54 protein-coding genes and 1 other RNA gene (2 of these 55 only partly in view) are annotated in these 57,238 nt (G+C 62.1%); 18 read left to right on the top strand and 37 right to left on the bottom strand.

Annotated features, from left to right (window positions below; genetic code table 11):
- The 4 genes from GR183_RS10905 to GR183_RS10890 form a co-directional block, all read right to left on the bottom strand.
- Positions 1–24 carry the 5' portion of a hypothetical protein gene (locus GR183_RS10905; RefSeq protein WP_160775594.1) on the bottom strand. Its footprint begins 1,752 nt before the window's first position, so only the first 24 of its 1,776 coding nucleotides appear in the window; the start codon lies at positions 22–24; the stop codon falls past the left edge of the window.
- Positions 25–61: 37 nt separating this feature from the next.
- The gene (locus GR183_RS10900) at positions 62–1,351 is read right to left on the bottom strand and encodes an adenylosuccinate synthase (protein WP_160775593.1); all 1,290 of its coding nucleotides are present in this window, start codon (positions 1,349–1,351) and stop codon (positions 62–64) included.
- A gap of 157 nt (positions 1,352–1,508) precedes the next feature.
- Positions 1,509–2,798 (bottom strand): MFS transporter, encoded by a 1,290-nt coding sequence (locus tag GR183_RS10895; protein ID WP_160775592.1) that lies wholly within the window; start codon positions 2,796–2,798, stop codon positions 1,509–1,511.
- Between the two features lie 123 nt (positions 2,799–2,921).
- Positions 2,922–3,680 (bottom strand): arginase family protein, encoded by a 759-nt coding sequence (locus GR183_RS10890; RefSeq protein WP_160775828.1) that lies wholly within the window; start codon positions 3,678–3,680, stop codon positions 2,922–2,924.
- 233 nt (positions 3,681–3,913) lie between these two features.
- Here GR183_RS10890 and GR183_RS10885 point away from each other — a divergent pair, with 233 nt between their 5' ends.
- Positions 3,914–4,822 carry a DMT family transporter gene (locus GR183_RS10885; protein WP_160775591.1) on the top strand — a complete coding sequence of 303 codons (909 nt, stop codon included), beginning with the start codon at positions 3,914–3,916 and terminating at the stop codon, positions 4,820–4,822.
- 53 nt (positions 4,823–4,875) lie between these two features.
- Here GR183_RS10885 and serA read toward each other — a convergent pair whose 3' ends face one another.
- From serA to ruvC, 16 genes are all read right to left on the bottom strand, one after another.
- The gene (serA, locus tag GR183_RS10880; RefSeq protein ID WP_160775590.1) at positions 4,876–6,462 is read right to left on the bottom strand and encodes a phosphoglycerate dehydrogenase; all 1,587 of its coding nucleotides are present in this window, start codon (positions 6,460–6,462) and stop codon (positions 4,876–4,878) included.
- A gap of 85 nt (positions 6,463–6,547) precedes the next feature.
- Positions 6,548–7,723: a phosphoserine transaminase gene (locus GR183_RS10875; protein WP_160775589.1), complete on the bottom strand. Its 1,176-nt coding sequence runs from the start codon at positions 7,721–7,723 to the stop codon at positions 6,548–6,550.
- A gap of 155 nt (positions 7,724–7,878) precedes the next feature.
- Positions 7,879–8,664, bottom strand: coding sequence for an outer membrane protein (locus GR183_RS10870; RefSeq protein WP_160775588.1), 786 nt, complete (start codon positions 8,662–8,664; stop codon positions 7,879–7,881).
- A gap of 216 nt (positions 8,665–8,880) precedes the next feature.
- Positions 8,881–10,227: a phosphoglucosamine mutase gene (gene glmM, locus GR183_RS10865; RefSeq protein ID WP_160775587.1), complete on the bottom strand. Its 1,347-nt coding sequence runs from the start codon at positions 10,225–10,227 to the stop codon at positions 8,881–8,883.
- Between the two features lie 196 nt (positions 10,228–10,423).
- Positions 10,424–12,358, bottom strand: coding sequence for an ATP-dependent zinc metalloprotease FtsH (gene ftsH / locus GR183_RS10860; RefSeq protein ID WP_160775586.1), 1,935 nt, complete (start codon positions 12,356–12,358; stop codon positions 10,424–10,426).
- Positions 12,359–12,567: 209 nt separating this feature from the next.
- Complete coding sequence (gene tilS / locus GR183_RS10855; RefSeq protein ID WP_160775585.1) at positions 12,568–13,860, bottom strand: tRNA lysidine(34) synthetase TilS; 1,293 nt, start codon at positions 13,858–13,860, stop codon at positions 12,568–12,570.
- Positions 13,844–14,824 carry a tol-pal system protein YbgF gene (gene ybgF, locus GR183_RS10850; protein WP_208999814.1) on the bottom strand — a complete coding sequence of 327 codons (981 nt, stop codon included), beginning with the start codon at positions 14,822–14,824 and terminating at the stop codon, positions 13,844–13,846. The genes tilS and ybgF overlap by 17 nt, the downstream gene beginning before the upstream one ends.
- 253 nt (positions 14,825–15,077) lie before the next feature.
- The gene (pal, locus tag GR183_RS10845; protein ID WP_208999813.1) at positions 15,078–15,563 is read right to left on the bottom strand and encodes a peptidoglycan-associated lipoprotein Pal; all 486 of its coding nucleotides are present in this window, start codon (positions 15,561–15,563) and stop codon (positions 15,078–15,080) included.
- 154 nt (positions 15,564–15,717) lie between these two features.
- Positions 15,718–17,070 carry a Tol-Pal system beta propeller repeat protein TolB gene (gene tolB, locus GR183_RS10840; RefSeq protein WP_160775584.1) on the bottom strand — a complete coding sequence of 451 codons (1,353 nt, stop codon included), beginning with the start codon at positions 17,068–17,070 and terminating at the stop codon, positions 15,718–15,720.
- Positions 17,071–17,154: 84 nt separating this feature from the next.
- Entirely contained in the window at positions 17,155–18,138 is a 984-nt protein-coding gene (gene tolA / locus GR183_RS10835; protein WP_160775583.1) for a cell envelope integrity protein TolA, read from the bottom strand.
- Between the two features lie 4 nt (positions 18,139–18,142).
- The gene (gene tolR / locus GR183_RS10830) at positions 18,143–18,592 is read right to left on the bottom strand and encodes a protein TolR (protein WP_160775582.1); all 450 of its coding nucleotides are present in this window, start codon (positions 18,590–18,592) and stop codon (positions 18,143–18,145) included.
- A gap of 3 nt (positions 18,593–18,595) precedes the next feature.
- Positions 18,596–19,309 carry a protein TolQ gene (gene tolQ / locus GR183_RS10825; RefSeq protein ID WP_160775581.1) on the bottom strand — a complete coding sequence of 238 codons (714 nt, stop codon included), beginning with the start codon at positions 19,307–19,309 and terminating at the stop codon, positions 18,596–18,598.
- A 427-nt stretch (positions 19,310–19,736) separates the two neighbouring features.
- Positions 19,737–20,204 carry a tol-pal system-associated acyl-CoA thioesterase gene (gene ybgC / locus GR183_RS10820; protein WP_160775580.1) on the bottom strand — a complete coding sequence of 156 codons (468 nt, stop codon included), beginning with the start codon at positions 20,202–20,204 and terminating at the stop codon, positions 19,737–19,739.
- Complete coding sequence (gene ruvB, locus GR183_RS10815; RefSeq protein WP_160775579.1) at positions 20,194–21,234, bottom strand: Holliday junction branch migration DNA helicase RuvB; 1,041 nt, start codon at positions 21,232–21,234, stop codon at positions 20,194–20,196. Before ruvB ends, ybgC begins: the two co-directional genes overlap by 11 nt.
- A complete protein-coding gene (ruvA, locus tag GR183_RS10810; protein ID WP_160775578.1) occupies positions 21,231–21,848 on the bottom strand; it encodes a Holliday junction branch migration protein RuvA in 618 nt (205 codons plus the stop codon). Before ruvA ends, ruvB begins: the two co-directional genes overlap by 4 nt.
- The gene (gene ruvC, locus GR183_RS10805) at positions 21,845–22,366 is read right to left on the bottom strand and encodes a crossover junction endodeoxyribonuclease RuvC (protein WP_160775577.1); all 522 of its coding nucleotides are present in this window, start codon (positions 22,364–22,366) and stop codon (positions 21,845–21,847) included. The genes ruvA and ruvC overlap by 4 nt, the downstream gene beginning before the upstream one ends.
- 126 nt (positions 22,367–22,492) lie before the next feature.
- Here ruvC and GR183_RS10800 point away from each other — a divergent pair, with 126 nt between their 5' ends.
- Entirely contained in the window at positions 22,493–23,266 is a 774-nt protein-coding gene (locus GR183_RS10800; RefSeq protein ID WP_202395982.1) for a sulfite exporter TauE/SafE family protein, read from the top strand.
- A gap of 26 nt (positions 23,267–23,292) precedes the next feature.
- Here GR183_RS10800 and GR183_RS10795 read toward each other — a convergent pair whose 3' ends face one another.
- From GR183_RS10795 to GR183_RS10765, 7 genes are all read right to left on the bottom strand, one after another.
- Positions 23,293–24,639, bottom strand: a complete 1,347-nt coding sequence (locus GR183_RS10795) for a globin-coupled sensor protein (RefSeq protein WP_160775576.1) — start codon at positions 24,637–24,639, stop codon at positions 23,293–23,295.
- Between the two features lie 269 nt (positions 24,640–24,908).
- Positions 24,909–25,658, bottom strand: a complete 750-nt coding sequence (locus GR183_RS10790; protein WP_160775575.1) for a YebC/PmpR family DNA-binding transcriptional regulator — start codon at positions 25,656–25,658, stop codon at positions 24,909–24,911.
- A 288-nt stretch (positions 25,659–25,946) separates the two neighbouring features.
- Positions 25,947–26,777 (bottom strand): TIGR00282 family metallophosphoesterase, encoded by an 831-nt coding sequence (locus GR183_RS10785; protein WP_160775574.1) that lies wholly within the window; start codon positions 26,775–26,777, stop codon positions 25,947–25,949.
- A gap of 10 nt (positions 26,778–26,787) precedes the next feature.
- On the bottom strand, positions 26,788–27,369 hold the full coding sequence (locus tag GR183_RS10780; protein WP_160775573.1) for a 5-formyltetrahydrofolate cyclo-ligase: 582 nt from the start codon (positions 27,367–27,369) through the stop codon (positions 26,788–26,790).
- A gap of 169 nt (positions 27,370–27,538) precedes the next feature.
- Positions 27,539–27,695, bottom strand: a non-coding RNA gene (ssrS, locus tag GR183_RS10775) — 6S RNA.
- A gap of 110 nt (positions 27,696–27,805) precedes the next feature.
- Positions 27,806–28,177, bottom strand: coding sequence for a cell division protein ZapA (locus GR183_RS10770; RefSeq protein WP_160775572.1), 372 nt, complete (start codon positions 28,175–28,177; stop codon positions 27,806–27,808).
- A 6-nt stretch (positions 28,178–28,183) separates the two neighbouring features.
- Positions 28,184–28,483 carry a DUF4164 domain-containing protein gene (locus GR183_RS10765; protein ID WP_376765764.1) on the bottom strand — a complete coding sequence of 100 codons (300 nt, stop codon included), beginning with the start codon at positions 28,481–28,483 and terminating at the stop codon, positions 28,184–28,186.
- A gap of 426 nt (positions 28,484–28,909) precedes the next feature.
- Here GR183_RS10765 and tkt point away from each other — a divergent pair, with 426 nt between their 5' ends.
- The 11 genes from tkt to GR183_RS10710 all read left to right on the top strand — a co-directional run bounded on the left by tkt (position 28,910) and on the right by GR183_RS10710 (position 40,646).
- Positions 28,910–30,910 (top strand): transketolase, encoded by a 2,001-nt coding sequence (gene tkt, locus GR183_RS10760; protein ID WP_160775570.1) that lies wholly within the window; start codon positions 28,910–28,912, stop codon positions 30,908–30,910.
- Between the two features lie 151 nt (positions 30,911–31,061).
- Positions 31,062–32,069, top strand: coding sequence for a type I glyceraldehyde-3-phosphate dehydrogenase (gene gap / locus GR183_RS10755; RefSeq protein WP_160775569.1), 1,008 nt, complete (start codon positions 31,062–31,064; stop codon positions 32,067–32,069).
- A 111-nt stretch (positions 32,070–32,180) separates the two neighbouring features.
- Entirely contained in the window at positions 32,181–33,368 is a 1,188-nt protein-coding gene (locus tag GR183_RS10750) for a phosphoglycerate kinase (protein WP_160775568.1), read from the top strand.
- 103 nt (positions 33,369–33,471) lie between these two features.
- Positions 33,472–34,536: a class II fructose-bisphosphate aldolase gene (fba, locus tag GR183_RS10745; protein ID WP_160775567.1), complete on the top strand. Its 1,065-nt coding sequence runs from the start codon at positions 33,472–33,474 to the stop codon at positions 34,534–34,536.
- A gap of 152 nt (positions 34,537–34,688) precedes the next feature.
- Positions 34,689–35,330: a thiamine phosphate synthase gene (locus GR183_RS10740; protein ID WP_160775566.1), complete on the top strand. Its 642-nt coding sequence runs from the start codon at positions 34,689–34,691 to the stop codon at positions 35,328–35,330.
- Complete coding sequence (locus GR183_RS10735; protein ID WP_160775565.1) at positions 35,330–36,412, top strand: tetratricopeptide repeat protein; 1,083 nt, start codon at positions 35,330–35,332, stop codon at positions 36,410–36,412. Before GR183_RS10740 ends, GR183_RS10735 begins: the two co-directional genes overlap by 1 nt.
- A gap of 189 nt (positions 36,413–36,601) precedes the next feature.
- Positions 36,602–37,165, top strand: coding sequence for an elongation factor P (efp, locus tag GR183_RS10730; RefSeq protein ID WP_160775564.1), 564 nt, complete (start codon positions 36,602–36,604; stop codon positions 37,163–37,165).
- Positions 37,166–37,327: 162 nt separating this feature from the next.
- Positions 37,328–38,122 carry an inositol monophosphatase family protein gene (locus tag GR183_RS10725; protein ID WP_160775563.1) on the top strand — a complete coding sequence of 265 codons (795 nt, stop codon included), beginning with the start codon at positions 37,328–37,330 and terminating at the stop codon, positions 38,120–38,122.
- Between the two features lie 138 nt (positions 38,123–38,260).
- Positions 38,261–39,250: a flagellar motor protein MotA gene (locus GR183_RS10720; protein ID WP_160775562.1), complete on the top strand. Its 990-nt coding sequence runs from the start codon at positions 38,261–38,263 to the stop codon at positions 39,248–39,250.
- Between the two features lie 6 nt (positions 39,251–39,256).
- Complete coding sequence (locus GR183_RS10715; RefSeq protein WP_160775561.1) at positions 39,257–40,288, top strand: peptidoglycan -binding protein; 1,032 nt, start codon at positions 39,257–39,259, stop codon at positions 40,286–40,288.
- Positions 40,289–40,394: 106 nt separating this feature from the next.
- Entirely contained in the window at positions 40,395–40,646 is a 252-nt protein-coding gene (locus GR183_RS10710) for a DUF1272 domain-containing protein (RefSeq protein WP_160775560.1), read from the top strand.
- Between the two features lie 69 nt (positions 40,647–40,715).
- Here the strand turns inward: GR183_RS10710 and GR183_RS10705 are convergent, their stop codons facing one another.
- The gene (locus tag GR183_RS10705; protein WP_160775559.1) at positions 40,716–41,453 is read right to left on the bottom strand and encodes a DUF1013 domain-containing protein; all 738 of its coding nucleotides are present in this window, start codon (positions 41,451–41,453) and stop codon (positions 40,716–40,718) included.
- Positions 41,454–41,609: 156 nt separating this feature from the next.
- Positions 41,610–42,608 (bottom strand): NAD(P)H-quinone oxidoreductase, encoded by a 999-nt coding sequence (locus GR183_RS10700; RefSeq protein ID WP_160775558.1) that lies wholly within the window; start codon positions 42,606–42,608, stop codon positions 41,610–41,612.
- A gap of 161 nt (positions 42,609–42,769) precedes the next feature.
- Here GR183_RS10700 and GR183_RS10695 point away from each other — a divergent pair, with 161 nt between their 5' ends.
- Entirely contained in the window at positions 42,770–42,967 is a 198-nt protein-coding gene (locus GR183_RS10695) for a DUF1192 domain-containing protein (protein WP_160775557.1), read from the top strand.
- 454 nt (positions 42,968–43,421) lie between these two features.
- Complete coding sequence (gene rcdA / locus GR183_RS10690; RefSeq protein WP_160775556.1) at positions 43,422–43,964, top strand: protease adaptor protein RcdA; 543 nt, start codon at positions 43,422–43,424, stop codon at positions 43,962–43,964.
- A 97-nt stretch (positions 43,965–44,061) separates the two neighbouring features.
- Here rcdA and rpmE read toward each other — a convergent pair whose 3' ends face one another.
- Entirely contained in the window at positions 44,062–44,286 is a 225-nt protein-coding gene (gene rpmE, locus GR183_RS10685) for a 50S ribosomal protein L31 (protein WP_160775555.1), read from the bottom strand.
- A 299-nt stretch (positions 44,287–44,585) separates the two neighbouring features.
- Between rpmE and GR183_RS10680 the strand changes: the two genes are divergently transcribed.
- Entirely contained in the window at positions 44,586–46,499 is a 1,914-nt protein-coding gene (locus GR183_RS10680) for an ABC transporter transmembrane domain-containing protein (RefSeq protein WP_160775554.1), read from the top strand.
- A 176-nt stretch (positions 46,500–46,675) separates the two neighbouring features.
- Here GR183_RS10680 and GR183_RS10675 read toward each other — a convergent pair whose 3' ends face one another.
- From GR183_RS10675 to GR183_RS10645, 7 genes are all read right to left on the bottom strand, one after another.
- Complete coding sequence (locus GR183_RS10675; RefSeq protein ID WP_160775824.1) at positions 46,676–47,467, bottom strand: SDR family NAD(P)-dependent oxidoreductase; 792 nt, start codon at positions 47,465–47,467, stop codon at positions 46,676–46,678.
- A gap of 193 nt (positions 47,468–47,660) precedes the next feature.
- Complete coding sequence (locus tag GR183_RS10670) at positions 47,661–47,927, bottom strand: Txe/YoeB family addiction module toxin (protein WP_160775553.1); 267 nt, start codon at positions 47,925–47,927, stop codon at positions 47,661–47,663.
- Complete coding sequence (locus GR183_RS10665; protein ID WP_160775552.1) at positions 47,924–48,181, bottom strand: type II toxin-antitoxin system Phd/YefM family antitoxin; 258 nt, start codon at positions 48,179–48,181, stop codon at positions 47,924–47,926. Before GR183_RS10665 ends, GR183_RS10670 begins: the two co-directional genes overlap by 4 nt.
- Positions 48,182–48,351: 170 nt before the next feature.
- Positions 48,352–49,050 (bottom strand): RraA family protein, encoded by a 699-nt coding sequence (locus GR183_RS10660; protein WP_160775551.1) that lies wholly within the window; start codon positions 49,048–49,050, stop codon positions 48,352–48,354.
- 59 nt (positions 49,051–49,109) lie between these two features.
- A complete protein-coding gene (locus GR183_RS10655) occupies positions 49,110–51,020 on the bottom strand; it encodes a propionyl-CoA synthetase (RefSeq protein ID WP_160775550.1) in 1,911 nt (636 codons plus the stop codon).
- 1,232 nt (positions 51,021–52,252) lie between these two features.
- The gene (locus GR183_RS10650) at positions 52,253–52,732 is read right to left on the bottom strand and encodes a DoxX family protein (protein WP_160775549.1); all 480 of its coding nucleotides are present in this window, start codon (positions 52,730–52,732) and stop codon (positions 52,253–52,255) included.
- Positions 52,733–53,019: 287 nt separating this feature from the next.
- Complete coding sequence (locus tag GR183_RS10645) at positions 53,020–53,607, bottom strand: hypothetical protein (RefSeq protein ID WP_202395979.1); 588 nt, start codon at positions 53,605–53,607, stop codon at positions 53,020–53,022.
- A gap of 569 nt (positions 53,608–54,176) precedes the next feature.
- Here GR183_RS10645 and GR183_RS10640 point away from each other — a divergent pair.
- A complete protein-coding gene (locus GR183_RS10640) occupies positions 54,177–55,793 on the top strand; it encodes a DUF1254 domain-containing protein (protein ID WP_160775548.1) in 1,617 nt (538 codons plus the stop codon).
- 68 nt (positions 55,794–55,861) lie between these two features.
- Positions 55,862–57,238, top strand: the 5' portion of a protein-coding gene (locus GR183_RS10635) for a DUF1254 domain-containing protein (protein WP_160775547.1). It continues 231 nt past the right edge of the window; the window shows 1,377 of its 1,608 coding nt (coding positions 1–1,377); it begins with the start codon at positions 55,862–55,864; the stop codon falls past the right edge of the window.

The following is a 57,238-nucleotide window of genomic DNA, read 5'->3' as shown; positions in this document are numbered from 1 at the left end:
CAAAACCGAATAGTAATCCGCCATATGCTCGCTCGTTCCCGCCGCGAATCAAGCTTTACGCTTAATCCTGAAACGGATTTTGGACAAGGATTGTATCATCCCGCTCCGGACTGGTGGACAGCAATGTAACCGGCGCGCCGATCAACTCCTCCACGTGACGCACATATTTCACCGCCTGGGCCGGCAGATCCGCCCAGCTTCTTGCACCTTGCGTGGATTCTTTCCAGCCCGGCAAGGTTTCGTAAATCGGTTTCACCCGCATTTGAGCGCCCTGGGACGCCGGCAGATGGTCTATCCGCTTGCCGTCGAGCTCATAGGCCACGCAGATCTTGATCTCGTCCAGCCCGTCGAGCACATCCAGCTTCGTCAGCGCAATGCCGTTTATGCCGCTGACCGAAACGGTCTGGCGCACCAGCACGGCATCGAACCAGCCGCAGCGGCGCTTGCGGCCCGTAACGACACCGAATTCATGGCCGCGCGAGCCCAGGAATTCGCCTATTTCGTTGGTTTGCTCGGTCGGGAAGGGCCCCTCGCCCACGCGCGTCGTATACGCCTTGGTGATGCCGAGCACATGGTCGATCGCGCCGGGCCCGAGGCCCGAACCGGTGGAGGCCTGACCCGCGATCGTGTTGGAAGACGTCACGAAGGGATAGGTGCCGTGGTCGTTGTCGAGCAGCGCCCCTTGCGCGCCTTCGAAGAGGATACGGCTGCCTTCGCGGCGTTTTTTGTCCAGCAACGCCCAGACGGTATCCATGAAAGGAAGCACCCGCTCGGCGACGCTTGCGAGCTCCTCGTAGATCGTCCTGGCGTCGACCTCCGGTTCGCCGAGGCCCTTGCGAAGGGCATTATGGTGGGCAAGCAGGCGGTCGATCTTTGCAGGCAGCGTTTTCAGATTGGCCAGATCCATCACCCGAATCGCCCGGCGCCCGACCTTGTCCTCATAGGCCGGACCGATGCCGCGCTTGGTCGTGCCGATCTTCGTGCCCGAAGCCGCCGATTCGCGCAGCGCGTCGAGTTCGCGATGAAGCGAGAGAATGAGCGTCGCGTTGTCGGCGATCTTCAGCGTGTCCGGCGAAACGTTGACGCCCTGCTCGGAAAGCCGTTCCATCTCCGCGACCAGAGCATGCGGATCTATGACGACACCGTTGCCGATGACCGAAAGCTTGCCACGCACGACACCGGAGGGAAGCAGCGACAATTTATAGCTGACACCGTCGATCACGAGCGTATGCCCGGCGTTGTGCCCGCCCTGGAAACGCACGACGACATCCGCCTGCTCGGACAACCAGTCGACGATCTTGCCTTTTCCCTCGTCTCCCCATTGCGACCCGACGACGACGACATTGGCCATGTAGCACTACCTTCCTGAGCAAGATTGCGAAGACGGCCAATCAGCACGGCCGCGTCCGCGAACACGCGAAATGCCCAGGCAAGCTACCCTAGGGCAAACGCGCCGGACTATAGCGATCTCCGGCGTGGCTGGCGACCCCGAAACGCGGCCAATCCGTTCATTTCCGCGGCTCTTTTTCACGCCTGTCGCCATTCGCCTGCCCCGCGCCGTTGCGGGCAAGGCGATATATCATCGGCGAGTAGCGCAAGAGCCAGACGAATGGCCGCCGGCGCCCTTCCGGCACCGACCGGCGCGCGGCGATGCGAAGCGCGATGAAGCCTACCAAAGCGAAATGCAGCGCACTCGTATAGATGAAAAACGCACGCGGACCGAACATGTCGATCACAAGCGAGGCGGCGAAGGGGCCGACCACCGCGCCCAGCGCGAAGGACAGCGTCAGACCCGCCGCGAGTTCCACGAACTGGCCCGGCTCCGCATGGTCGTTCGCATGGGCGGCCGAAAGCGAATAGAGCGGCAGCGCGAAGCCGCCGAAGAAAAATATGCCGGTGAATATCAACGCCTTGTCCGTCGTCCCGGCAACGAGCAGGCACGAAAGCCCGGCCCCGATCGTCGCGAACATCAACACAAGCCTCCTGTCCACCCGGTCCGACGCCCAGCCGAGCGGATACTGGAAGATGGCGCCGGCAACGATCCATAGAGAGATGAAGAAGGCCACCGCATCGACGCCAAGCCCCACACCTTCGGCATAGAGCGGGCCGATCGAGCGAAAAGCGCCATTGGTCAGCCCGATCGTCAGGCATCCGACGATGGCAACGGGTGAAATGCGCAAGATCTCGCCAAGATCGAGCTTGCGCTTCAAATGCACCGGCGGATTGCCCTCACGCGCGAGAGCCACCGGAACGAGCCCCAGGCTGAACAAGAGAGCGATGAGGACGAGGATCTCGTATCCGCCGGCGCCATAAAGCGGCAGCAGGAACTGCGCGCCCGTCACCGCCGCCAGATCGACGATCCGGTAGACCGACAGCACGCGCCCCCGCTCCGCGTTGGAGGCAAGCGCGTTCAGCCAGCTTTCGACGACCATGGCGGTGCCGCAAAACGCGATGCCGCTGGCAAAGCGCGCGGCAAGCCACAACGGCCCCGCCGGCATCAGGAGCAGGACCATCATCACCACCGCACTTACGGAAGCGAGCGCGGCGAAGACGCGAATGTGCCCCACCCTCTTGATCAGGAACGGCGTGACGAGAACGCCCAGCATGAGCCCGGCGTAATAGGCCGATCCGAGCAGGCCGATCATCGTGTCGCTGAGGCCTTCCACCCGACCGCGCACGGCGATCACCGTCATGGCGAGCCCGTTGGCGCCCAGAAGAAGGGCCGCGGATACGACGAGCGGAGCAACGCGCGCGGGAAGCGAGCGGGTCAATGCGGCATCCGGAGACTGGTCAGGCATCGGAAATTAGTGGCTGGCGGGAAGACGTCTCACCCTGCGCCGCACCGGGCCGATTTGCAAGCGAGATCGCTCGCCAATGCGACCATCGCGATGTCAATCCTTGTCGACAAGCCTTTGGCCGGCCTACATGGCTTTATTCAGGAGCGGCGCCAAAGCGTTCAGGAGCGGCTCTGGAGAAACCGGATCGCCACCCGCTTCCCATGCATACTGAAATTCGGCGATTTCGATGCCGACGAACTCATGCTCGGCTATCACATCAGAGCACATGCGAAGGTCTTTCAGAGACAGTCCGCCTTCGTGGACATAGTCGGTTGGAACAATACCCGGATCCAGAACATCGCAGTCCAGGTGCACATAAACGGGACGTCCCGCAATCGCCTCACGCAGTGCAGTCGCCAAGTCATCTTTCGGCTTGATGTGAGGAATGCGGTGTTTTTCAATCAGTTCCAACTCGAACGGATCAAGATCGCGCTGGCCGACCAGGACTATCTGTCCAAGCCCCAGCCCCGCGCCGAGGCCGGAATCCCATAGCCCGACCGGACCGGCGAGGGCCAGCCCGCCCAAATAACCCGTCGCGGTCTTTTCCGGGGTATTCAGGTCGGCATGCGAATCGAACCAGACCACACAGGCCGAAGGGTTATGCTTTGCCACCGCCGGCAGGGTTGCAAGAGAAACCGCGCAGCGGCTGATCGCCGCGACCGATACCGCGCCATTGGCCATCACTTCTTGAAAGCGGGCCCGCATCTCGTAAAGCGCGGAAATGGCGGCATCAAGTTCCTCGCGCCATCCGGCATTCAGGCATGGTTCTGGCGTACCTAGAACAACAGGCTGAATGCCCGTACGGCGGGCCAGAGCTTCTCCGATAGCCCTTGCGCCCGGCATCGCCAAGTCGTTGTGGTCGCCAGCGCGGCCTTGAAAAACAGTGTATGCCAATTGCTCAGTCAATCGTTTGATCCCGCTTCCGCGTCATGTTCGGGAACCCTTATAGGCGCTACACGGCCGGAAGCATGATCGTTTTCCCAGATAAAATGCAACCGTCCCGCTCGCAAACCGGGTGTCGCGCCTCGCCTGTGCTTGATACGGATCGCCTGGTCAGGAACCCCGGTTGAAAACAAATGTCGCTTGTGAACTGGTTTCTTCTTTCCGTACTCTCGCTCATCTGGGGTGGGGCATTTTTATTCGCGAAAGTCGCGGTGGCGGAAATCCCGCCGTTCGTGCTCGTGTTTTTCAGGGTTTTTTCCGCCGCCTGCGCGCTTCATATCCTGCTGCGGTTCAGAAAAATCCCGTTCCCGAGAGATGCGGGAAAGCTAAAGGCGTTGCTCGTCATGGGGCTTCTCAACAACGCCGTGCCGTTTTCGCTGATCTTCTGGGGCCAGACGGCAGTTTCCGCCGGGCTTGCCTCGATCCTGAACGCGGCAACGCCGATCTTCACCGTGATCGTTGCCGTGCTCGTCTTCGCACAGGAACCCTTCAGGACAAACCGGCTGGCGGGCGTTCTCATCGGTTTTGCCGGGGTCGCCATCACGCTTTCAACGGCGCTCGACGGAATCGGCGAAGAACCGCTGTGGGCGCAACTGGCATGCCTTGGCGCCGCGCTCTCCTACGCATTCGCGGCAACCTTCGCGCGGCGCTTCAGATCGATGTCGCCGATGGCGGCCGCCACCGGGCAACTGACCGGATCGAGCATCATCATGCTGCCCATCGCCATATGGCAGGGGACCGGATGGGATTTTTCACAAGCAAGCCAGACGGCCTGGCTGAACGTTGTCTGCCTCGGCCTCCTTTCAACGGCTCTTGCCTATCTCATCTACTTCCGACTTCTGATCAAGGCAGGCGCAACCAACGCCTCGCTCGTAACGCTGCTCATACCGCTGAGCGCGATCCTGCTGAGTGCCGCGTTCCTGGACGAAGCCGTTACGCCCAGGCAGGCGCTCGGCCTTGGCGTCATCCTGACCGGGCTCGTTGTTCTCGATGGGCGGGCGGGCATTTTCCTGCGGCGGATGGCAATTCGCTCCGCGACATGAAAACGGCCGGGGAACGGCGCCCCGGCCGGTGATTGCAGACAAAGGCGCCGGGATCAGAACACCAGCGTTTTGACCTGCTTGACGTGCTCAAGGCGATTGATGGTATCGAGCACCGAAGCCGGGACATCGCCATCGACCTCGACAAGGCAGATCGCATCCTCCCCCGGGGCGGTGCGGCCAAGGTTGAAGGTGGCGATATTGACGCCTGAATCGCCCAGCACCATGCCGAGATGGCCGATGAAGCCCGGCTTGTCCGCGTTGGTGATATAGAGCATGTGGGAGCCGAGTTCGGCCTCCATGTTGATGCCCTTCACCTGGATGATGCGGGGCTTGCCGTCGGAAAACACCGTACCGGCCACCGAGCGCTCCTGCCTTTCGGTGATCACCGTCAGACGGATATAATTCTCGTAAACGCCCTGCTGCTCACGGCGCACATCCTCCACCTGGATACCGCGCTCGCGGGCGAGCACGGGCGCGGAGACCATGTTCACCGTTTGCAAAAGCGGGCGAAGGAAGCCTGTCAGGGCCGCCGCCGTCAGCGCCTTGACGTTCATCTCCGCGACATCGCCCTCATATTCAAGGCGAATGCACCTGACGCTGGTTTCCGTCAACTGGCCGGCGAAAGAGCCCAACTGCTCGGCAAGCTTCACGAAGGGGGTGAGGATCGGCGCCTCTTCCGCCGTGATCGACGGCATGTTGATAGCGTTCGAAACCGCACCCTTCAGGAGGTAGTCCGACATCTGCTCGGCCACCTGAAGCGCCACATTTTCCTGCGCCTCGGAGGTGGAGGCGCCGAGATGCGGCGTACAGACAAGACCCGGCGCGCCGAACAGTATGTTCTCCGTCGCCGGCTCCGAACTGAAGACGTCGACGGCAGCACCCTTCACCTTGCCGCTGTCGAGCGCATCGCGCAGCGCACCTTCATCGACAAGCCCGCCGCGCGCGCAATTGATGATGTAAACGCCGTCCTTCATTTTCTCGATCGCGGCGGAATCGATGATGTTCTTCGTCTTTTCGGTAAGCGGCGTGTGCAGCGTGATGAAATCCGCCCGGCGGAACAACTCGTCGAGATCGACCTTTTCCACGCCAAGCTCGATCGCGCGTTCGGCGGAAAGAAAGGGATCGAAGGCGATGACCCGCATCTTCAGGCCGATCGCCCGCTCCGCCACGATCGAGCCGATGTTTCCGCAGCCGATCAGGCCAAGCGTCTTCGACGTGATCTCCGTGCCGACAAACTTCGACTTTTCCCACTTGCCGGCCTGGGTGGAAGCATCCGCCGCCGGAATCTGGCGCGCGGCGGCGAACATCATCGCGATCGCGTGTTCGGCAGTCGTGATCGCATTGCCGAAGGGCGTGTTCATCACGATGACGCCCTTGGCGGTGGCAGCCGGAATGTCGACATTGTCGACGCCGATGCCCGCACGCCCGATCACCTTCAGCCGCCCGGCATTGGCGATGATCTTTTCCGTTACCTTCGTCGCTGAACGAATGGCGAGGCCGTCATACTCGCCGATCACCTCGGCGAGCCTTTCCTTGTCCTTGCCAAGGTCCGGCTGAAAATCGACCTCAAGCCCGCGATCCTTGAAAATCTGTACTGCCGCAGGCGAAAGCTTGTCTGAAATCAGGACTCTGGGAGCCATAGACGTTACTCCGAATATTGCGAACGGCCCCGGCCACGCAAACATGCCGGATCGAGGTGCCGTTCCTGTAAATTTTCCTTAAAGGTCAGGCGGCGGCCTGAAGCTTCGACTTTTCAACCTGAAACGCCCATTCGAGCCAGGGCAGAAGGGAAGCTACGTCAGCCGCCTCGACGGTCGCGCCGCACCAGATGCGAAAACCCGAAGGCGCGTCGCGATAGGCGCCGATATCAAAGGCAACGCCTTCACCATCGAGCATCGAGACGATCGATTTCGCGAAAGCCGCCTGCCCGGCATCATCGAGGCGCGTCACATCCGGATCGACGATCTTCAGACAAACGGAAGTGTTGGACCGCGTCGTCGGATCGACAGCCAGAAAATCGACCCAGGGCGTATCACCGACCCAGTCGGCGATCGTCTTCGCGTTGGCATCCGCCCGCGCGACGAGCCCGGCGAGGCCGCCGAGCGCCTTCGCCCAGCGAAGAGCGTCGAGATAATCCTCGACACAAAGCATCGACGGGGTGTTGATCGTCTCGCCCTTGAAGATGCCCTCAATGAGCTTGCCGCCCTTTGTCATGCGGAAGATCTTCGGCAAAGGCCAGGCCGGCGTATAGCTTTCAAGCCGCTCCACCGCGCGCGGGGAGAGAATGAGCACGCCATGCGCTGCTTCACCACCCAGAACCTTCTGCCAGGAGAAGGTCACGACATCGAGCTTCGCGAAGTCCAGCCTCTGGGCGAAAGCCGCGGACGTGGCATCGCAGATCGTCAGGCCTTCGCGGTCCGGCGCGATCCAGTCCGCATCGGGAACGCGAACGCCCGACGTGGTTCCGTTCCACGTGAAGACGACGTCATGGGAGAAATCGACCTGCGAGAGGTCCGGCAGCTCCCCATAAGGAGCTTCGATCCGGCGCGCATTTTCAAGCTTGAGCTGCTTGACGACATCCGTGACCCAGCCGGAGCCGAAGCTTTCCCATGCAAGCATATCGACGGGGCGGGCGCCAAGCAGCGACCAGAGCGCCATTTCGACGGCGCCGGTGTCGGAAGCGGGCACGATGCCGATGCGATAATTCGCCGGCACCTCAAGCACCTCTCGGGTGAGGTCGATTGCTTCAGCGAGTTTCGATTTGCCGATTTTCGCGCGGTGGGAGCGGCCGAGGGATGCGTCTTTCAACGCTTCGAGCGACCATCCGGGACGCTTCGAACAGGGGCCGGAGGAAAAATACGGATTGGCCGGCCTCATGGCCGGTTTTTGGACATTGGTCATGGTATCTACCCTTCCAGATAGTTGTCCCTCGTTGGGGAGGGATGTCCCGCGCAAAGCGTTATCGGAAAGGCCACGTCATTACAAGACACTAAATGGAAACGTGAAAAGGCCGGCGTGTCCGCCGGCCTTTTCCGTCAGTTCAAGGTATTGAATTATCAGAACTTCGTGGCGATCGGCTCCGCCGGGAGATAGGCCGGGGCGCTGTCGAACGTGTAGCGCAGACCGACACGGAATTCGTGCGCCTGAAGGTCTTCGTACCGGACCTTCGCGGTCGTTCCCGCGGTGGTGTACGGTTCGGAATAGCCATCGCCGATGTTCAGGTAGCGATAGCCCGCATCCAGCGAAAGGTTGGGGTTGAACGCGTAGGACGCGCCTGCCATCAGGGCCCAGGAGAAATCCCAACGGCTATCGCCGGACAGCCGAACCGGAGTGCCTACATTCGAATAGATCTGGCCGACATTGATGTATGACGTGCCGACACCGCCGCCGACGTAGGGCGTAAACCCGCCATAGGTACCAAGATCGACATATGCGTTGAATAGTATCGTCCACACATCGATGCTTGCGCTGTCTATGCTGACGCCCGCACCACCGCCGGCACCGCAGGCCGCGCACGGGGTTCGGCTTTCGAATTCGGACTTGAATTCGTAGTCGACGGTCAAATCGGTGCGGAAATACTGGTTGAACTTGTAGCCGACGCCGACACCGATCACGGCCGTGTCGTCCATGCTTTCGTTCTGGAAGCTCTGGTTGCTGTATCCCGCGTCAGGGTCCACGTAGATCTTGTAGCCGATATCGCCGCGCAGATACCATCCGCCGGTTGCCACCGGCACTTCCGGCACATGCTCAATAACGGGCGCAGGCAGGTCCGCGGCAAAGCTGACCGACGAGACGACGATCGCGACGCCGGCCAGAGACAAAACCTTTGCAATACTCTTCATGTCTCCGTCCTCAAATTTAGCGTCCGCAACTGAAGTGTTGCCGGCCGCATCCGTGAAGCACGGTGACAAGAATTGGCGAAAACCATTAAGTTAAGTTTAACCGTAATTTTTAACCGCGTTTTTTTACCTTAACGCAAGGTTAAAAATAGTATTTCTCGTATAGAAATTCTAAAGATTTCCGACGCGGAATTTTCCGGTAATCGAAGTACGGAACACTCAGGCAGCGGTGCTGCGCACGGCGTCCACGATATCGTCGACGACGCCGTTCAGGACCTCTTCGTTATCCGCCTCGCCCATGACGCGGATCAGCGGTTCCGTGCCGGACGGGCGAATGACGAGCCGCCCCGATGCACCAAGCTTCTTGCGCCCTTCCTCGATCGCCGACTGCACCTTTTCGTGCTCAAGCGGCATGCCGTTGGAATAGCGCACGTTCTTGAGGATCTGCGGCACGGGCTGGAAACGCCGGCACACTTCCGACACCGGCCGGTCAAGACGCTTGACGCAGGCCAGCACCTGCAAAGCGGCCACCAGACCATCTCCCGTCGTCGCGAAGTCGGACAGGACGATATGGCCGGACTGCTCTCCGCCCACGTTGAAGCCGTGCTCGCGCATATGCTCCACGACATAGCGGTCTCCCACTTGCGTGCGCGCAAGCGTGAGGCCGATGCCCGATAGATACCGCTCAAGGCCCAGGTTCGACATCACGGTCGCCACGATGCCAGACGCCGAAAGCCTGCCATCTTCCTGCCAGGACTGCGCGACAACGGCCATAAGCTGATCGCCGTCGATCACATCGCCCTTCTCGTCGACGATGATAACGCGATCCGCATCGCCATCGAGCGCGATGCCGATATCGGCGCGAACCTCGTCGACCTTGTCGCGAAGCGCCTTGATCGAGGTGGAGCCGCACTCCTTGTTGATATTCAGGCCATCTGGCGTCGTGCCCAGCGCCACAACGTCGGCACCCAGTTCCCAGAGCGCTTGCGGCGCCACCTTGTAGGCCGCGCCATTGGCGCAGTCTATCGCGATCCTCAAGCCTTCCAGGCTCATGTCCCTCGGCAGCGTGCGCTTGGCGAACTCCACATAGCGCGCCTGCTCGCCGTCGACGCGCTTGGCGCGCCCGAGACGGTCCGGACCTGAAAGCTTCGAAGTCATGTCGGACTCGACAAGGGCTTCGATCTCCGTTTCCACCGCATCCGACAGCTTGAACCCGTCGGGCCCGAAAAACTTGATGCCATTGTCCCGGAACGGATTGTGGGAGGCGGAAATCATGACGCCGAGGTCGCATCGCAGCGAACGCGTCAGCATGGCCACCGCAGGCGTCGGCATCGGCCCCAGCAGGAACACGTCCATGCCGACGGCGGTGAACCCGGCGACGAGGGCGTTCTCGATCATATAGCCCGACAGCCGCGTGTCCTTGCCGATCACGACGCGATGGCGATGACCGCCATTGCGGAACGACAGGCCAGCCGCCATTCCGACCTTGAGGGCGATTTCGGGGGTCATGGGCCAGCGGTTGGATTCGCCGCGGATGCCATCGGTTCCGAAAAGTTTGCGCGCCATGGTTACCCTGTACTCATAACTCAAGCCGGCACCGGAACAGCGCCAACTTCGCCAAGCCGCCTTGGCCGGAATCTGGTTTCCAGCTTTTTACACCCTTCGGTGCTTCGGATCGTTCAATAATTATTATGAATTGTGACGAAAAAAACACCCGGTCAAACCATGACCGGGTGCTTCGCCTTTACCTTACGAGAAGGATTTACGCCTGCGGCTGCGGCTCCATGCCGCCCGAAGGCTCATCCCCTTCGCCGCCGCGCTTCTTGGCGCCCGTCTTGGGAACGGCCGAAGCGCGCGACGTCGGGTGGTCATCGTCGGATTCGCGCACGGGAGGCTTGCCGTCCAGCAGGTCCTTGATCTCGTCGCCCGAAAGCGTCTCGTATTCCAGAAGGCCGTTTGCGATCGAATGAAGCTGATCGGAATGCTCCGTCAGGATACGGTTCGCGGTCTCGTAGCCCTCGTTGACGAAGGCCTTGATTTCGGCGTCGACGATCTTTTGCGTTTCATCCGACACCGTCTGATGCTTGGCGACCGAGTGACCCAGGAACACCTCTTCCTGGTTCTCGCCGTAAAGCAGGGGGCCCAGCTTGTCCGACATGCCGAACTGCGTCGCCATGGCGCGCGCAAGCTTGGTCGCCATCTGAATATCGCCCGAAGCGCCGGAGGTGACCTTCTCATATCCGAATATCATTTCCTCGGCGACGCGACCGCCCATCGCCACCGCGAGGTCGGCCTTGCACTTTGCGCGGGTGAGCGAAACCTGGTCCTTTTCAGGCAGGCGCATGACCATGCCGAGCGCACGGCCGCGCGGAATGATCGTCGCCTTGTGGATCGGATCGGACGCCGGCATGTGCAGCGCCACGAGCGCGTGACCGGCCTCGTGATAGGCCGTCAGACGCTTTTCCTCCTCGGTCATGACGAGCGTGCGGCGCTCCGCCCCCATCATCACCTTGTCCTTGGCGTCCTCGAACTCCTGCATCGTGACGAGGCGCTTGCCCCGGCGCGCGGCGAGAAGGGCCGCCTCGTTGACGAGGTTCATCAGATCCGCGCCGGAAAAGCCGGGCGTTCCACGCGCCAGCGTACGCACGTTGACATCCGGAGCCAGCGGCACCTTGCGCATGTGCACCTTCAGGATCTTTTCACGGCCGACGACATCCGGGTTCGGCACGACGATCTGCCGGTCGAACCGGCCCGGACGCAGCAGCGCGGGGTCGAGAACGTCCGGACGGTTCGTCGCGGCGATGATGATGATGCCCTCATTGGGCTCGAAGCCGTCCATCTCGACGAGGAGCTGGTTGAGCGTCTGCTCGCGCTCGTCGTTGCCGCCGCCCAGACCGGCGCCGCGATGACGACCGACCGCGTCGATCTCATCGATGAAGATGATGCAAGGCGCGTTCTTCTTGGCCTGTTCGAACATGTCGCGCACGCGGCTTGCGCCGACGCCGACGAACATTTCCACGAAATCGGAACCCGAAATCGTGAAGAATGGAACATTTGCCTCGCCCGCGACGGCACGCGCCGTCAGCGTCTTGCCGGTGCCCGGGGGGCCAACGAGCAGCACGCCGCGCGGGATCTGACCGCCCAGACGCTGGAACTTCTGCGGATCGCGAAGGAACTCCACGATCTCCTGCAAGTCTTCCTTGGCCTCGTCGATGCCGGCGACATCCTCGAACGTCACACGCCCATGAGCCTCCGTCAAAAGCTTGGCCTTCGACTTGCCGAAGCCCATCGCCTTGCCGCCGGAGCCCTGCATCTGGCGCATGACGAAAATCCAGATCGCCAGGATGATCAGCATCGGGAACCAGGAAATCAGCGCTCCGAGGAGAGAGAAATTCTCCTGCGGGGGACGGGCGTTGATCTGGACGCCCTTGTTGCGCAAGAGCTCCACATACCCACTGGCCCCTTCCGGCGCATAGGTCTGGAACACGCCACCGCCATTCGAGTAGCGGCCCGTCACCTGCTGACCCTGTATGGTGACCTCACGCACTTCCCCCTGTTCGGCCTGATTCAGGAACTGGGAGAACGGAATCTCGTTGTTCGCGCTGCGTTGGCCCGGGTTCTGGAAGAGCTGGAACAGGGCGATCAACAGAAGCCCGATGATCACCCACAGGGCGAAGTTGCGGAAATTAGCGTTCATTTGTGTTCCTTCGTCGCCATCACGCGACGTTCAGATGCTGCGATCGGCCTCGGGCCCTTTGGTCTTACCGGAAGATAGGCCCCGGTTGGCGCAATGCCAAGGTCCAGCGCCAACTTGTCACGCCGCAATCTCCATTTCGTTAAGCTCAGGCCTGAGTCAAGCCGACATTTCGGGCTTAACCGCCGGAAATTTGAGCTGTCGCCGCCGATTCAGGAGGCAAGGGAGCCGACGAAGCCGAAACGCCAGCCGGACGGAACCACGGCATCCGCAATTCCCGGCACGGCAATTTCGCGCTTTTCTCCCCCGCCGGTCTCCATCTCAAGCGCGGGAGAGGCCTCGAATGCGCCGGCCGGCCACCCCTTCGGACGCTCCAGGCCAAGGCGTCTCAACCCGCCCTTTCCAAGCGCCGCGATCCGGACAGACGAATGACGCGGAACTTCGACGAAAAAACGGCCATCCCAGACCCTTCGGTCCGGGCCGGCGATTTCCATCGCCTCAATGCCTTCGCGACCAGGTTCCCTCCAGCAGTAGAGACAATCTCCTTCGCGGTACAATACCGCGCCGGCGAGGGTGGCCTTGCGTTCAGTTCCGGCAAGCAGGTCATCGCAAAGCCGCTGGAGCTTTTCAAAGCGTGGAGCATAGCCGCCGCCGCCGACGAAACGCAGCACGCGCGAGAACACCCGATACCTGATTTCGGCGGGCATTCCGTCAAAAATGCTCATAAGCAATTTCACGGGCCCCGCGGGATGCACCGTCGCGCCCGCGCCGATCACGCCCGACGTCCAGACGTCCAGCGCATCTGCCGCCCTTGCAAGCCGATTTGCCGTTTGCGAAAGCCGCTCCGCCGTCAATCCCTCCCGCGCAAGGAGCGGCATGAGCTTTCGAATGCGGGCCCTGGCATAGCGCGCATCCTCATTCGAGGGGTCTTCGCACCAGCCGATGCCCGCCCGGCGCAGCGTCCCGATCAGTCTGGATTTCGGTACGTCAAGGAGCGGGCGAAACACAGGCATAGCGTCCCAGTGCGTCTCGCCGCGCATGGCGCCCAGACCATAGACCCCGCTTCCGCGCGCAAGCCGCAGCAGGAACGTTTCCGCCTGATCGTCACGGTGATGGGCAAGGGCGAGCGCATCCGCGCCGGCCTTTCGCGCCGCCCCGACCAGCAGATCCTGTCTCGCCTTTCTTGCCGCTGCCTGAACATCGGCATCGGGCTTCGGCCCCTGCCACTTCAGGATTTCATGCGAAATTGCGAGCGAACGGCACACAGCTGCGACATGGGCCGCTTCATCCGCCGCTTCCGGCCGCAAACCATGATCGACCGTGAACGCGACAATACCACGAGAGCGATCTTCCGCCCGCCAGCGGCTCAAAATATAGAGAAGCGCAAGCGAATCCGGACCGCCCGAAACGCCGACGGCAATCCGTTTCACACCGGCGAGAGGCGCCAGGAGGCCGCGAATTTCCTCATCTTCGAGAGGCGCGTTGCTGTCAACTGCATCCGACACGCTGCTGTTCGGCCTGTGCTTCGGAACGGACGGTCGCCGGGGCGTTGGGGTATTTCGCCAGAAGCTCCGAAAACGTCGCGCAGGCAGCATCCCTTTCGCCGATCCCTTCCAGCGAAAGCCCAAGCTTCAGCAGGCTGTCAGTGGCCTTCTGGCCATCGGGATAATCCGTGTAGCTTTTGAGGAAGGCATCCGCCGCGTCACGATACCGCCCTTGCGCGTAATAGCTTTCACCCAGCCAGAACTGGGCGTTGCCGGCCAGGCTGTGATCCGGAAAATCGGCGAGAAACCGCATGAAACCCGTTTCGGCACCGCGATAGTCGCCGGAAAGAATGGCGTCATACGCCACGTTATAGGTCGCCTGCGGATCCCCGGATGGTTCAAGCGCGGCGACCTGATCGCCTATCGGGTCCTGGCCGCTGCCTACGCCCGGCGGCTGCGAACCAGGATCCGCCCCGGAATCCGAACCTGGGTTTTCAAGCCCTCTCGCCAGTGCAGAAAGGTCAAGCGGGCCGCTGCCGCTCGAGTAGCCGCCATCCGCGCCGAATTCGGCATCGCCGGAGCCCTGAGCCTGCACGTCGGCGCCGCTCGCCGGGCCGTAGCTTTCGTTCAACGTTCCTAGAACCTGAGGCTCGCTGCCACGCAAGGTGCCGCCTTGCGCGGCTCCTTGTCCGACCGGCGCGGCGTCCGAGCGCTGGCGCGGCGCGCCGCCCTCAAGCTGCTGCAGGCGATACTCCGTATCTTCCTGCATTCGCCTTATCTGGTCCTGAAGAACGCGGATCTGATGGTTCAATTCCTCGATCTGACCCGTCAGCGCCCGCATGTTCTCTTCCAGCTGGTTCAAACGCGCGACCGTTTCGGCATCCTTCTTCGATGACCCGAAAAGCTGTGCCGAGCCGGCCTGCGGCCAGCCGGCAAGCATGATTGCCAGGGTCAAGCAAACGAAAATTCGTTTCACGTCGATCATCCACCTCCTCCGGCCCGTTCCGGGTTCCGGTCATTCGCTGGGTTTATAGCATCAGCCGTCCTAGGTCACGGCCCTTCATATCGATACCCGGTTGCGAAAAGACAATTGACAATTCGGACGAGCCTGTCCGGCATGCCCGCCCGACGCCGGGGCAAGTGGCGCTTTGACTTGGACGAAATTTTGACGCTTGGAATCACGAAAAGCCGGCGCACATAAATGTGGCCGGCCTTTCGGGCATGGCAAATGATATCGGTCAGCTGCCGGCGTTGTTCAGCACCGTGACGGCACGCCGGTTCTGCGTCCAGCAGGACTCGTCGTTGCAGACCGCCACCGGACGTTCCTTGCCGTAGGAGATCGTCCTGAGGCGCGAGTCCGATATTCCCTTGGCGACCAGATAGTCGCGCACGGCATTCGCTCGGCGGGCGCCGAGCGCAATGTTGTACTGGCGGGTGCCGCGCTCATCGGCATGACCTTCGATGGTCACGGTGTACCGCGAGTACTTGTTGAGCCACTGCGCCTGTTTGTCGAGCGTCGAACGCGCCTGCGCCGACAACGTCGACTGGTCTTCGGAGAAGAAGACGCGGTCGCCTACGTTGACCACGAAATCCTGCCCCGAGCCGGGCGTCGCATTGCCTGTCAGACCATCCGTCTTCGTCTGGGCGCAAGCTGCGAGTGTCAAAACCGTTGCCACGATCGCAGCAAACCGAAAGCCGCGGGCAACCATCCCCATCTGCATCATAAATCCCTTACTCCTGCTCCCCACCGTGCCCCGACAGGGTAAACCGTTGATAGCCAAAGTTGGTTAAATCGCGGTTTGCAATCATGGTGAACATTTCGTTACTTCCAAACCGTAAATCACCGCTGCGCCAAACCGTCGGACCTGCCCTTCCCGCTCAGTCCAGCGAAGGCGACCACGCCGGGTCGGAGGCGAAACCTTCCGTCGGCACCCTTTGTTCGTTGTATCCTGTCAGGTCGACCGTCCAAAGCTGCGGCCCGCCGCTAGCCCCCGGCGTATCGCGGAAGAACACCAGCACGCGGCCGTTGGGCGACCATGCCGGACCTTCGTTGTGATAGCCTTCCGTCAGGATGCGCTCACCCTGTCCGTCGGGCCTCATCACGCCGATCATGAAACGGCCCTGATGCATTTTCGTGAAAGCGATCAGATCGCCGCGCGGGGACCAGACGGGCGTCGAATAGCGGCCCGGGCCGAAACTGATCCGCTCCGCGCCGGAACCGTCGGCGTTCATCACGTAAAGCTGCTGCGATCCGCCACGGTCGGACTCGAATACGACCCGCGAGCCGTCCGGCGCGTAGGACGGGCTTGTGTCGATCGCGGGCGAATTCGTCAGCCGCGTCGTCCGCCGCGAGCGCAGATCCATCACGTAGATGTTGGAATTGCCGCCCTGCTGAAGGCTCATGACGACCTTTTGCCCGTCGGGCGAAAACCGCGGTGCGAAGGTCATGCCCGGGAAATTGCCGACGACCTCGCGCTGGCCCGTCTCGATGTTGAGAAGGTAAACACGCGGCGCCTCATCGGAGTAGGCCATATAAGTGACCTCCTGCCGCGTCGGCGAAAACCGGGGCGTCAGGACGAGCGAGTCTCCACGCGTCAGGTAGCGCACGTTCGCGCCGTCCTGATCCATGATGGCCAGCCGCTTGACGCGCTGGTCCTTCGGTCCGGACTCCGACACGAAGACGATGCGCGTATCGAAATAGCCTTTTTCGCCGGTCAGGCGCTCATAGACCGCATCGGCGATAATGTGCGCCAGCCGCCGCCAGTTGTCCGGCGTGGTGAAGAACTGCTGTCCCAGCATCTGCTCTCCGGCGAAAACATCCCAAAGGCGGAATTCCGCCCGCAAGCGGCCATCGCCTTGCCGGGTCACCGAACCGACGACAAGAGCCTGTGCGCCGATCGGGCGCCAGGAGCCGAATTGCGGCGGCGTGCCGACATTCACGTTCTGCTCGATGAAGCTTGCCGGATCGAGCGGGCGGAAGAGGCCCGAGCGCCTGAGGTCGGCCGAAATCACCGCGGAAACGTCCTTCGCGACCTCGGCATCGCCGCCGGGGCCGCTGAAGTCGGGAATGGCGATCGGCAGAGGTTCGACATTACCCTGCGTCACATCGATTTCCACCAGCGCATGCGCCGGCGCCGAGGCAAAGATTGCAACGAGCACGACAACACACGCCAAGGCGCTACCGGTTGACCTGGCCAAAGCACTCAGGCGCGAAGCCACCGTTGAAAACATGGAACGAGACTCCTCTCCGTTCTGGATACGTCTCACGGGCAAAGCCCTCATGAAGCGAATTTCTGATCTCATTTGCGAGATACCTCACCCGCCGAGCAGTTCGCGCGGGTCGAAATTGATGATGACCTCCCGCCAGGCCTCGTATTTGGCCGTCGGGAGCGAGTAGGGAGCACAGCGAAGGACAGCCCGCCGCGCGCTTTCCGCCGCGACGTTGAAAGACGGATTGCCGCTGGAATTAAGGACCTGGGGCGACAGGTCGACATCGCCGCCCGGCGTGAGAGACACTTTCAGGCGCACATTCAGATCATCCGCGCCGGCTGCGCCGATCGGCGGGTTCCAGCACCTGGCGATCTGGCTGCGCAATGCATCAAGCTCGGACTGCGACATCTGCACGTTCGACTGGCCCTTTTCGCTGCCAAGCGATGCCGGTGTCGAGGAGGACTGCGTTCCCCCGCCCGACGCATCTACCTTGTTCAAAAGCGCTGCGATCTGGTTGGGATTGAAGTCGTCCTGCTTCTTCTCGGGCTCGCGCCTTTGTGCGGTCTGCTGCACCTTCGGCGGCGGCGTGGGTTTGGAGCGCGGCTTGACGTTGACCGGCGGCGCTTCGGCAACCTTTTTCGGCTCCTCCGCTTTCTCGGGCACAGGCTCCGGCGCCTTGTCAGGCTGAGGCGCGGGCGGTGCCGGGGCGGGTTCCGCCGTTTTTTCCGGAGCCGGCGGCTCCGGCGCAGGCGCGGGAGGCGGCGTCGGCGCTGGCGTCGCCTCGGCCGGCTGCGCCGTTGCCTTCTTCGTCGCCGGCGTAGGCTGTTCGGCCTTGGCATCGCCCGTCTTGGCATCGGGGACCGGCGGCTCCTCGGCCTTCTTCTCCGTCGGTTTCGGGGCCTCTTCCTCGCGCAGTTCTGCCGTTTTTTCGCCCACCCGCAGCTTCGTCAGCTCGGAAATCGGGACCAGTTCCACCGGCAGGCTGTCCACCGGCGGCACGTCGAACGGGCGCGCGTCCGGAAAGGAGATCACTCCCCAGACCAAAATGGCCAGATGGCCAGCAGTGGAGGCGATGAGCCCGACGCGCATATGCCTAGTTCTGCTCCTCCAGCGTGACGAGACCAAGGCGCTTGTAGCCAGCGGCATTGATGCGTCCCATCACGCGCATGATGGTGCCATAATCGGCGTCTTGGTCGCCGCGGACGAAAATGCGCTCGTCGTAGCCGTTGGCGGCAATCGCCTCAAGTTTGGCCACGACTTCTTCCGGCGCGATTTCGGTGTCCTGAATGAAGACCTCGCCGGCGGATGTCACCGAAATTGTTATCGGCTCCTTGTCGCCTTCAAGCGGTTTCGCCTGCGATTCCGGCAGGTCGATCGGCACGCCCACGGTAAGGAGCGGGGCCGCAACCATGAAGATGATGAGAAGCACGAGCATGACATCGACGAACGGCGTGACGTTGATCTCGCTGAGCGGCTTCGAATGGCGCCGCCCGCCACGCCTGCGTCCGCCGGCCGAGCCGGCCCCGTTTACCTGCATGGCCATCGATCAAAGCCTCTCATCGATCTGACGCGACAAAATGGCCGAAAACTCGTCGGCAAAGCCTTCCATCCGCCCGCTGAGCTTGTTCGCGTCGGCCGAAAGCTTGTTGTAGGCGATGACGGCGGGAATCGCGGCGAGAAGGCCAAGCGCGGTGGCAAAGAGAGCCTCCGCGATGCCCGGCGCGACGACCGCAAGATTGGTGTTCTTGGATGCCGCGATCGCCTGGAATGCGGTCATGATGCCCCAGACCGTGCCGAACAGCCCGATGAAGGGCGCTGCCGCGCCGACCGTCGCAAGCACCAGAAGCCGACGCTCCAGCCGCTCCTGCTCGCGCGAGATCGTCACGTCCATGACCCGGTCGATGCGCTGCTGAAGGCTGTGCAGGGCGGGCTTAGCGCCTTCATGGCTGCGCTTCCATTCACGCATCGCCGCCACGAACAGCGCCGCCATGGAATGGTTCGCCCGGTTGGACAGCGTGCGGTAGAGTTCCTCAAGCGACTGGCCGGACCAGAACACCGTCTCGAAACGGTTCATCTGCCGTTTGGTGCGCGCGTAGAGAAACCACTTGTCGAATATGATCGCCCAGCACCACACCGATGCGGCGAGGAGCCCGATCATTACAAGCTTGACGACAATGTGCGCCTGAAAGAACAGCGACAGGAACGAAAAGTCGCTTTCTGCCGCAGCCACGGTCGTTTGCGCGAGAGCTTCAGATATCATCTAGTCTCGAACCTCTATCCAGCCGATACGAAGCGACGGCCTGTTCCGTTTCACATCCAATATCCGCCGGTCGGACACGCGGTCATGGCCTTGAGCCGTGTCCGGATTTCGACGTTCCGGGTTCATCTGCATTCAGGTGGACCTGCCTGAAAGCAGGAAAGTTCTTCACTTTCAAAGTGCTAGAGCTTTTTGTCCGCATTCCTCAAAAGACAGAACGCTCTAGTGACGCTTGATGATGGCGAAACTGGGACTTCGCCATGCTTGTCAAACGTGGCGATTAGGAGCCCGTTAAGGTTACGGACGCGTTAAAATCAAACAAAACTTGGCGTGATCATGACCATGCGTTGCAACAGTGTTGCAAACGGCAACGCTCAAGCCGTCCGACTTGCGATGGCAATATTTTCGTGATGCGTGAAAGCCCCGGTTTTCAAGTTGCGGCGGAAAGCCGCATGGCGAGGTCCCGGGGCAGGCGGCGAGGCTTGCCCTCACGCGAAATGACAGCGATCTCGACACGGGCCGACAGGAGAACTTCATTCTGCCGTCGTACGGACTGCGCGAGCCTCAGGCGCGCGCCCCGCGCTTCCTCGCAAGTCGTCACGATTTCGAGAACATCGTCGATACGCGCGGATTTGAGGAAGTCCAGCTCCATGTGGCGAACGGCGAAGACGAGCGCCTCGCCATAATGCCCGGCTTCCAGTTCGCGGTGGTGAATGCCGCAAAGTCTCAGGAAGTCGGACCGTCCGCGTTCCATGAACTTGAGGTATGCCGCATGGTAGACGATGCCGGTAAAATCCGTGTCCTCGTAGTAAACGCGAACGGGCAGGATGTGGCCATGATCGGTTAGCCGCCCGGCAAGATCCGGCCAGTCTGAACCGCCCTTTTCCTCACTCCTCATCGGCGAACAGCCCCATCTGCGGCAGATCCGCAGCCTGCGGCGGGCTAAGGCCAAGATGCCTGAACGCCAGTGCCGTGAGAATGCGCCCGCGCGGGGTCCTCTGCAGGTAACCGTTCTGGATGAGATAGGGCTCGACGATCTCCTCGATCGCGTCGCGCGGCTCCGATAGCGCTGCCGCGATCGTCTCGATGCCGACGGGACCGCCGCCGAAATTGACCGCGATCTGGGTCAGATACCTCCGGTCGAGCTGATCGAGGCCGGCGGCATCGACCTCAAGCTGCGTCAGCGCGCGATCGGCGATTTTCGCCGTCACCTGGCCGTCGCCCGCAACGATCGCGAAATCGCGCACGCGCCGCAGAAGACGCCCGGCGATCCTGGGCGTCCCGCGCGATCGTTTGGCGATCTCCGACGCGCCGTCGTCGGTCATGGAAAGGCCCAGAATGCGCGCGCCACGGCGCACGATGAACTCCAGTTCCTCCGTCGTGTAGAACTGAAGGCGCACGGGAATGCCGAAACGATCGCGCAACGGCGTCGTCAAAAGGCCGAGCCGCGTCGTGGCGGCGACAAGGGTGAACTTCGCCAGATCGATCTTCACCGAGCGCGCCGCCGGCCCCTCGCCAATGATCAGATCGAGCTGGAAATCCTCCATCGCCGGATAGAGCACTTCCTCCACCGCCGGATTGAGGCGATGGATTTCATCGATGAAGAGGACGTCGCGCTCTTCAAGGTTCGTCAGCAGCGCCGCAAGGTCGCCCGCCTTGGCGATCACCGGGCCCGAGGTCGCGCGGAAGTTGACGCCAAGCTCGCGCGCCATGATCTGAGCGAGAGTCGTCTTGCCAAGCCCCGGAGGACCCACGAAAAGCACATGGTCGAGCGCCTCGCCCCGCGCCTTGGCCGCCTCGATGAAAATCTTGAGATTGGCGCGCGCCAGCTTCTGGCCGATGAATTCGTCAAGCGCCTGCGGGCGCATGCTGGTGTCGATCTCATCGCCGCGAATTTCAGGGCTGACGAGGCGTTCCTCGCCGGTCATGTCGAAAGCTCCTTGAGGCCCTGGCGGATCAGCGTTTCGGCACCCGCGCCGTTACCGGCGGAAGCAAGCGCCTTGGCGACCGCATTCGTCGCCTGGATCTGGGAATATCCCAGATTGACGAGGGCAGAAACCGCGTCGCGAACCGAATCCGGAGCCGAGGACGCATTTTCATCCGGCGCTAGCACCGAAATCCCGGACTCGGCGATCGCAAGCGACGGCGTCTTTTCCTTGAGTTCGGAAATTATGCGCTCGGCCACGCGCTTGCCGACGCCCGGCGCGCGGGAAATCGTCGTCTTGTCGCCAAGCGCGATCGCGTTGGCGATTTCCGAGGCTTTCAGGACCCCCAGGACGCCAAGCGCCACCTTTGCGCCCACGCCCTGCACCGTCATGAGCAGGCGGAACCATTCGCGCTCCGCCTCGGCTGCGAAGCCGTAAAGGCGGATCAGATCCTCACGCACCATGGTTTCGATGAACAAGACCGCGGCCTCGCCAGTGCCGGGCAGCGTCTGCAACGTGCGCGACGGGCAATAGACCTGATAACCGACGCCATGCACGTCGAGGATGAGATGATCCTCGCCATAGCTGTCGACGGTGCCCTTGAGCTTGCCGATCATGAGGGAAGCGCTCCCGCCTGCCTGAGCCTTGCCGCCGGCACGTTGCGATGCTGCGCGTGGCAGATCGCGATGGCGAGCGCATCCGCCGCGTCGTCCGAATTGAAGGTGGCTTTCGGCATCAGCACCTTCACCATGGTGCGGATCTGCTCCTTTTCGGCATGCCCCGTGCCGACGACCGTCTTCTTTACGAGGTTCGGCGCATATTCACAGACATTGAGCCCGTAAAGCGCGGGAACGAGCATGGCGACGCCGCGCGCCTGGCCGAGCTTAAGCGTCGCCCCGGCATCCTTGTTGACGAAGGTGAGTTCGACGGCCGTTTCATCCGGATCGTGCCTGTCGATCACCTCCTTCAGCCCATCATGAAGCTGGCGCAGGCGATCCGCGAGGTCGCGGCGATTGTCGGAAGTTACCGTGCCGGACGATACAAAGGAGAGGCGGTTGCCGATAGTCTCGATCACGCCCCAGCCGGTCCGGCGGAGGCCCGGGTCGATACCGAGTATGCGAATCGCGTGATCCATAGAACAAAGCGGTAACGCCAAATTGCCTTTGACGCCAGCCAACTCGTAGCTAACCTCACTCAAATCCCCCGTTTTCGACCCTGTGAAAGCCTACTTCACGGTGGCGCGTCCAAGACAAGGCTTTTCATGTCCGCCTTTTTCGGCAAGCTCGACGGGCTCGGCATTTTCATCGTCATTTCCGCGATTGCCGTCGGCGGAGTCGTGCGTGGCTTTTCAGGCTTCGGTGCGGGAATGATTATCATGCCGATCGCGTCGACGACGGTGGATCCACGCCTCGCGGCGGCAATGCTCCTCGTCATCGACAGTCTCATAACGCTGCCGATCGTCATGCGTTCCGTGAGGATCTGCAACTGGAAGACCGTACTGCCCGCCGTTATCGGCGCGGCGTTTTTCGTTCCGGCCGGCGCCTATGTCCTGGCCGTAGCCGATACGCTGGCGCTGCGCTGGGCGATCACGATCATCGCCGCCATGCTTCTGGCGCTTCTTCTGTCAGGCTGGCGCTACAAGGGCACGCCGACAGCGCCCATCTCGTTCGGCGTCGGCGTCAGCTCCGGCTTTCTGGGAGGGGTCAGCCAGCTTGCCGGTCCACCGATGGTGGCGTTTTGGCTGTCGGGCCCGGAACCGCACTTCATCATCCGCGCCAATCTTATGGTGTTCTTCGCGCTCGCAAGCGTGATGACCTACGTTGCCTATGCAGTGAGCGGTTTCTTCACAAGCGACGTCTTGAGGCTGCTGGTGCTTGCGGTGCCGGTATACGGGTTCGCGATCTATCTGGGATCGCGCGGCTTCGGCAAGGCCGATCCGAAGATCTACCGTGCCGTCGCCTACTCGCTGATCGCGCTTGCCGTAATCGCCAGCATGCCGGCCCTTGACGATATCCTGCGCGCATCCGGGCAGTAGCCGCAGGACGCGCGCGGGATCGCGATTCACGCCGCCTGTATCGAGGCGATGAATTCCCTCATCTGGGCCTTGAGGCTGTTCGCCTGATCGGAAAGTCCGTTCGAACAGTCGCGGACATGACTTGAAACGGACCTCGTTGCGTCCACGCCCTCGGCTATCGCGCGCATCCCTTCCGAAACGTGCCCCGTTCCCTGCGAGGCGAAGGTGATGTTGCGCGTGATCTCTTCGGTCGCCGCCCCCTGTTCTTCCACGGCGGCGGAAATCGCGGTCGAGATTTCATTCATGCTTTGAATGGTGCTGGTAATCCCCTCGATCGAGGCGGCGGATTCCGTCGTGGCCGACTGGATTTCGCCGATCTGGGCCGCGATCTCTGCCGTGGCCTTCGAGGTCTGCTCGGCAAGTCCCTTCACCTCCGAAGCGACCACCGCAAAGCCCTTGCCCGCTTCGCCGGCGCGTGCCGCCTCGATGGTCGCATTGAGCGCGAGAAGGTTCGTCTGGCCGGCGATATCGCTGATCAGATTGACGATATCGCCGATCTTCTGGGATGCAGCCGTCAGCGAACGGATTTTCTCGTTGGACTTCGCGGCCTCCTCCACGGCGGAGGTCGAAATCTGGCTTGCCTCCTGCACCTGGCGGGCGATTTCGCGAACGCTCGCGGAAAGCTCTTCCGCTGCCGAGGCGACCGTCTGAACGTTCGACGCGGCATCGCCGGCAGCCGAGCTTGCCGCCGATGCATGGCCCGTCGTTTCCTCCGCAACCGTCCCGAGATTGTCCGACACCGCTTCCAGTTCGCTGATCTTTTCGACCACGACATCGACGATGGAGCCGACGGCGGTGTCGAGCTTCGAAGCCAACCTTTCCAGCGTCTCACGCCGGTTGCGCTCGCCGGCATCGAGATAGACGGAAAGGGCCAGCTCCATGTCGAGCAGCGAGGCCTTGACGATCGCCGACTGGATGCGCGCTATTTTCTCCGCATTGCCGCGCTTGAAGACCCCGCTTCCTCTTGTCGCGATTTCCTCTATCAGGCCGCTCATCATGAAATTGTAGCCGCCGATGTACCAGCGCGGCCCGAGCCCGAGCTTGTCGTGAACCTCGCCGATACGCGTCACCGAGGCGACATAGGCGTCATCGAATTTTCCTTCGGTGATGAGCGCCCAGTGGCGAAGCTGCATATCGCGGGCATGCTGCATGTGGGAGGTATCCCGGAAGAGCCGGGAGGTATCCTCGAATTCCGCGACGTGCTTGTAGAAGTTTTCGAGAACCTTCGGCAGCACCTCAAGGATAACCGGCCTGGCCTCGCGCAACGTGGCCTTCGTTTCCTCGGAAATCTGGTTGAAGGCGAGACGCTCGGTAATCGACTTTTGAGTGCTCATTGTTCCTCCGCAAGTGCCGTTCAATTATGCCGTAGGCTGCCTGCGGACAGGTATAGATATGCAGATATTACTCCGATCTAAACAATTGAAATTGCTCACGTTACGATATTCTAACGCAAAAATTGGCCAATTTCCGCGCAATGCCGCCCGGCAACGCCCGTGCGCCGCGCCGCAGTTATCGCCGATCACTCAAATATGATGCAAAAGCAATAAAAAGGCGCGGTCGCCCGCGCCCCTTGCCGATCGCCACAGCCACTCGCCCGACGGCCTCAGGCGGCCGTAAGGCTCGCCATGGTTTCGGCGTCGATGTCGTAATTCGCATAGACGTTCTGGACATCGTCGTCATCGTCGAGAAGCGCAAGCAGCTTGAGCATCGTCTGCGCCTTGTCGGCGTCGATCGGCGTGAGCGTCTGCGGCTTCCACACGGCGTTGATCGTTTCCGCCTCGCCGAGCGTTTCCTCGAGCGCCTTGGAGACATCGCCCAGATCTTCAAAGCTGCAGGTGATGGCGTGACCGTCCTCGTCGGACTGGACATCATCCGCACCAGCCTCGATCGCGGCTTCAAGCACGGCTTCCGCGTCGCCGGCTTCCGGCTTGTAGACGATCTCGCCCACGCGGTCGAACATGAAGGCGACCGAACCGGTTTCGCCCATGGAGCCGCCGCATTTCGTGAAATAGGAGCGCACATTGGATGCGGAGCGGTTGCGATTGTCCGTCAGCGCTTCGACGATGACCGCGACACCGCCGGGGCCATAGCCCTCGTAGCGGATTTCGTCGTAATTGTCGCCGTCGCCCGTCTGGGACTTGTTGATCGCCCGCTGGATATTGTCCTTGGGCATGGACTGGGCCTTGGCGTTCTGAACCGCCAGCCTCAGGCGCGGGTTTGAGTCCACATCCGGCCCGCCCACCTTCGCGGCAACGGTGATTTCCTTGGAAAGCTTGGAGAAAAGCTTCGAGCGGGCCGCATCCTGCCGGCCCTTGCGGTGCATGATGTTCTTGAATTGTGAATGTCCGGCCATCTCGGTTCTCGGCTCGTCTTTCCTGTCCGTCTGTAGTCACCCGAATCTGAAGTTCGTCTGTGTTCGCGGCATGCTCTGAACGAACTTCAGATTCAAAAGGGTGACCGGCAAATTTCTGTTTCCAGTGTGGTTTTCGAACTTGAAATACGTTCCGGCGACGGCTTCTGACTTGAGGCGTATTTCAAATTCACCACACTGGCTGCGGCACGCTTATAAGGGCGACGGCGAATAAAATCCAGAGATCGGCTCCGCGCGCGGTTTGCGGCGGCGAAGATGCGCCAGGCTTGACTATTGCGCTGCCGGCCAAAACGGCGGCCAGGCGGGCGAAAGCCGCCCGCCGATCCTGAGCGGAGCCACCGCCGTGGCGAGACCGCTCGTGTCGTCCACCTCCACGGCGACGCCGCAGACAGTGGGCGTGCCCTGGGCGGGCTGAAAGCGGCCCGACGGGATCTTGCGGATGAACCGGCTCACCGGCTCTTCCTTGTCCATGCCGATCACGGAATCATAGTCGCCGCACATCCCCGCATCGCTGAGATACGCCGTGCCGCCCGGCAGGATCTGGTGGTCCGCCGTCGGCACATGGGTATGGGTTCCCACCACGAGCGTCGCGCGCCCGTCCACGAAATGGCCGAGCGCCTGCTTTTCGCTCGTCGCCTCCGCATGAACGTCGATGACGACCGCATCCGCCACGTCGCCAAGCGGACAGGCGTCGAGTGCGGCTTCGACCCCGGCGAAGGGATCGTCGAGGCTCTCCATGAAAATCCGGCCCATGACGTTCATCACCAGAACGCGCGCGCCGTTTCTCGCGGTGAAGAGATTGGCACCGCGGCCGGGCGTTCCGGCCGGGAAATTGAGCGGGCGCAGCAGCCGCTCCTGACGTTCTATGAAGACGAGCGCCTCACGCTGGTCCCAGACGTGATTGCCGGTGGTCACGACATCGGCCCCGGCGTCCAGCACGTCCTGCATGATTTCCTCGGTGATGCCGAAGCCGCGCGCGGCGTTCTCGCCATTGACGATGACGAAGTCGAGCCGATTGTCCTCGATCAGCTGCGGCAATGCCTCAAGGGCGGCGGTGCGGCCTGCGCGGCCGACGAGATCTCCGAGAAAAAGCAGGCGCATAACGTTCGAACTACTCCGGGCAATGTATCACGGCGCCCTCCGTCACGATGGAGCGAAGCGGCTCGTCGTGGTCCTCGAAAGGCACTTCCTCCACTTCCTGTATGGAGAAAGCGATGCCGATGCAAATCGGATCGCCGGATCGCCGGAGTTTTGCGATCGCGCGGTCGTAGTATCCCTTGCCATAGCCGATGCGATGGCCGCGACGGTCGAATGCCGCGAGCGGCACCAGCATGACCTCAGGCGACAAGACGGGTGCGGAAGGTCCGGGCTCGACCGTGCCGAAGCCCGCCTGGACAAGTTGCGTCTCGCTGTCGAGCCGCCTGAACACCAGTTCCCCGTCGACGATCGCGGGAAGGCAAAGCGCATGCCCCCTGTCCGCGAGTATCTGCATCGCCGGACGCGGGTCGATCTCGTCGCGGATCGGCCAGAAGGCGGAAACGGCCGTTCCCGGCGGAATATCGAGCCCGCCGATCCGCCCGGCAAGATCGAGCGACGCCTCGATACGTTCTTCGGCCGAAAGCGTTCCCCGGCGCGCGAGTGCCGCGCGGCGAAGCTCTGCTTTCTTCGACCGGATTTCCGAAAGTGCCGTCACCTGCGTCTCCCGCACCTGCGCCCGGTTGCTTGCCGGGTTTGAACCCGGGCACAAACCTCGCAACGCTCCGCGTCCGGGTCAATCAGGCCCGGCGTCACGAATTGGCACCGATGCGACGCGGGACGGAAAAAGAACCTTCCCGCCGGCACCTGCAGGGCAAGAGGCAGGATGTGCAGCCGCCTCGACCGTTGGAGCTCGCAATCCCGGGAGACCTACATAAGTAGGTGGGCGCCGTTTTGCCCGAGACCACGGCCAAGGGCAGGGACAGCTCCCAAAGGATGCGTAAGGCCCCGAGAATATATCTCCAACGCGCCGCGCAGCCGCACCGGACGATCATATAGCTTCGAGCCGTGCCGAATGCCAGCGGTGAATCCTGACGTTTTTTTGTACGGAAATTCGCCCGCCCGATCCGGCGCCGGGCGCTTGGCCAAACCTGCTACCGGCGACGAATTGACGCGGTTATGTTTTCCGCGATCGCCTCGATACGCTCGGAGGCTTCGTTCAGCCCGTCCACGAGCTTCTTTCGGTCCTGCTCGATATCTTCCGCCAGTTCCGAGTGACCGTTGTGCAGCGTGGAATTCTCATCCTGCAGCGCCTTCAGTCGCCTTTGAGCCTCGCTCAACTCGTCGGTGACCATGATGCCGGCCATGACCGTGAGCCTGAGGTCGCCGATCTCGCCGAAACTCTCGCGCAAGGTTTCTATGTAGCCGTCGAAACGTTCGGCGAGCGACGTCAGCCGCTCCTCTTCGCCCTCGTCGCACGCCATGCGAAAGCTGCGGCCGTTTATCGTCACTGTTATTTGCGGCATTGCCGGTCAGCCTCCGTGCGCTTCCAGAACGGTGCGGATCGACTCCATCGCCGAAACGAGCCGGCGCGAAACCTCCCGGTTGGCTTCCTCCAGCCGCGTTGCGCGCGCTTCCGCCTTATCCAGGGTTTCGGCCAGCTGGGAGCGGTCTTCACCCAGGCGCTGCAGTTCGTCCTGCAGAGATCCGAGCGACGTATCGGCATCGAGCCGCCGCTCCACGGCACTTTCGAGTTTGGATATCGCCTGGGACAAACGCTGAAGCGAAGCGTCGACCGCCGGCGTCGCATCCGGATTTTCGCTCATGGCCATTTTCTCAAGCGGATTATGCCTCTTTTCGACTTCCGTTCGCTTTCGAACGATCTTCCGGCTCGCCGCGGTCCGGCCGGCAACTTTCATTCCGTTCGCGCTATCATATTTACGTAGCGTCATAAATCTCAAGAATGCGCGATTCCTTTCGAATACGATAGATTCGGCGAAATTTAAGCGAAACTATCCGGCGAGGGGAAAAACCGTCAACGGTCAACGACATTTCATGCAACGGCAATATTCGAAGGCTCCGTTGCTGTCGGGCTTTGTTGACTCGGCGAACGTTCCTGATATGTGTCGTGGCGCCTGACGGAACGGCCCCGGATTTCGCGGTTTGCGGCGAACAATCCGGTATCCGCCGTTCACGGGAAGGCCACGCCAACTGAATTGTGACGACCCGCCCGGGCCGGGCTGAGCGACGGATATTCGATGACCGATCTTGCCAAACACAATCGCATGGCCAATGCGATCCGTTTTCTTTCCGCCGATGCCGTAGAGAAGGCGAAATCGGGGCATCCGGGGCTGCCCATGGGCATTGCCGATGTCGCGACCGTCCTGTTCGGGCAATTTCTGAAATACGACCCGACGAAGCCCGACTGGCCGGATCGCGACCGCTTCGTGCTCTCAGCCGGGCACGGTTCGATGCTGCTTTATTCCGTTCACTATCTGCTGGGTTCGGAAGATTTCACGATCGACCAGCTGAAGAACTTCCGCCAGCTCGGCTCTCTCACCGCCGGCCATCCGGAATACGGGCACGGCGCCGGTGTGGAAACGACCACCGGCCCGCTCGGCCAGGGACTCGCCAACGCCGTAGGCATGGCGATCGCCGAACGCCATTTGTCGGAGGAGTTCGGCCCCAGTCTCGTCGATCACCACACCTATGCGATCGTCGGCGACGGCTGCCTGATGGAAGGCATCAGCCAGGAGGCGATCTCGCTTGCGGGCCATCTCAAGCTCAGGAAGCTTATCGTCATCTGGGACGACAACGGCATCTCGATCGACGGCAAGGTCTCCCTTTCCGACAGCACCGACCAGATCGAGCGCTTCGAGGCGAGCGGCTGGGAAACGATCTCCATCGACGGCCACGATCCGGCGGCGATCGCCGCCGCCCTTTCAAGCGCGCGCGAGTCGGACAAGCCGACGCTGATCGCCGCCAAGACCACCATCGGCTACGGTGCGCCCAACAAGGGCGGCACGGAAAAAGTCCACGGCTCGCCGCTTGGCGCAGAAGAGCTTGAAGCCGCGCGCAAGGCGCTCGGCTGGGACGCTGCGCCCTTCGAGGTGCCTTCCGACATTCTGGATTCCTGGCGTATCGCCGGCCTTCGCTCCGGCCAGGCCCGCAAGGAGTGGGAAAAGCGCCTGGCGGAAACCGACGGCGAGGCGCGCGGCGAATTCGAGCGCCGCATGCGCGGCGACCTGCCCGCAGGTTTCAAGGGCGCGCTCGACGCGCTCAAGAAAAAACTCGCCGCAGAACAGCCGAACGTCGCGACCCGCAAGGCTTCAGAGCGGATCCTCGGCACCATCAACGAGGCCGTGCCGGAAACCATCGGCGGTTCGGCCGACCTGACCGGCTCCAACAACACCAAGACCGCCCAGACCAAGTCCATCACGCCGGACGATTTCTCGGGGCGCTACATCCATTGGGGCATCCGCGAGCACGGCATGGCCGCCGGCATGAACGGCATGGCGCTGCATGGCGGGGTGATCCCCTATTCCGGGACTTTCCTTGTCTTTTCCGACTATGCACGCCCGGCAATGCGCCTTTCCGCGCTCATGAAGCAGCGCGTCATCCACGTCATGACGCATGATTCCATCGGCCTTGGCGAAGACGGTCCGACCCACCAGCCGGTCGAGCACTACGCGGCGCTGCGCGCGATCCCCAATCTCAACTTCTTCCGCCCGGCCGATATCACCGAGACGCTGGAATGCTGGGAACTGGCCCTCGAATCGCGCAAAACACCGAGCGTGCTCGCGCTTACTCGCCAGAATCTGGCCTCGGTTCGCAAGACATACGACGCGGAGAATCTCTGCGCCCGCGGAGCCTATATCCTTGACGACAGCGCGGACGATCCGGCGGTCACGATCTTCGCCTCCGGCTCCGAAGTGGGCCTTGCGATCGAGGCCAAGGCGCTGCTTGCCGCCGAGGGCATCCAGACCCGCGTCGTCTCCGTGCCGTCCTTCGAACTGTTCGAGGCGCAATCGGAAGACTACAAGGCCTCGATCGTAGGCGATGCGCCGGTGAAGATCGCCGTGGAAACCGGCATCCGCATGGGGTGGGACCGTTTCATCGGCGCCGACGGCATCTTCGTCGGCATGACCGGCTTCGGCGCGAGCGCCCCCTATCAGGCGCTTTACGAGCATTTCGGAATAACGAAGGAAGCCGTCGCCGCCGCGGCGAAGGCGCGTCTTCACGAAAAGGTTGAAGGCTGAACGTCCGATTGGGCCTTGCGGCGGCTCGGGTGAGGCGCGACACAGGCACCTTATGTATGACGATTGCGACGCGTCCCGTCCGTTTTCCTCAAGCTCCCCGGTCATCCGGGCGCGGGACGGCGAGCCGAGCAACAGGATGATGGAGTGAAACATGGCGGTTAAAGTAGCGATCAACGGTTTCGGGCGTATCGGACGCAACGTTCTGCGCGCGATCATCGAAAGCGGCCGCACGGATATTGAAGTCGTTGCGATCAACGATCTCGGTCCGGTGGAAACCAATGCGCACCTTCTGCGTTACGATTCCGTCCATGGCCGCTTCCCCGCGACGGTGACGGTCGAAGGCGACACGATCGACGTCGGCCGCGGCCCGATGAAGGTCACGGCCCTTCGCGACCCGAAGGAACTGCCCTGGGGCGAGCTTGGCGTCGACATCGCGCTGGAGTGCACCGGCATCTTCGTCACGCGCGAAAAGGCCGCCGTGCATCTGGAAAACGGTTCCAAGCGCGTTCTGGTCTCCGCTCCCGCTTCCGGCGCGGACAAGACGATCGTCTTTGGCGTCAACGACGAAACGCTGACGAAGGACGACATCGTCGTCTCCAATGCCTCCTGCACGACGAACTGTCTCGCCACCACCGCTCACGTGCTGCACAACGCGGTCGGCATCCAGACGGGCTTCATGACGACGGTCCACTCCTATACGGGTGACCAGCCGACGCTCGACACCATGCACAAGGACCTTTACCGGGCGCGCGCCGCCGCCGTGTCGATGATCCCGACCTCGACGGGCGCGGCCAAGGCCGTGGGCCTCGTGCTGCCGGACCTCGCGGGAAAGCTCGACGGCGTGTCGATCCGCGTTCCCACGCCGAATGTCTCGGTCATCGACTTCAAGTTCATCGCCAAGCGCGACACCACGCCCGAAGAGATCAACGAAGCGGTCCGCGCGGCCGTGGACGGTCCGATGAAAGGCACCTTCGGCTATACGGACGAACCGAACGTGTCGATCGACTTCAACCATGATCCGCGCTCGTCGATCTTCCACCTCGATCAGACCAAGGTCATGGACAACCGCTTCTGCCGCGTGCTTGCCTGGTACGACAACGAGTGGGGCTTCTCCAACCGCATGGGCGACACCGCCGTGGCAATGGCGAAGCTGATCTGACAAAATAAAAAGGCCCGTTCGAAAGAGCGGGCCTTTTTCTTCGGACGAGAACCGTATCTGGCCGACCGGGAATGAAACGCCCGGCGGCAATTCTTTTTCCGGTGGACTGACATGACATTCAAGACCCTCGACGACGCCAACCTCAAAGGCAAGCGCGTGCTGACCCGCGTAGACCTCAACGTGCCGATGGATGCCGGTATCGTGACGGACTACACGCGCATCGACCGCGTATTGCCGACGATCCGGGAAATTTCGGAAAAGGGCGGCAAAGTCATCCTGATGGCCCATTTCGGCCGCCCGAAGGGCAAGGCTGTACCGGAAATGAGCTTGCGGCCCGTGGCGCTTGCGCTGTCCGAACGTCTCGAGGCGCCCGTTGGCTTCGTTGAGGATTGCATAGGTCCGGCCGCGAAATCCGCCGTCGACGGCATGTCGGACGGCGAAATCCTGCTTCTGGAAAACACGCGGTTTCACCCCGGCGAGGAAAAGAACGAGCCTGAGTTCGTCGCAGCACTTGCCGAAAACGGCGATGCTTTCGTCAATGATGCCTTTTCCGCCGCCCATCGCGCACATGCATCGACGGAAGGGCTTGCCCATCATATGCCGGCCTATGCCGGACGCACGATGCAGGCGGAGCTCGAAGCGCTTCAACTCGCGCTTTCGACGCCGGAACGCCCCGTTCTGGCGGTCGTTGGTGGGGCCAAGGTTTCGTCCAAGATCGATCTTCTGGAAAACCTCGTCGCCAAGGTCGACATGCTGGTGATCGGCGGCGGCATGGCCAACACGTTTCTCGCAGCGGATGGCGTGAACATCGGCAAGTCGCTTTGCGAGCACGACCTCACGGATACCGCCCGCGCGATCAAGGCGGCAGCGGAAAAGGCCGGTTGCGAGATCGTGCTGCCCGTCGACGCCGTCATCGCGCGCGAATTCAAGGCGGGCGCCGCCAGCGAAACCGTGTCGCTGGATGCGATCCCGGATGACGCCATGATCCTCGACGTCGGTCCGGCGTCCATCGAGGTCGTCAACGCGAGGATCGACAAGGCCAAGACGCTTGTGTGGAACGGGCCGCTCGGCGCTTTCGAGATCGAACCTTTCGACAGGGCGACCGTGGCCGCGGCCCGCCACGCGGCGGAGCGCACGAAGGCGGGCGAACTGAAATCCGTCGCCGGCGGAGGCGATACCGTATCCGCGCTCAATCATGCGGGCGTGGCCGAGGACTTCTCTTACGTCTCGACGGCGGGCGGCGCGTTTCTGGAGTGGCTTGAGGGCAAGGAACTGCCCGGCGTCGCCGCCCTCGAATAGCAACATTCCATTTTTACGGGTAGACTCACGTCCATCTGGATTTCCAGGGCGAGCTGCTGGAAAAGCGGACACGGTCGCTGTGTACTAAGGGAGACCAAAAGAAATGGCCCGCATCACGCTTCGTCAACTACTCGATCACGCCGCCGAGCACGATTACGGTGTGCCTGCCTTCAACATCAACAACATGGAGCAGGCGCTGTCGATCATGGCGGCAGCCGATTCCGTCGACGCGCCGGTAATCATCCAGGCAAGCAGGGGCGCGCGCGCCTATGCGCATGACGTCATGCTTCGCCACATGATGGACGCCGTCGTGGAAATCTATCCGCACATCCCCGTGTGCGTGCATCTCGACCACGGCAACAATCCCGCCACCTGCATGACGGCCATCCAGGCCGGCTTCACATCCGTGATGATGGACGGATCGCTGATGGAGGACGGCAAGACGCCCGCCGACTGGACCTACAACGTCGGGGTAACGAAGACCGTAGCGGACATGGCCCATCTCGGCGGCATATCCGTGGAAGGCGAGCTCGGCGTGCTGGGGTCGCTGGAAACCGGCATGGGCGACAAGGAAGACGGGCATGGCGCGGAAGGCAAACTCAGCCACGATCAGCTTCTGACCGATCCGGAAGAGGCGGTAAAGTTCGTGCGTGAAACCAAGGTGGACGCGCTCGCCATCGCCATGGGCACTTCGCATGGTGCATACAAGTTCACGCGCAAGCCCGACGGCGAGATCCTCGCCATGCATGTGATCGAGGAAATCCACCGCCGCCTGCCCGATACGCACCTCGTCATGCACGGCTCGTCGTCCGTGCCGCAGGAGCTGCAGGACATAATCAACAAATACGGCGGCGAAATCCCCCAGACATGGGGCGTGCCGGTGGAAGAAATCCAGCGCGGCATCAAGAACGGCGTGCGCAAGATCAACATCGACACCGACAACCGCATGGCGCTGACCGGCCAGATCCGCCGCGTTCTTTCCGAACACCCGGGCGAATTCGATCCGCGCAAGTACCTGAAGCCGGCGATGGAAGCCATGACGAAGCTCTGCGCGGAACGGCTGGAGCTTTTCAACACCGCCGGTCAGGCGGGCAAGATCAAGCCGATACCGCTCGCCGAAATGGCCAAGCGCTACCAGTCGGGCGAGCTTGATCCCAAGATCGGCTGACGGCGGAAACCTTCCTGCAACAAGACAGAGGGGCGCCATGGCCCCTCTTTTGCCCCCTTGCTCTCTTACGTTGGCCGTGACATCAACGCCTTAACGTTAATTCACGTACCGAACGGTCGTGCTCCGCAGCGGGCGGAAGGGAGCCTGTCACATTGCATCCGCGTCTTTTTCTCGTAACTCCCGCCTCCTATGAACTGGAGGCATTCCTCCCGGCGCTTGAAAGCGCGTTTTCCGGTGGCGATATCGCCACGCTCCTGATCGCCGGCAACGGGCTGGAGGAAAGCGCGCTGCAGCGGATTGCGACCCGCGTCGTTCCGCTTGCCCAGAAATCCGACGTCGCGGTACTGATCGAAAACAGCACGCGCGTTGCCGGCCGTGTGCATGCCGACGGGGTGCACTGCACCGCACGGATCGAGGATGTCAAACTGGCTGTCGAAAGCTTCTCGCCGCGACTGATCGTGGGCGCGGGCGCGATTTTTTCCCGCCACGAAGCCATGGAACTCGCCGAAACCGGCATCGATTATGTCTTCTTTGGCCGCATCGACCGGGAGGATACGCCGGAAGCGCATCGAAAGACGCTTGAATTCTCCGCCTGGTGGGCGAACCTATTCGAAGTGCCCTGCGTGGCATTCGCCGGCTCCGACATGACCTCGGTGAAGGAATGCGCGGCAACCGGCGCCGAATTCGTGGCGGTTCGCGACGTCGTCTGGCAGCACCCGGAAGGCCCTGCGGCGGGCGTGCGCGAGGCGAATGCCATTCTTGCAGGGTTCGAGCTGAGCGAGGCCGAAGGTTAATGATCTTGCCGCTGCGTCTCATCCCGGTCATTGCGCTTTCCGCCTGTCTTTGGCTTGCGGAAAACGCGGAAACGGCCGCGCAGACGAACGCGGCGCAGAAAACGCAGACCCTGCCGCCAGCCGAAGAACGGCAACCGGAAGAGCAAAAGAGCCTGCCGGTCTTTCCAAGCCCGATCGACATCGCCCCGCCCCTGCCCGTTTCAGTGGAGGGCGAGGGCCGGGATTTTGCATATGGCGCGTTTCAGCGCGGCTGGTACCTGACGGCCTTTTCCCTTGCCACGCCGCTTGCCGAAGCCGGGAATGCGCAATCACAGACCCTGATCGGCGTGCTTTACGAAGCCGGATACGGCATCTCCCAGGACAAGGAGAAGGCGGCGAGCTGGTACGAACTGGCAACCAATGCCGGCGACAGACGCGCCGCCGTGCGCCTTGCGCTTTTGTATCTGGCCGGCGACGGTGTGCCACAGGACAAGGAAAAGGCCGCCGAGCTTTTCGAGATCGGAGCGCAGGCGAACGTGCCGGAGGCGATATACAATCTCGCCGTGCTCTATCAGTCAGGCGAAGGACGGCCCTTTGATCCTGTTCGGGCGCTCGAACTGCTCAAACAGGCTGCCGAACTCGGCGATACGGATGCGCAATATTCCCTGGCGCTCGTGCTGCTTGAGGGAACCGAGGAGGAGCGCGACGAGCGCCTCGGCGCTTTCTGGATGGGCAGGGCCGCCCGCCGGGGCTATGTGGCGGCGCAGGTCTACTACGGCATCCTGCGGTTCCAGGGCCGCGGCGTCGACCCGAACGAGAGCGAGGCCGCCGACTGGTTCGAAAGGGCGGCGCGTGCCGGCAATCCGGTTGCCATGAACCGGCTTGCCCGGATCTATTTCGCCGGACGCGGGCGCGAGGTGGACCTGGTGGAAGGCGCCAAATGGCACCTTCTGGCCCGTTCCGCCGGCGTATCGGACCTTCAGCTTGACGGCCAAATTTCCTCCTTGAGCGTGGACGAACGCGAGAAGGCGCGCGAAAAGGCGCTCGCCTTCGGTCAGGTCATACCGGCGGCTCCGGTCGATCCCGCCGCCGAAAGCCCGTGACAATCGATACCGCCGAACCGCACAATTTGGCGATTTTGCTTGATCCCCGCCCGGTTTTGTGATGGACAGGCCCCGCGCAGGCAGCGACCTTCCCTTTTTGCGCGGACTTTCACGCAGCACGGGCCTTGCGACGCGCGCCGCCACATACGCCATCAGAATTCCGATCAAGACAACCGAACGGTCCCGCTCATGAAAATCAACGGAAACGAAATCAAGCCCGGCAACGTGCTTCAGCATCAGGATACGCTTTGGGCGGTCGTGAAGGTCCAGCACGTGAAGCCCGGCAAGGGCGGCGCCTTCGCCCAGGTGGAGATGAAGAATCTGCTCGACGGGCGCAAGCTCAACGAACGTTTCCGGTCCGAGGACAAGGTCGAGCGCGTTCGCCTGGAGCAGAAGGACTTCCAGTATCTCTACACCCAGGACGAGATGCTGATCTTCATGGATACCGAAACCTTCGAGCAGCTGGAACTTCAGTCCGATTTCGTCGGCGACCGCGCCGCTTTCCTGCAGGACGGCATGATGGTCACCGTGGAGCTTCACGAGGAACGCCCGATCGGCATCACCCTGCCCCAGCACGTTACGCTCGAGATCACCGAGGCCGATGCGGTCGTCAAGGGACAGACGCAATCCTCCTCCTACAAGCCGGCCCTTCTGGAAAACGGCGTCAAGGTCATGGTTCCGCCCTTCATCACGGCGGGCGAGAAGATCGTCGTCGACACCGAGGCGGTTGAATACGTGCGCCGCGCCGAGTAAGCGCGCCGCGATACGGTTGAACCGATACTGTCTGGCGCGGGCGGCCGCTCGCGCCGGATGTCATTTGAAGATCTTGAGCGCTTGTCTTGCCGGATGAGGTAATCCGGCCGACAAGAATTCGCTTCAGATTCAATATCTTGAGCAATAGACAGGTTATTCGACATGGCGCGTTCCGCCCTTCTCAACGTGATGGTCCAGGCAGCGATGAAGGCGGGCCGAAGCCTTGCCCGCGATTTCGGCGAGGTGGAAAACCTCCAGGTATCGCGCAAGGGGCCGAGCGACTTCGTCTCCGCCGCCGATCACAAGGCGGAAAAGATCGTGCGCGAGGAGTTGCAGAAGGCACGGCCTACCTATGGCCTCCTGATGGAGGAATCCGGCGAGATCGAGGGGGAGGATCCGCAGCACCGCTGGATCGTCGACCCGCTCGACGGCACCACGAACTTCCTGCACAGCATCCCGATCTTCGCCGTTTCGATCGCGCTTGAACGGCAGGGACAGATCGTCGCCGGTGTGATCTTCAACCCCGTGATGGACGAGCTTTTCACCGCGGAGCGCGGACGCGGCGCCTTCATGAACGACCGCCGCTTGCGGGTCGCCAACCGCTCTTCCATGCCGGACTGCGTCATTGCCACCGGCATTCCCTTCCTCGGCAAGGGTGACCATGCGCGCTGCCTCAAGGAAATGCGCCATGTAATGGGCGAGGTTGCCGGTATCCGCCGGTGCGGGGCGGCGGCCCTCGACCTTGCCTGGACGGCCGCGGGCCGCTTCGACGGCTACTGGGAACACGGGCTCAGCCCCTGGGATGTGGCCGCCGGCATGCTGATGGTCCGCGAGGCGGGCGGTTTCGTCACCGACCTTGCCGGGCGGGACCGCGTTTTCGAATCACAATCGATCATCGCCGGCAACGAAAAGGTGCAAGCGGAGCTGCGGCGGCTGCTGGTTACCGCCAACGCGTGAGGTTTCACCGCCTTTTTCGGGGCCTAACCCGCTGTTTCCTCATGAAGACGTGAGAATATCGCCAGATTCCGGGTTTCCAGAAGCTGTGAAATCACGCTATCAAATGACGCATTGAAATCGGGGACCCGGCCTCAACCCATGGCACGCGACTACGATCCGTACAGCCTTTCCAGCCCGTGGGTATACCTGTGGCGGATGATCATATTCCTGGTCATCACCGCCATGATCGCCCTGATCCTCTACCGGCAGATCGCAACCGCCTTCATGAGCAATCCGGGCCTCAACGGGCTCATCATCGGCGTCGGGCTGATCGGCATCCTGCTGACTTTCCGGCAGGTGATCAGGCTTTTCCCGGAAGTTTCCTGGGTGAACGGCTTCCGGGTCGGCGATCCTGGGCTCGAAGTGCGACGTCCGCCGGTATTGCTGGCGCCGATGGCGACGCTGCTCGGCAACAAGGTCGGCGAAATGACCTTGTCGACGTCGACCATGCGCTCGATCCTGGATTCCATCGGCACGCGCCTTGACGAGGCGCGCGAGATGGCCCGTTACCTTACCGGCCTTCTGGTTTTCCTCGGCCTGCTCGGCACGTTCTGGGGCCTTCTGCAGACGGTGAGCGCGGTGGGATCGACCATCCAGTCGCTCGACGTCGGTTCAGGCGATGCCAACGTCATCTTCGAAGACCTGAAAGCCGGGCTCGAGGCCCCCCTGTCGGGCATGGGAACGGCGTTCTCGTCATCGCTCTTCGGCCTGACCGGATCGCTGATCCTCGGCTTCCTCGACCTTCAGGCAGGGCAGGCGCAGAACCGCTTCTACAACGAGCTCGAGGACTGGCTGTCGACGCTCACCGACATCGAGCCGGAAGAGGCCGCGGCAGCCACCGACAGTTCCGGCCTCCAGGCGTCGATCGACCAGCTCCGCCGCACGGTGCAGGAATCGAGCGGCGGCGGCTCCCGCAATTCGGCGCTTGCGATGGCCAATCTCGCCGAAGGCATACAAGGGCTCGTGCAGCACGTACGCTCCGAACAGCAGATGATGCGCGACTGGGCGGACGACCAGGCGGCCCAGCAAAAGCGCATCGAAGTGCTTCTGAAGACGCTGACGGACGCTTTCGAACGCGCAAAGGACTGACCGGTCATGGCAACGTCCCGCCTTCGCCGCCGCGACACCAGGCCGGATTTCTGGCCGGGCTTTGTCGATGCGATGGCGACGCTGCTTCTCGTCATCATCTTCCTGCTGTCGATCTTCATGCTGGCGCAATTTTTCCTGAGCCAGCAGCTTTCGGGCCGCGACACGGTGCTGAACCGCCTTAACGCGCAAATCAGCGAGCTGACCGAGCTGCTTGCGCTGGAACGTGCCGGCAAGCGCGACCTGCAGGACCAGATCGCCTCTTTGCAGCTGAGCCTCGGCGAGGCGTCGAACGAACGCGACCGGCTTCAGGGCCTTCTTTCGTCGTCTTCCGACGCGGCCTCGCAGGCCGGAGGGCAGATCGCGGTTCTGGAAGGCGAGATCGACGAGGAACGTCAGGTCTCCCAGCGCGCGCTGGCCCAGGTCGAAATCCTGAACCAGCAGATTTCGGCGCTCCGCCGCCAGATCGCAGCGCTTGAGGCCGCGCTCGACGCTTCCGAGGATCGCGATCAGGAAAGTCAGGCCAAGATCGCCGACCTTGGCCGCCGGCTCAATGTGGCGCTTGCCCAGCGCGTGCAGGAACTGTCGCGCTATCGTTCGGACTTCTTCGGCCGTCTGCGCGAAATCCTCTCGCAGCGCTCCGACATCCGCGTCGTGGGGGATCGTTTCGTCTTCCAGTCGGAGGTTCTGTTTCCCTCAGGCTCCGACCAGATCAACCCGGATGGCCAGGAAGAGCTTCAAAAGCTTGCGGAAGCGATCCTGGAACTGGATGCCCAGATTCCCGCCGAAATCAACTGGGTGCTGCGCGTCGACGGCCATACCGACAGCCGCCCGCTTTCCGGTACGGGACGGTTTCAGAACAACTGGCAGCTTTCGGCGGCCCGCGCGATCTCGGTCGTGCGCTATCTGATCGACCAGGGCGTGGATCCCAAGCGGCTCGTGGCAGCCGGCTTCGGCGAGTTCCAGCCGCTTGACGAGGGCGACAGCGACGAGGCGCTCGCCAGGAACCGGCGTATCGAGCTCAAGCTGACGGAGCGCTGACGCGTCGCGCCAGGCCTCTTTTGCAATTGGCACTGGAAAAACATCCGATCAGGCTCTTTTTCGCGCATGGCTTCTCCGGCAACCTTCACCTGAAGGAGAAAATGCCATGCTCGAACTGCGCCCCAACTGCGAATGCTGCGACGATGATCTTCCTCCGGATTCGATGGAGGCCATGATCTGCACATTCGAATGCACGTTCTGCCGAAGCTGCGCTGAAGGTGTTCTTCAGGGTGCTTGCCCGAATTGCGGAGGCAATTTTTCAGCCCGCCCCATCCGCCCGGCAGCCCTTCTCGTGAAATACCCGGCTTCAGCCGTTCGCATTCATAAACCCGAGGGTTGCTCCAGGAAAACCGGCTGAACAAAAAAGAAAAGGCCGCCGGAACACCCGGCGGCCTTTGAACTTCTGGAACCGAAAAACGAAGGCGGCTCAGCGCTGCTCTTCGTCCTCGCCGTCTTCATCCTCGTCAGATCCGCCTTTCAGCGAATTGAGCTTGGCAAAGACCGCATCGGCGTCGATCTCTTCTTCCTCGGGCTGCTTTTCGGCCGGCTTTGCGAATGCGGCCGCCATCGCGTCCTCGCTCGTCGTCTCGTCGGCGGGCAGCAAGGTATCCTGCGGCAGTTCGCCCTCGGGACGCGGCGGAGCGTTCTTCGCCGCCTTCTCGACTTCCATATCGAGTTCGATCTGCGAGCAAAGCCCGAGCGTCACGGGATCGGACGGCGTCAGATTGGCCGAATTCCAGTGCGTGCGGTCGCGAATCGCCTGGATCGTCGGCTTGGTGGTGCCGACAAGGCGCATGATCTGCGCATCCTTGAGTTCGGGATGGTTGCGCACGAGCCAGAGGATCGCGTTCGGACGGTCCTGGCGGCGCGAAACCGGCGTGTAGCGCGGGCCGCGGCGCTTCGTTTCCGGAACGCGCACCTTCCTGTCGGCAAGCTTCAGCTTTTCGCCCGGGTTGGCCTGCGCGCGCTGGATATCCTCGCGCGTCAGCTGTCCCGTCATGATCGGGTCCAGGCCCTTGATGCCTTGCGCGGCCTCGCCGTCGGCGATCGCCTTGACCTCGAGCGGGTGCAATTTGCAGAACGCCGCGATCTGATCGAAGCTCAGCGATGTATTGTCGACGAGCCAGACGGCGGTCGCCTTCGGCATGAGCGGCGTATTCGCCATCGTATAAAATCCTCCTGTGTTCTCTATCCGTTGGCACGCTTGCGCGGGTGCCGGACAGAGGGCCACGTCCTATCGCAATGAAGGGAAGTAGAGCCTCTATACGCGTTTTGAACGGACAAATCAAACATCCGCTGCGTGACTGAAAAGCCCCATCCCTCAAACGGTCAGGACGATCTTGCCGATATGGCCGGAGCTTTCCATCCGCGCATGCGCTTTCGCGGCTTCACGCAGCGGAAAACTCGAATCCATCACCGGGCGCACCTGTCCCGTTTCGATCAGCGGCCAGACCTTTTCCCTGAGGTTTCGCGCGATCGCCGCCTTGAATCCGACATCGCGCGCACGAAGCGTGGAGCCCGTGTGAATGAGGCGCTTTACCATCAGCTTGGAGAAATTCGCCTGCTCCGAGGGCCCGTTCAGCGTGGCGATCTGGCAGATGCGCCCTTCCACCGCCGCGACCGTCCAGTTTTTCTCCACATAGTCGCCGCCGACCATATCGAGAATAACATGCACCCCGGCCTTGCCGGTAAGCGAGAGAATTTCGGAGACGAAATCGGTCGTGTTGTAGTTGATGACGTGATCGGCGCCGAGCGCTTGCGCCGCCGTTTTCTTCTCGTCCGTGCCCACGGTGGTGAAGACCTCGGCCCCGAAGGCCTTGGCAAGCTGGATCGCCGTGGTACCGATCCCGGACGTTCCGCCGTGCACGAGAAATCGTTCCCCCGCCTTGAGGCCGACGCGGTCGAACACATTCGTCCATACCGTGAAGAAGGTTTCGGGCAAAGCCGCCGCCTGATCCATCGAAAGGCCTGCGGGCACCGGCAGGGTGTTGGAGTGATGGGCCGCGCAATATTCCGCGTAGCCGCCGCCCGGAACGAGAGCGACGACCTTGTCGCCTTCCGCAACACCGTCAACGCCGCGGCCGAGTGCGATCACCTCGCCCGCGACCTCAAGGCCCAGAATGTCGGAAGCGCCCGGCGGCGGCGGATAATTACCCATCCGCTGCAGAACATCCGGCCGGTTCACGCCCGCCGCACCGACCTTTATCAGCACTTCTCCCTCTCCGGGCGCCGGGACCGGCCTTTCCACGGCTTCCAGAACATCCGGGCCGCCCGGGGCGCTTGCAACGATTGCGGTCATCATGCGGGGCGTGTCGGCCATGGTCGGTCTCCGAATGGATTTGTGAAGCAAGAGGATGAACGATTGCCGGGAACATGGCGAGCCATGTTCCGCCAGACGGATTTAGGAAATTCGATCGGCGCTGACAATCGTCACATGCCGCGTTAGTCTGGAGAGTTGGAACGAATATAGGGAGGCAGGCCATGAACGAACGCGACGACGATCTACCCCTGATCACGCCTGGCGTGGAGATCCGCGTCGGTGATGACCTGGCCCGCCTTTCGGTTAACGAACTCGACGAAAGACTGGCCGCGCTTGAGCATGAAATAGAGCGCGTACGTAAGGAACGGGACGACCGTTCGGGCGTAAGAGCTGCCGCGGACGCAATTTTCCGTAAATAAAATCGGAAAAATATTCAACATTTACAATGACGAAGGCGCCAAACACACGAAATACGAGCAGGCTGTGCCAAAACAGATCATTAAAATTTTATTCATTTACGAGTTATTAAGCTTTCCAATTTATAACTTAAGACATCCAGATCATCTGGATACCGAGTGGCTCCTGTCCACTCTGTTTGACGCCTCCCTGTTAATGACTTCGAGCCGCGGCCTCCGCGGCTCTTTTTTTGTGCCGCGCAACGGTGTATCCAAGAGGCTCGGACGGTTTCGAAATCCGGGCGAATTCGCGGTTGGCATGCGAATTGCGACGCTCCTCCCAAGCGATCGCCGTTGATCCGATACGGAACATGTCCCGAGGTGCAGCGCGGTTTTTCCGCCTGCTCACGCCGGAAGCGACCCGTATCGGGAACGGCGCTCAAAAAAAGACAACGCCAGAGGAAGGTGCATCAGCCAGATGACGACGGATTTCATCAACCCAGGCACGTCCGCCCGTACGATATCCTTTGCAGACCATCTCGCGAACTCCGACACTTTCGACGAGCTCTACCGTGAGGGTATGGGGCTGGTGGAGGAAACCGCCGCCTATCTCGACGGCGAAGGCCGGACGGAATCGAAATCGCTCTCGCGCACCGCTTCCCTGACCTATGCGACCGAATCCATGCGCCTGACGACGCGGCTCATGCAACTCGCCTCCTGGCTTCTCCTGCAAAGGGCGGTCAAGGAAGGCGAAATGACCGCCGAACAGGCCGGCAGCGAAAAGAACAAGGTTCGCCTCGACAAGCTTTCCGCAAGCCGCGGTGGCCCGGGATGGGACGAACTGCCCGAAAGGCTGCGCGTACTGATCGACCGCTCGCTGCGGCTTCAGGAGCGGATCTCCCATCTGAACCGCATGCTTTTCGACCGGATTCAGGCGGTGGAACCGGCAGTGCAGGCCAATCCGCTGTCGCATCATCTTGACCGGATCAATCAGGCCTTCGGTTCCGGCGGCATCAACTGATGCCGGCAGCAAAAACCGGCGCTTTTTCCGCAAACGGCGACGCAACAAAAAACCCGGCTCGAAAGGCCGGGTTTTTCGTGTTCCGAGTACCTTTGGCTCAGGAGCCCAGGAAACCGCCGTACTTGTTCTTGAAGCGCGAAACGCGGCCGCCACGGTCGAGGAGCTGGCGGTCGCCGCCCGTCCACGCCGGATGCGTGCGCGGGTCGATGTCGAGGTGCAGCGTGTCGCCTTCCGCGCCGTAGGTTGAACGCGTCTCGTATTCCGAGCCGTCCGTCATGACTACCTTGATGGTGTGGTAGTCGGGATGGATTTCTTTCTTCATGGCCAGTCCTTTCCGGTGCCGTCGTGCGGTCAGGGCGTTCTTCCGGCCGGATTTATTCAACCCTTGCGGAAAACCTTCCAGCCGCTCAGCGTTCGATCCCTCGTTTTGCGTCATTCCGGCCGCGATGATCCGGTCGTACCGGAAATCCCGCATAGTTCAGCCGATTTTCGCGAAACGAGAAAGGCCGCCATCCTCGCGCGAAGACGCGGCCCGAAACCTGCCGCACGGCTATACCCCAGCAAATGGCGTAAAACAAGTCTCGGTGTGCGGCTGGATGATAGAATCGCGGCAAATCAGGCATGAACCGATTTGCCGCGGCTTCCCTTGAAGCAGCAATCTGCTATTCATCCGGGCAATTGGAAATCGACAGCAAGCGGGAATTCAAATTGGCACGATACGGATCCGAGAGTTCGCCCGACGCCCCGCGCAGCCGCTCCGTGCGGCCGCTTGCCGCGCTAGCCCCCTATCTCGCCCGCTACAAGCCGCGCGTGGCGGCCGCGCTTTTCGCGCTTCTGGGGGCCGCGGCAACGACGCTGGTTCTGCCGATAGCGATACGCCGGATGATAGACAACGGCTTCGGAACCGACGATCCCGCGCTGATCAACAACTACTTTTCGGTCCTGATCGTTGTGGTCGCCGCGCTGGCGAGTTTCAGCGCGCTCAGGTACTACCTCGTCACTTCGCTCGGCGAGCGGATCGTCGCAGATGTGAGGGCGGACGTCTTTTCGCATCTGACCCGCCTGTCGCCGGCGTTTTTCGACCAGGCGAAATCCGGCGAGATGGTCTCCAGGCTGACCGCGGACACCACGCAGGTAAAATCCGCCGTCGGCGCGTCCGCCTCCATCGCCATGCGCAACCTGGTGATGTTCCTTGGCGCCTCAAGCATGATGGTGGTGACGAGCCCTCGCCTTTCGCTGGTGGTTCTGGGTGCGATCCCGATCATCGTGCTGCCGCTGATCGCATTCGGACGAAGCGTGCGCAGGAAATCGCGCCATGCGCAGGACACGCTGGCCGACGCCTCCGCCTATGCATCGGAAGCGATCGGCGCGATCCGCACCCTGCAGGCCTTCACCAACGAAGGACACGCAAGCCGCCGTTTCACCGGCTCGGTGGAAGAGGCCTTCCGGGCGGCACGATCTGCGATCCGGGCGCGCGCCTTCCTGACCGCTTTCGCGATTTTCGTGATCGCCTCAAGCGTCGTCGCCGTCCTCTGGATCGGGGCGAGCGACGTCTTTTCAGGGCGAACGACAGCGGGCGAACTTGGCCAGTTCCTGCTCTATTCGATCTTCGCCGCTGGCGCGCTCGGCGAGCTTAGCCAGGTCTGGGGCGAGATATCGCTGGCAGCCGGCGCGGCGGAACGGCTGGCGGAAATCCTGAAGCTGGAACCTGAAATCGCTGCCCCCGAAAACCCGGTGAAACTGCCGGAGCGGGTGACGGGAGCCGTGAAATTCGACGAGGTTTCCTTCGCCTACAAGGGCGGCAGCGACGTTCCGGTGCTGCACGATGTGGAGCTTGACGTGAAGCCGGGCGAAACGGTCGCCGTCGTCGGGCCGTCGGGCGCCGGCAAGTCGACGCTCTTCCATCTCCTGATGCGGTTTTATGACCCAACGGCAGGACGGGTTTCCATCGACGGGATCGACCTCAAGGCCTGCGATCCGAAGGACGTGCGAGGCCAGATCGCGCTGGTGCCGCAGGATACGGTTGTTTTCGGCGCGACGGCGGCGGAGAACATCGCCTACGGCCGCACCGATGCCGGCATCGAGGAGATTCGCAAGGCCGCGGAAGCCGCAGCGGCAGCCGACTTCATCTCCACCATGAAGGACGGCTACGACACGGTGATCGGCGAGCGTGGCGTCACCCTTTCCGGCGGCCAGCGCCAGCGCATCGCGATCGCCCGCGCGATCCTGAAGGACGCGCCGATCCTCCTGCTTGACGAAGCGACGAGCGCGCTTGACGCGGAAAGCGAAACGCTGGTGCAGGCGGCACTAGAACGACTGATGGAAGGCCGCACGACGCTGGTGATCGCGCACCGGCTGGCGACGGTTTTGAAAGCAGACCGGATCATCGTCATGGACGAGGGCCGGATCGTGGAGACGGGACGGCACGACGAACTGGTCGCCAGGGGCGGGCTTTACGCGAAGCTGGCGAAGCTGCAGTTCGAAACCGGCGCGCAGGCCTTCAACGGGGAAAGCCGCAGTTCCGCTGCGGAATAAAACCCCTCTCCCGTCGGCGGAGAAAATTCCGGACGGGCAAAACAGGCTTCCAAAAGGGGTATTCTCGCCGATCTTGAATTCCGGCAAGACAGGAACGGCTCCCGGACAGGCCGCAGCGCGTTTCACGCAGCGTAAGGAACGCCTGACCGGGATTTATCCCCGCTCCCGGAAACCGTTCAATCCTCTTCCGGCACCGGCACCGTATAGTTGAGCGGCATGCGCCCGCCGTCGGCATAAATCGTCTGGCCGGTGATGTAGCTCGCATCGTCTGACGCTAGGAAAGCAGCGATGCCGGCGATCTCATGAGGCTCGCCGATGCGGCCCATGGGCGTGCGCGAGAGGATCTTGGCCTTGGCGGCCGGATCGGAGTTCACGGAAGCAAGTAGCTCCGTCATGATGGAGCCGGGGCCGATTGCGTTGACGCGGATGCCGTAGGGCGCGAGCGAAAGGGCCCCAACCTTGGTGAGCTGGTTCATGCCGCCCTTGGAAACCGAGTAGGGGACCTGGTTCGCGATCGCCAGCACGGCGTTGACCGACGACATGTTGATGATGGAGCCGGCCGGGCCGCCCTGCTTGACCCGCTCGACCAGATGCCGGGCGACCGCCTGCGAGCAGAGGAAGGCGCCCTTCAGGTTGATCGACAGCACGCGGTCGAAATCGGCCTCCTCAAGGTCGAGGAAATCGGCGCCGACGACGATGCCGGCGTTATTGACCAGAATGTCGATATCTCCATAGGCATCGAGCGTGCCGGCGACGAGATTGCGAACGTCGAGCTTTTCCGAGACGTCGCAGTGAATGTAGGTCGCCTCGCCGGTTTCCCTCAGTTCCGCTTCCGCCGCCTCGCCCTTCGCTTCATCGACGTCGGCGATGACGACGCGCGCACCGTCGGCGACAAAGCGCCGGGCAATCGCAAGACCGATACCGCCAGCCGCTCCGGTGACGATGGCTACCTTGTTTTCCAGAGACACGAGATCCTCGCTCAAAGAACTTTCAGTGAAGGCGGACCTTAGTGCGCAAGGATGGGCTTGTCGATGACGTGATCAAGCGGTTGTGAATATACCGCTGCGGCGACAGGCCATTAGGGGCGGTAAGCCGCTGAACGCCTTGGCATTCAGGCCGGGCAAGGCCTGATTTTCCGCCGGTGGGTAACCGCAGCGACGCTCAATAATGATATCGGCAGGCCGCGATTTCGAGTGCTTGAACGCCCCCCGTTCCGCTGACGCGATAGACGAGGCGATGCTCGCCCGTGATGCGCCGTGACCACCAGCCCTTGAGGCTTCCCTTCAACGGCTCCGGTTTGCCCAGCCCCTTGAAGGGCGAGCGCTTCGCATCCTTGATCGGTGTGTTGATCTTCGCCACGACCGCAGGGTCGGCTTCCTGCCAGTAGAGATAATCTTCCCAGGCGTTTTGAGACCAGACGAGCCTCATTCATCGCCCGTTGGATCGCGCTCCACGCCTTTGCCGCCTTCAAGTTCGGCAATGGAGTCAATCAGTCGACCGGCATTACTCGGGCTGCGCAGAAGATGGATCGTCTCCTGCAAGCCCTCGAATTCCTCTTCCGACAGAACCACTACCGAAGCGGCCCCGCGCCGGGTAACGACCAGAGGCGCACGGCTTTCCACCACCTCATCGAGATGGGCGGCAAGCTTCTGGCGGAATTCCGTAAAGCCGACGTGAGGCATGGGACGATCTCTCCATTTCGATGTACAGGAATATGTACATGAACGCGCCGAAGATCAAGAGCGACCTCTCCCTTCGAAGAAGAGGCGGGGGTGGACGCAAATTTCAAAGCCGGATCATTGAAACACGATGCGATGCCGGAGCCGTTCGACCAGCCGCATCGTCAAAAACTTCAGTCGCTAAAGCTGACCTTGTCGCTCGCCAGCAATTCGACAATCCTGTCGGGCACCTTCAAGCCTTCGGCCACCTGGGCATCAAGGTCCTGTTCCAGTTGCCTGACGCGGGCAAGGCTCTGGATGGTCTCGTCTATCCGCTCGAACGGGACAACCACGACCCCGTCGCGATCGGCGACGATAATGTCACCGGTTTCGACTTCCTGACCGCCGATCTGCACCGGAAAGCCGACCGAACCGGGACCACTGGAATAGGGGGAGGCCGGCGTGAGGCCGGTGCACCAGACCGGAAGCCCGCATGCGATGATCCCCGCAGAATCGCGCACCGGACCGTCCGTGACGAAGCCGGCGGCTCCGCAGTTCTTCATCATGCCGGAAAGGCGGTCACCCCCGGCGGCACACCCCTGATGGCCACTGAAAGCCGATATGACGATATCGCCCGGCTTGACGTAATTCAGTGAAGCCAACGCGGCCAGAATATCGGCGGGGCCGCAATCGACGGTCAGGGCGGGGCCTGCCACGCAAACCTCGGCGCCGCCCCCCTTGTCCAGAAGCTGTATGGCGCTCGAAAGCGCCCCGGCACCGAAAAGGGCATCCACCACAAGTCCGGTCGCCGCGCCCTGAAATGCCGAGATCTGGCTTTCCGTGGGGCGCCTGAATTCCTTTTTGATCGTCAGAAGCGGCGGTTCTTCTATCACGTTTCAGCTTCCCGTTCGTTTGCAGGTGGCGCGTTCGGTCGCAAGAGACCCGCCCACCCTCACTTTACGCCGATGCCATGCTCCCTCAAGGCTTCGCCAATCTCGTCGAGGATCGCGGGATCGTCGATCGTGGCGGGGATCCTGAACTCCTCGCCGTCGGCAAGTTGGCGCATGGTGCCGCGCAGGATCTTGCCCGAGCGCGTCTTCGGAAGACGGTCGACCGTAACGGCAAGCTTGAAGGCCGCCACCGGGCCGATCTGCTGGCGAACAAGGCCGACAAGCTCCTTCTCGATCTCCTCCGGCGGTCGGTTGACGCCGGACTTCAGCACCACGAAACCGCAGGGCGTCTGGCCCTTGAGCTGGTCCGCCACGCCGATGACCGCACATTCGGCGACATCGGGATGGCTTGCCAGGACCTCCTCCATCGCGCCGGTGGAAAGGCGATGCCCCGCGACGTTTATGATGTCGTCCGTCCTTGCCATGATGAAGAGATAGCCGTCCTCATCGATCACGCCGGCATCCGCCGTCTTGTAGTAGCCGGGGAACTCGTCGAGGTAAGCCTTGCGGAAGCGGTCGTCCGCGTTCCACAGCGTTGGCAGGCAGGAGGGCGGCAACGGCAGCTTCACCACCACATTGCCGAGCGTGCCTGCGGGAACCGGATGGCCGGCATCGTCGATCACCTGAACGTCATATCCCGGCATCGGCACCGTGGGCGAACCGAGCTTGACCGGCAGCATGCCGAGGCCGAGCGGATTGCCGACGATGGCCCAGCCCGTTTCCGTCTGCCACCAATGATCGATCACCGGAACGTCGAGCTTTTCCTCCGCCCATTTGATCGTGTCCGGGTCCGCCCTCTCGCCCGCCAGGAACAGCGAGCGGAAGGAGGACAGATCGTAATCGGCGATCAGCTTACCGTTCGGATCCTCCTTCTTGATCGCGCGAAAGGCAGTCGGCGCGGTGAAGAGGCTCACGACGCTGTGCTCCGAAATCACGCGCCAGAAGACGCCGGCGTCGGGCGTGCCGACCGGCTTGCCCTCGAAAACGACGGTCGTCGCGCCATGAAGAAGCGGCGCATAGACGATGTAGGAATGCCCCACCACCCAGCCGACGTCTGACGCGGCCCAGAAAACCTCGCCGGGGTCGACATCGTAATGGTTCTTCATCGTCCACTTGAGGGCGACCATATGGCCGCCGTTGTCGCGCACCACACCCTTCGGCTGGCCCGTGGTGCCGGAGGTGTAAAGGATATAAAGCGGGTCCGTCGCGGCGACGGGAACGCAAGCGACTTCGCGACCGGCGGACATGGCGTTGTCCATCGCCTCGCCGAGGTCGTAATCGCGGCCCTCGATCAACGTGGCGATCTCCTGCTCGCGCTGGAAGACGAGGCAGGCGGAGGGCTTGTGCTTCGACTGGGCGATCGCATCGTCAAGCAGCGGCTTGTAGGCGACGACGCGGCCAGGCTCGATACCGCAGGAGGCGGAGACGATCACCTTCGGCTGCGCATCGTCGATGCGGGTGGCAAGCTCGTGCGCGGCGAACCCGCCGAAAACGACGGAGTGAATGGCGCCAAGGCGCGCGCAGGCGAGCATCGCCATGACGGCCTGCGGGATCATCGGCATATAGATGATGACGCGGTCGCCCTTCTCCACCCCGCGATCCTGCAACACGGCGGCAAGCGCCTGCACATGCTCCAGCAGTTCCTCGTAAGTGTAGGTGGCCTTGCTGCCGGTGATCGGGCTGTCGTAGATGATCGCGGGCTGGCCGGGGCGGCCACGCTCCACATGACGGTCGAGGCAGTTGTAGCAGGTGTTGCACTCGGCCCCGACGAACCAGCGCCCGTATGTGCCGGCTGACGCGTCGAACACCTTGTCCCAGGGCTTGATCCAGTCGATCTCCTGCGCCGCTTCCGCCCAGAAAGCTTCCGGATCGGCCTTCCACGCCGCATAGACTTCCGCATACCGGCTCGCCATGACGCCGTCACCTCCCTCAGGCTGATTTCGAATGCCTTTGTGACATCAGGGAGTTGCCCCGAGGCCACGCAAGCTTTCAGGCGCTCTTGAGCATATCCTGCAAAATCCAAATCGGATTTCGCGACAAGGACATGCTCAAGATATTGAATCTGGAGCGAATTCTTATCACGAAAGCGATCCCGCTTTCGTGGAAAGCGCTCTAGACACGCGCACTCTCCCATTACCCGCGAGAGTGCGGAAATCACGGCCCAAAGGCAAGGCCGCCTCGCCTAGGATATTGGACGGATGGGGGGAGTGCGTAAGACGAAGGGAGGGTGCGGCGGGTGGAAAAACGAGGCGACGCGGCGTGTCGAGGGAGGTTCCCCGATCCAACCGAGGACAGGCCCGGCTCTGCGAAGCATCACTTCGTGCTGCTATGCGAGTCCGGGATGATAGGAGTGATACGGCCCCTGCCTCGCGCGAATACGGGATGACAGGAGTGATGCGGCCATGCCGGATGAAAACGTCCGCGCACTTGCCCCGGAAACACCGCGCTGTCACCCCCGCCTCCGAGCGGGGGGCCAGTAACCTCCGATCGAGCGTTTGAAGCCAAGGTGCCGGTTACTGGATGCCCGCCTGCGCGGGCATGACAGGCTGAGTTTGTGATTGCGCTCTGCCCTCTCGGTTCGTCATGCGCGGCCTGCCCCGGCTTGATCGGGGGGCTCGATCCGCGCATCCATTTACCGCCGCCGCCGAATGGGTCGCCGGGTCTGAGCCCGGCGATGACGATTGAGAGGGTACGGCATGCGGCGAGGATGCGGCGAGTGGCCGGGGACGCCCGCCCTGTTTTGTCATGCCCGCGAAGGCGGGCATCTCAGGCGGAAAACGCACGGCGCAGCGCGTGACGAGAGGGCACGGCGCGTGGAGGGAGATTCCCCGATCAAGCCGAGGACAAGCCCGGCTCTGCGAAGCATCACTTCGTGCTGCATCGCGTCCGGGATGACAGGGGTGATACGGCGATGGTAAGTGCGAAGATGCCACTATACGAAGAACGTCATGCCGGACAAGCGAGGTAAAGCCGAGCGCTGATCCGGTATCCAGACGTCTGTTGCGGGCTTTGCCCGCACCTTATGCAACGACGCGCTGGCGCGCGAACGATACGCTGGGTCCCGGCTCTCGCGGTGCGCCAAAGCGCACGCGGGCCGGGATGACGTTCTTCGTATAGCTGAGGTCGCAGGCAAAAATGCCAACCGTCAAGCGGCCTCAAGCCGTCGTTTCGCGCGCAAAGTGTCGAGCGCCAGCGTGTCCTGCTCGCGAAAGGCGATGAGCAGCAGGCAGGCCGCGAAGGTGATGCTTGTCGGGTAAAAGACGTGCGAGTTGAAGACGATCCGGTCCACCCCCGTGATGTACCAGCGGAAGGGATCCAGGATCGCCCACCAGACCATGACCGCCGTAGATCCGTTGATCACCGCCTGAACCGGCAAGACAAGCCTGCGCCACAGACCGAGCACGCAGAGCGCGCCGACCAGCACTTCGCCAACGCCGGCGGCAAGGCCAACCGCCGTCTGCAACGCCCCGTCGATCTCGAAACTCCGCCGGACGGCGAGCGGCGCGCTGCCGCTGACCACCTTGTTGAGGCCGAACCAGACGAGCAGAAAACCCGTTGTCACGCGAAGCAGGAGCAGGGCGATCCGCCGCGCCCAGAGGGAGGTGATCCTTTCATCGATCGTCATCTTGAAGCTTCCTCCGGCGAAACATCGCGGCATGGCGAAGCCGAGCCGGACCCTGCCGGCGCGGAGGGAGGCAACATATCACCTGGAGCGCATTCCGATCAGGTGAAATCACTTGATCGATAAGAATTCGCTCCAAAATCAATGCTTTGAGCATATTCTTGTCGTTCAGCTTGATTCAATCTGAACGGAATATGCTCTAAGTTGCAAATGCGCGGTCAACAAAACGCGCGCGAGCGAGGATACCCGCCGCCCGGCGAGGCGAACCCCGGGCGGCGGCAATTTATCGATCAGCCCTTGTGATTTTCGCAGGTAACCGCCGGGTTGAACGGCTGCAGGTCGCCCGAGGGATTGGCGCGGAAAAGCCAGACGTGCTGGTCGTAATGCGGCATGAAGCCGTGCGCCTCGTCCTTTTCCGTGTCCGGATTGTCGGCCATGTGATCCCACGTCCTGCCGTTGATCACCGGCGGGTCGCCGTGCGTGGCCGTCCACGCCTTTTCGAAGACGAGATTCTCTATCCCGACAAGGACGAGCGAGCCGTCGGCCTGCGGCTCGTAAAGCAGGATCGCCGGCTTCGTGAAATCGGTATAGGTGCTTTCCCCGTCGACGCGCGGCTTGTCGCCCGTGATCTTCAAAAGCGCGGGATTCAGATAGTGAATGCCCATGGCGCCGAGCGCGGGGTCGAGCCCTTCCGCCGCCGCCGTAACGCAGTGGCCCGACGGATCGGGGATGAAGCCTTCGGCGAGCGCGACGTTCACGTCCTTGTATTTTTCCGTCGCCGCGCGAAGGGCGTCGAGATCGTAATCATCGGCATACGCGACAGCGCCCGATGCGAGAACTGCGGAGAATGCGAGTGCGGTTATTCTGCTTGCTTTCATGGCCGGATCCTCCCTGGTGCCAGCCCCACCGGGCGCTGGAGCGCTTCCCGCGAAAGGCGAAGCCGCCTTCGCGATCAGGATTCGCTCCCGGATCAATACCGTCCTGGCCCGAGCGGGCGCAGAATATCACAATGAGAAATTCCGCTGCGTTAAATCATGAAAAGTGAAAATAAATATGCGCGAGAAGGAGCGTTTCCGGAAAAACGGCTCAGATTGACAGGCTAACTTACGCGTGGTTCGATTTCGCGTGCTGCTTGGTTTGAGCGCCTGCGCGAGCACGTCAACACCTGCGATTTTCCCGAAAGGGCCGAAGGCTGGCTGGAGCTTGGGCGCAAGGCCGGTTTTACCCGCGCGCACCAGATTTTCACCGACCCCTTGAACCTTTATCGCATGTTCCGCTTCGAACCGTGAGCGGGAAAGAAAACATTCGAATATTCAATAATTAGACAAGTTTATCCTTCGTTATCCGACAAGACTCTTTCACAATGACGATATAATATCGTCCCCAAAATAATAACTTCCCCTACGTCGTAAAAGCTATTTAAACGCAAAAAGCGGAGGTGATTGCCATGTCTCGCCTGTCGATGTTTATCGGAATTGTACTGTCCGCCGCGCTCGCCACAGCGGCAGGCGCGCAGGTTTCACCGGAGACGGTCAAGTCCCTCGGCGCGCCCGACAAGGCGGAGACAAGCACAGGGACGCTGGAGTTCGCCGACGGCGTGCCGACGGCGGATACGGCACGGAAGGTGTTCGACACGCTCGCGTTTACCCGCGCGCTCAACGTCTACAACAACAGCTTTCGCGGCGCGTCGGCACTGGCGATCGCCAAGGGCATCGAAAGCGTCGGCGCGAAAGACAATGACGCCGTGATCTTCTCCGAACTGATGGATTCCGCGTCGCTGTTCCTGACGGCAAACGCGGACACCGTCTACTACATGAGCGTGATCGACCTTTCGAGCGGGCCGATGGTGCTGGAGCAGCCTTCGCAAGGGCTCGGCACCATCAACGACATGTGGTTTTCATGGGTGATCGACATCGGCAGGCCGGGTCCCGACCGGGGCCTCGGCGGCAAGTATCTGCTGGTCGGGCCCGGCTACGACGGGCCGCTGCCGGAAGGCGGATATTTCATCGCCCATTCCAAGACCCGCCGCGTGCTTTATGCAGCGCGCGCCTTCATCGAAGGCGGCAACGATCCGAAGCCCGCCGTCGAGAACATCAAGGCGAATTTGAAGATCTACCCCTACGCGCCCGGCAGCTACGGCACCTCCATCGCGCAGGCGCTTGAGGGCGAGGTGAAGCTCGCCGGCGAGCCGAAAATTCCGGATATGAAATTCGTCGAGGGCAGCCACCTCGCCTTCAACACGATCCCGCCGAGCGACTTCGGCTTCTTCGAGATGATCAACGAAAACGTGCAGGCCGAACCGGCTACGAGCTACGACATCGAGCTTGCCGGCCAGCTTGCGGCGATCGGCATCGTCCACGGCAAGGAGTTCAAGCCCGACGAGCGGATGAAGAAAATCCTCTCCGACGCCGCCGCCTTCGGCAACGCGACGGGCCGCGCCCTCAACTGGCGCTTCGCGCTCTCCCACCCCGACTGGGCGTATTATCCGGATTCCCAGTGGGGCAACATGCTGTTTCAAGGCGGCGCGTTCTTCGAAACGCCGCCACCGGCCTTCGAGGACGGCATGTTCAAGCCCTACCCGCCGACGGGCGCGCGCACGCTCGATTCCCGCACGGCCTTCTACTACGCCTATACGCTGGATTCCCCGGGCATGATCATGCGCATCCCGGGTGTGGGATCGCAGTACCTGATGGGGTTCCTGGACGCGGCCGGCGAGCCGTTCGACGGCGCGAAGACCTACAAGATCACGCTGCCCAAGGGCATTCCGGCGGAAGCGTTCTGGTCGCTCACGCTTTATGACAACCAGACCCGCTCGATGCTGCAAACGCCGCAGAAATACCCGCGCGCCGGCAGCCAGAGCTACCCCTCGCCCGCCGCCGAGGCCGCAGACGACGGATCGACCACGGTCTACTTCGGTCCCGAGCAGCCGGATGGCGTGGCGCGCGGCAACTGGATCCAGACGGTCCCCGAAAAGGGCTGGTTCACGATCCTCAGGCTCTACAGCCCGCTGCCGGGCTTCTTCGACAAGAGCTGGCGCGCGGGCGAGATCGAGGTGGTGAATTGATATGTGCCACGGCGGGCGCGACCTGCCCGCCTCGCTTCCATTTCCTCAATAGATGGAGTCCGACGACAATGCGTATATCGTCTATTGCCTTTGCCGCCGCGTTTGCGCTTGCGGCCGCTCCCATCGCCTCGGCTCAAGTCTCCGAGGAAACGCTGCGCTCGATTTCCACTCCCGACAGCGTCGAAACCCGGATTGGAACGCTCAACTTCAAGGACGGAACACCGAGCGCCGATACCGCGGCCGCGATTTACGACAACCTCGACTTTACCTATGCCTTTCGCGCTTTCACCGATGCGTTTCAGGGGGTGAGCGTCGAGGCGATCCGCCAGGGGCTCGCGACAGCCAACGTCAAGGACAACGAGCTCGTTCTCTTTTCGAAGCTTATGGATGCAAGTTCCATCTTCCTGACCGCCAATGCGGATACCGTCTACTATTTCGGCTTCATCAACCTGTCGGACGGGCCGATGGTGCTGGAGACGCCTCCAGGCGCCCTCGGCACGATCGACGACATGTGGTTCCGCTGGGTGACGGATTTCGGCCGGCCGGGGCCGGACCGCGGCGAAGGCGGCAAATATCTGCTCGTCGGGCCCGGCTATGACGGCTACCTGCCGCAAGGCGAATTCAACGTCGCCCATTCCAGAACGAACCGGGTGCTGGTGCTGGGCCGATCCTTTCTGGAAAACGACGATCCGGCACCGGTGGTCGAGCAGATCAAGGCGACGACCAAGATCTATCCTTACGCTCCCGGTGGGGTGGGCATGTCCATCGCAAGGTTCCTGGAAGGGGGCGTCATGCTGGGACGGGACGCCGAGCCCAAGGCTCCGGTCTTCCACGAGGGCACAGGGCTTGCGATCAACACCGTCCCGCCGAGCGACTACAGCTATTACGAGATGCTGAACGACCTTGTGCAGGCCGAACCGGCGACCGCGCTCGATCCCGAACTGATGGGGCCGATCGCCGCCATCGGCATCAGGAAGGGAAAGGACTTCGCGCCGGACGAGCGGATGAAAAAAATCCTGACCGAAGCGATAGCACTGGCGAATGCGACGAGCCGCACGCTCGGTTTCGACCCGCGCGATGCGGATGTGTACTATTACGAGAGCTCTCACTGGTGGAACCCGCTTTTCGCGGGCGGCTACCTTTTCGAGACCCCTCCACCCGAAATCACGCGCGAAGGCGCCAAGCCCTTTCCCCCGACCGGCTATCGCCAGATGAGCGCGCGGACCGCATTCTTCTACATCGCAACCGGCATTACCCCGGCGATGGTCATGAGGCTGACCAACGTGGGCTCGCAGTATCTGGGGGCCATGAAGGATGCGAACGGCAACTATTTCGACGGAGCCAAGACCTACAAGGTGACCTTGCCGAAGGATATTCCGGCGGCGGCATTCTGGTCGTTCACCCTATACGACAACCAGACCCGCTCGATGCTGGCGACCGCGCAG

Origin of the sequence: Stappia sediminis, assembly GCF_009826895.1 — a bacterium.
GTDB classification, from domain to species: Bacteria; Pseudomonadota; Alphaproteobacteria; order Rhizobiales; family Stappiaceae; genus Hongsoonwoonella; species Hongsoonwoonella sediminis.
This window is presented reverse-complemented; position numbering and strand designations above follow the sequence as displayed.

Bases quoted from the DNA above. Each gene is read 5' to 3' on its own strand.
- GR183_RS10900 (WP_160775593.1), bottom strand. From the start codon at position 1,351: ATGGCCAATGTCGTCGTCGTCGGGTCGCAATGGGGAGACGAGGGAAAA.
- GR183_RS10895 (WP_160775592.1), bottom strand. From the start codon at position 2,798: ATGCCTGACCAGTCTCCGGATGCCGCATTGACCCGCTCGCTTCCCGCG.
- GR183_RS10890 (WP_160775828.1), bottom strand. From the start codon at position 3,680: ATGCCGGGCGCAAGGGCTATCGGAGAAGCTCTGGCCCGCCGTACGGGC.
- GR183_RS10885 (WP_160775591.1), top strand. From the start codon at position 3,914: ATGTCGCTTGTGAACTGGTTTCTTCTTTCCGTACTCTCGCTCATCTGG.
- serA (WP_160775590.1), bottom strand. From the start codon at position 6,462: ATGGCTCCCAGAGTCCTGATTTCAGACAAGCTTTCGCCTGCGGCAGTA.
- GR183_RS10875 (WP_160775589.1), bottom strand. From the start codon at position 7,723: ATGACCAATGTCCAAAAACCGGCCATGAGGCCGGCCAATCCGTATTTT.
- GR183_RS10870 (WP_160775588.1), bottom strand. From the start codon at position 8,664: ATGAAGAGTATTGCAAAGGTTTTGTCTCTGGCCGGCGTCGCGATCGTC.
- glmM (WP_160775587.1), bottom strand. From the start codon at position 10,227: ATGGCGCGCAAACTTTTCGGAACCGATGGCATCCGCGGCGAATCCAAC.
- ftsH (WP_160775586.1), bottom strand. From the start codon at position 12,358: ATGAACGCTAATTTCCGCAACTTCGCCCTGTGGGTGATCATCGGGCTT.
- ybgF (WP_208999814.1), bottom strand. From the start codon at position 14,824: ATGATCGACGTGAAACGAATTTTCGTTTGCTTGACCCTGGCAATCATG.
- pal (WP_208999813.1), bottom strand. From the start codon at position 15,563: ATGATGCAGATGGGGATGGTTGCCCGCGGCTTTCGGTTTGCTGCGATC.
- tolB (WP_160775584.1), bottom strand. From the start codon at position 17,070: ATGTTTTCAACGGTGGCTTCGCGCCTGAGTGCTTTGGCCAGGTCAACC.
- tolA (WP_160775583.1), bottom strand. From the start codon at position 18,138: ATGCGCGTCGGGCTCATCGCCTCCACTGCTGGCCATCTGGCCATTTTG.
- tolR (WP_160775582.1), bottom strand. From the start codon at position 18,592: ATGGCCATGCAGGTAAACGGGGCCGGCTCGGCCGGCGGACGCAGGCGT.
- tolQ (WP_160775581.1), bottom strand. From the start codon at position 19,309: ATGATATCTGAAGCTCTCGCGCAAACGACCGTGGCTGCGGCAGAAAGC.
- ybgC (WP_160775580.1), bottom strand. From the start codon at position 20,204: ATGAGGAGTGAGGAAAAGGGCGGTTCAGACTGGCCGGATCTTGCCGGG.
- ruvB (WP_160775579.1), bottom strand. From the start codon at position 21,234: ATGACCGGCGAGGAACGCCTCGTCAGCCCTGAAATTCGCGGCGATGAG.
- ruvA (WP_160775578.1), bottom strand. From the start codon at position 21,848: ATGATCGGCAAGCTCAAGGGCACCGTCGACAGCTATGGCGAGGATCAT.
- ruvC (WP_160775577.1), bottom strand. From the start codon at position 22,366: ATGGATCACGCGATTCGCATACTCGGTATCGACCCGGGCCTCCGCCGG.
- GR183_RS10800 (WP_202395982.1), top strand. From the start codon at position 22,493: ATGTCCGCCTTTTTCGGCAAGCTCGACGGGCTCGGCATTTTCATCGTC.
- GR183_RS10795 (WP_160775576.1), bottom strand. From the start codon at position 24,639: ATGAGCACTCAAAAGTCGATTACCGAGCGTCTCGCCTTCAACCAGATT.
- GR183_RS10790 (WP_160775575.1), bottom strand. From the start codon at position 25,658: ATGGCCGGACATTCACAATTCAAGAACATCATGCACCGCAAGGGCCGG.
- GR183_RS10785 (WP_160775574.1), bottom strand. From the start codon at position 26,777: ATGCGCCTGCTTTTTCTCGGAGATCTCGTCGGCCGCGCAGGCCGCACC.
- GR183_RS10770 (WP_160775572.1), bottom strand. From the start codon at position 28,177: ATGCCGCAAATAACAGTGACGATAAACGGCCGCAGCTTTCGCATGGCG.
- GR183_RS10765 (WP_376765764.1), bottom strand. From the start codon at position 28,483: ATGGCCATGAGCGAAAATCCGGATGCGACGCCGGCGGTCGACGCTTCG.
- tkt (WP_160775570.1), top strand. From the start codon at position 28,910: ATGACCGATCTTGCCAAACACAATCGCATGGCCAATGCGATCCGTTTT.
- gap (WP_160775569.1), top strand. From the start codon at position 31,062: ATGGCGGTTAAAGTAGCGATCAACGGTTTCGGGCGTATCGGACGCAAC.
- GR183_RS10750 (WP_160775568.1), top strand. From the start codon at position 32,181: ATGACATTCAAGACCCTCGACGACGCCAACCTCAAAGGCAAGCGCGTG.
- fba (WP_160775567.1), top strand. From the start codon at position 33,472: ATGGCCCGCATCACGCTTCGTCAACTACTCGATCACGCCGCCGAGCAC.
- GR183_RS10735 (WP_160775565.1), top strand. From the start codon at position 35,330: ATGATCTTGCCGCTGCGTCTCATCCCGGTCATTGCGCTTTCCGCCTGT.
- efp (WP_160775564.1), top strand. From the start codon at position 36,602: ATGAAAATCAACGGAAACGAAATCAAGCCCGGCAACGTGCTTCAGCAT.
- GR183_RS10725 (WP_160775563.1), top strand. From the start codon at position 37,328: ATGGCGCGTTCCGCCCTTCTCAACGTGATGGTCCAGGCAGCGATGAAG.
- GR183_RS10720 (WP_160775562.1), top strand. From the start codon at position 38,261: ATGGCACGCGACTACGATCCGTACAGCCTTTCCAGCCCGTGGGTATAC.
- GR183_RS10715 (WP_160775561.1), top strand. From the start codon at position 39,257: ATGGCAACGTCCCGCCTTCGCCGCCGCGACACCAGGCCGGATTTCTGG.
- GR183_RS10710 (WP_160775560.1), top strand. From the start codon at position 40,395: ATGCTCGAACTGCGCCCCAACTGCGAATGCTGCGACGATGATCTTCCT.
- GR183_RS10705 (WP_160775559.1), bottom strand. From the start codon at position 41,453: ATGGCGAATACGCCGCTCATGCCGAAGGCGACCGCCGTCTGGCTCGTC.
- GR183_RS10700 (WP_160775558.1), bottom strand. From the start codon at position 42,608: ATGGCCGACACGCCCCGCATGATGACCGCAATCGTTGCAAGCGCCCCG.
- GR183_RS10695 (WP_160775557.1), top strand. From the start codon at position 42,770: ATGAACGAACGCGACGACGATCTACCCCTGATCACGCCTGGCGTGGAG.
- rcdA (WP_160775556.1), top strand. From the start codon at position 43,422: ATGACGACGGATTTCATCAACCCAGGCACGTCCGCCCGTACGATATCC.
- rpmE (WP_160775555.1), bottom strand. From the start codon at position 44,286: ATGAAGAAAGAAATCCATCCCGACTACCACACCATCAAGGTAGTCATG.
- GR183_RS10680 (WP_160775554.1), top strand. From the start codon at position 44,586: ATGAACCGATTTGCCGCGGCTTCCCTTGAAGCAGCAATCTGCTATTCA.
- GR183_RS10670 (WP_160775553.1), bottom strand. From the start codon at position 47,927: ATGAGGCTCGTCTGGTCTCAAAACGCCTGGGAAGATTATCTCTACTGG.
- GR183_RS10665 (WP_160775552.1), bottom strand. From the start codon at position 48,181: ATGCCTCACGTCGGCTTTACGGAATTCCGCCAGAAGCTTGCCGCCCAT.
- GR183_RS10655 (WP_160775550.1), bottom strand. From the start codon at position 51,020: ATGGCGAGCCGGTATGCGGAAGTCTATGCGGCGTGGAAGGCCGATCCG.
- GR183_RS10650 (WP_160775549.1), bottom strand. From the start codon at position 52,732: ATGACGATCGATGAAAGGATCACCTCCCTCTGGGCGCGGCGGATCGCC.
- GR183_RS10645 (WP_202395979.1), bottom strand. From the start codon at position 53,607: ATGAAAGCAAGCAGAATAACCGCACTCGCATTCTCCGCAGTTCTCGCA.
- GR183_RS10640 (WP_160775548.1), top strand. From the start codon at position 54,177: ATGTCTCGCCTGTCGATGTTTATCGGAATTGTACTGTCCGCCGCGCTC.